This is a genomic window from uncultured Clostridium sp. (assembly GCF_947072515.1).
In the GTDB taxonomy this organism is placed as follows: domain Bacteria; phylum Bacillota; class Clostridia; order Clostridiales; family Clostridiaceae; genus Clostridium.
This window is the reverse complement of record NZ_CAMTIG010000022.1, coordinates 1-57,671: the sequence shown is the minus strand read 5'-3', so window position 1 is coordinate 57,671 and position 57,671 is coordinate 1. Positions and strand designations below refer to the sequence as shown.

Below are 57,671 nucleotides of genomic sequence, written 5' to 3'. Positions count from 1 at the left end.
TGAAGAATTTTTAAATTTATCAAATAATACTATTATCAATACACAAATAGACAGTGAAATTTATTTTGAAAAATATAAACACCTTAATCTTTTAGATACTATACAATCTGAAAAATTAAATTTTCAATCTATTAAAGAGGAGATCTATTTAAAGTATAATTTAAATTCTAAAAATGATTGGCTTCCAGTAACTTTATTTAAAGAGGAAGATATAAAAAATAAAAATACTTATTTTAGTCAATCAATGCTATTGACCTTAACTTACCTTTCTTTTAATTCAAATACCTTTAAAAATTATTATATGAAGAGTACAGATACACCAGCTCTTAAAAAAATTTCAAATTTTGAAAATAATATAAATCTACTTATAGACGAAATAACTTCTAATTCAATTTCAGAAAAAATATCTCTACAGAATCTATTTGACCTTCTTTTACTTTTAAAAGTGAAGAATTCTGCAAATGAAGATTTTATTCTTCCTGAAGGAGTAATTTTAACTTTACATGATTATAGTGAACTTGGAGAAATAGATGATACGAACAAATGTTCTGCACACGAGGAAATAGCATTTTCTTATACAAAACTAAAGGAAAAATGGGAAAAATTCAATTTTAACATACCAAAATTAAAGATTTGGCTAATTGAAGAAAATTATTTACCTCAAATTTTCTCCTTAGCTAACGGAAATGTTACACTTATTAAAGGAAGTGGCGAAAAAGTATTTGAAAATATTATAAAAAATAAATATCTTACAGATCCAGAGAAGTTAACTTACGAAGAATTGATAGATGAATTAGCAAATTTAATGGAAGACGAGAGATATAAATTATAAATATTAGTATAAAAAGGAAGTTTTTCTTCTTTTTTATACTAACATTATTTCGCTAAATAACAATTTAGCGAAATAATGTCCTTTTGAGAATTTATTGGATATTTAAGGTAATTCATTTTATATAGTTAATCGTATTTTAAGGAAAATTATTTTTTAAAAAACTCATAATAATGTGATTGTATAGTTTATATTTTTTCAAATTTTATTTTTCTTAATTAGCTTGTACTGGTTATTATAAGGTTAATTTCCTTTTATTTTTAGTCAGTTAAAGTCAAACTAATTATAGAGGTATTTTATCATGAAAATTTCAAACTTATATGTTAAAATTAAAGAAATAATATCAATAAGGAGTTTGTATTATGATTTATGATTTTACAGATTTGAAAAAATCAGAAAAGCTACCAGAGTTAATTTTAAATTTCTTAAATTATCTAGAAACTATTAAAGGAAAATCTCCTAATACTATAGATGCTTATAAAATAGATTTAACTTTGTTTTTTCGCTTTTTAAAAATATATCGAGAAGAAATTTCAAATATTGAATTTGACCTAATAGATATCAGTTCTGTAGATATTAAATTTATTAGAGCTGTAAGACTTTCTGAATTATATGCTTTTATGAGTTTTTTAGAAAAATACAGAAATAACAGTGCTTATGCTAGAGCTAGAAAAGTTGCAACCTTAAAATCTTTTTTTAAGTATTTGCAAAATAAAGAAAAACTTATAGATGATAACCCTACTTTAGAGTTAGAATCCCCTAAAATAAATAAACGTCACCCTGTTTATTTAAACCTTAATCAAAGTATTACCCTTTTAAATTCCTTGGATAAGAAAAATAAAAATTATCCTCGTGATTTTTGTATAATAACTTTCTTTTTAAATTGCGGAATGCGTTTATCCGAATTATGCAATATTGAATTAGATAAGATTAAAGATGATACTTTAACTATAATTGGAAAAGGAAATAAAGAGCGAACTGTTTATTTAAATGAAGCTTGCCTCTCTGCCCTTTCTGATTACTTGATAGTTCGTGATCCATCAAAATCTTCTTTAGAGGATTCAAATTTTCTTTTCCTATCTAATAGAGGTAGAAAAATAAATAAGAGAACTGTTGAGATAATGGTAAAAAAATCTACATGTAACGCCGGATTAACAGATCAAAAGTATACTCCTCATAAATTGAGACATACTGCAGCAACATTGATGTACAAGCATGGAGATGTAGACATTAGAGCACTTCAAAGTATTTTAGGACATGAAAGTATTTCTACTACTCAAATTTATACTCACGTAGATGATGAAGCTTTAAGGGATGCTGTTAAACGAAATCCTTTAAGCCATTTAGGAGAAAAAAAATAAAAGCAAAATGCTTTTATTTTTTTTATTTATTTTTATATTTATTTATTTTTTTCTTTACTCATAATTTCATTTAGACTTTTAATTATATTAGAATCATTCCCATCATATACAACAAACACTCTCCCACTTCTATATAAGTGAAAATTAGCTACCCAATTCCCTTCGTTTTGTGAGAATAAATAAGAATAATTATACATAGCATTATAATCTGCCGTCATTTGCATTTTTTCATTTACTTTATATTGATAAATAGAGATTTCGCCACGATTTATTAATACATCCATTTGTGCAGGATAAAATAATTTATCATATACTTTTGGAGTAGCTGTAGCAACTTTAGGATCATATCCTTTTTCCTTTAGCCCACCTATCACATAATTAGCATCTATTGCAGTTTCTTCTGCATTATAGAAATATTTGGAATTCTCTCTAGGTTCTAAATCTTCACTAACCGATGTTTTATCCCTATTTTTTTTAATAATATCATTAGTTTTCGTTGCATTACATGAAATAAAGCTAATAGGAATCATTAATAAAAGGATTCCTAGCCACGCCTTTTTAATATTTCTTCTCATAAAAACATCTCCTTGTTTATTATTCAAAGATAGTTTTTACTATTAATTCTAATTTTATGCAAAATAAAAATACAGATTAAATAATCTGTATTCCTATTATTTATTCTATTTTAACTTTCTAACACCTGGAAATATCTCTTCTGTGTCATTTTCTAAATCATCTTCTGAAATATTTACATCTTCTAAATAGATAACCTCTTTATCAAATGCATCTATGAAACTTTCTTTTTCGTCAAGTTCATAGCCTGGTATTTTTAAATGCTCTTCAAAATCTTCATTTAACTCTGAATATGCATTTAATAACATATTTTCTATTTCTTTTTTATTTGTATTTGGATCTATCTTTTGAGCTTTAATTACAAGTTCTTCCCACTTAGGAATATTTGAATGTTCTAATAAACTGTAGTCTTCTAAATCTTCTTCTATTATTTCATTTTCATCAATATTTTTAGCTATTTCTTCTATTTTTATAGCTTGTAAATCTGTCTTACTTAAATTTAGACAAGCCCCACAGTTATCACAAATTTTTGATGGATCTAAAAAGTCACAATATTCATCAACAATAAATGCTTTACTCATTAATTACACCACCTCTATATAAACTAGACTTATATTATATCAAAATTAATCCATAGTATCAAATTTTATTATTTTTAATATCGAATTTTATTATTTTTTGTAGAAAAATAATAGGAACATAAGTTTGATTCTACTTGTTTTATATGCTATAATTAAGAAAAATATTAAATTTGAGAGGTGTAAGATGGTAGATTTAAAAGATAAACAAGGCCAAATCTATGACTTTCTAAAAACCTATACAGAAAACAAAGGGTATCCACCTTCAGTAAGAGAAATCTGCGAAGCAGTTTGCTTAAAATCAACTTCTACTGTGCATGGTCACCTGAAAAGATTAGAAAAAAAAGGACTTATTAAAAGAGATCCTACTAAACCACGTGCTTTAGAAATTATTGAGTTTATGCAACCAAAACGTGAAATGATAGAAATTCCTATTGTAGGAAATATCACTGCTGGTATGCCTATTCTTGCTGTTGAAAATATTGAAGACACATTTTCTATTCCTTTAGACTTTGTAAAACATGATAATGAATTATTCATATTAAAAGTTAAAGGTAATAGTATGATAAATGTAGGTATTCACGATGGTGATTTAGCTATAATTGAACAAAAAAGTTCTGCTCAAAACGGTGAAATAGTAGTAGCTTTAGTAAATAACGAAGATGCAACTATTAAACGTTTTTTTAAAGAAAAAGATTATATTAGATTACAACCTGAAAATGATTCTTTAGAGCCTATAATCGTAGATGATTGTACTGTTCTTGGGAAGTTAGTTGGAATATTTAGAGACTATAGATAAAAAAGTCCCTCCGGTTTGGAGGGGCTTTTATTTATTATAATCCTAAATTTTCTCTTCTATTTAAAATAATTTCTTCTAAAGTTTTAGCTGTATCTTCTACATCACCATTAATTATTAATTGACCACCTGTAATGTCTTTTAATCCTTCACTAAATAAGTTTAGTGCTACTTCACTACCACCTACAAATGGAGGTAATGCTAAGTGTAATGGTAATCCTAAAGTTAATCCAAAAACTCCATCTGCTAGTGCTTGTTCTTCTAACCATTGTGGTGCTGATAGAACTAATGGTAATTGTGGAATATCTATTTTTAAATACTCTGCTAATTCAGTAGCAATCATTTCAAGTCTTCCTATTGCTAAACATGGTCCAAAGTTTAATACTGGAGGAATATTTAAAGCTTCACAAACTGCTCTTAAACTATCTCCAGCTTTTGCTGCTGCTTTAGGTGACATTAATCCAACATTTTCAAGTCCTCCTGATGAACATCCAGCTGAAAGAATTAAGATATCTTTCTTTATTAATTCTTCTGCTAATTCAACAGTGAATACATCATGCCCTTTTGCAGTAAGATTTGAACAACCTACGATACAGGCAATTCCTTTTATCTTACCTTCTGCAATTAAATCAACTAATGCTTTCCAGTTTCCACCTAAGAACTCTTTTAAATTATATTCACTTAATCCTGTTAATACATCATCATGACCATGATCTTTTGGAATATTAAGAGTTATATTTGGTCTTCTAACTTTATAGCTTTCTACTGCCTCTTCCATAACCTTTTTAGTTATAGCTTCTCTTTCTTCATATGAGTAAACTACCGATTCAGCATTTTTCTTTTTAGCTACATTATCAAGACAAATCATTTTAATATTAAATTTTTCTGCAATTGGTTCTATTCCTGGTAAAGTACAGTTAAATTCTGAAGTAACTAAATCGATACCTCCAGTTGCTAAAACTGCTTCACTTGTATAGTTATTTCCTGCATGACCTACGAAGACTTCATTATAATGCTCTCCTCTTACTTGTAAATCTTGTCCAACACAAGTACAACCTACTATTCTAAATCCTTTTGCTCCAACAGACTCTGCAAGTTTAGTAGCTTCTTCACTTATAAGTGCATCTTGAAGATGTGCAATTACTGAATGTTGATGTCCAGTAGTCATTATGTTTATATAATCTTCATCTATAACTTTCATTCCAACTGATGCTTGTCTTATTACAGGATCTCCAAGCATTATATCATTTAATAAGTTAACTAAAGTTAATCCGTATAATCCTGTTGATATTCCAAGTCTTAAAGAACTCATGTACATATCAATTGGATCACTGCTTAAGTTTGTAGAACTCTTAACTACTCCATCAAATACTTCTGATTTTGCTCCACCTGGTAATATCCCAAGTTCTTTCCATCTTTCATATCTTGGTGCATATGCAAGTTTTTCTACTAAATCCATTTTATCATATCTTGGTTTATATAAATCTTTAAGAACTGAATCTGCAATTCTTAAAGCTACTTCAAATTCATCTTCTCCTGAGATTTCTAAAGTTTCTGCTAATCTTTCTAATGCAGATATTCCCTTTAGTTCTTCTCTGTTTTCAGCCATTTTCTTTAAGTTTAAAGCTGTAGTTTCAATTACATGGATATAACATCCTGATCCTGCTGCAACTGCTCTTAAAAAGTTTCTTGCAACTATTGTGTCTGCATCTGCTCCACAAATCCCTCTTTTTGCTTTAGGAGTTATTCTACATGGTCCATTAGAACATAATCTACAACATACTCCATCTAATCCGAACTTACATTTTATACTTTGTGATTCAACTCTATGATGTGACGTTTCTACATCGAGTTCCTTTATAAATCCTTCTAATTTTTTATCAGCTGACATACATGTGTTACAGCCTACTTGGCAGCTAGTTTTGCTACAATTTGACATCGTTTATTCCAACCTTTCATTATTTAAAGTATACCTTTTAAGTCCAGTTTTAATTTTAGTACTTCCCTTTCGGAAAATACTTTTTATTTACTCATTTATTTATGAATAAAAGTTACTTTTTCATCCTCTTCTAAAATTTGCTTAATAGTCTTTTCGGAAAGTATTTTTTTTATTTTAGATTCCATACTTAACATTTCTTTATAGAGAGAGCATCCTCTAATACATAAATTACATGATTGTGAATCTTCTGTACATTTATTTATTGTTATAGGCCCATCTATAGCTTCTATAATATCTTTTAATGTTATTGTGTCTAATGGTTTATTTATTAAATATCCTCCATTAACACCTCTAAAAGATCTTATAATTTCAGCCTTACATAATTTTCTTAAAATCTTAAATAAAAATCTTATAGGAATTTCTTCCCTTTCTGCTATAACTCTCGCTTCAACTTTATTGCTTTCTCCAATTTTATACATGGATCTAATTGCTCTTATTGCATAATCACTCTCTTGTGATATATTCATCTATATGCTCCCCCTTTAATAAAAGTAAAACCTATTAATGAATACAAACAAACTTCACTAAAACGGTACACTTTTAAATTACTAAAAAATTCTACTTTTGTAAATAGTTTTTTTGATTTTTTCCTCTTTATTTTCATTTAATATAAACAAATATAACATTTTTAACTTTTTTTATTTATATTATTAAAAAGAACATGAAAAATCATGTTCTTTAAATACCACTAAATATTAATTCTACAGGACAATGGTCTGAACCTAAAATATCTGAATGAATACTTGCATCTACAACATTATCTTTTAATGAATTAGATATTATAAAATAATCAATTCTCCATCCAGCATTTCTTTGTCTTGCATTAAATCTATATGACCACCATGAATAGGCCTCTTCTTTTGTAGGATATTTAAATCTGAATGTATCAATAAATCCAGCATCTAAAAACTCATTAAATTTTCCTCTTTCTTGATCACTAAATCCAGCATTTTTTCTGTTTGCTTGTGGATTTTTTAAATCTATCTCATTATGAGCAACATTTAAATCTCCACAAACTATAACTGGTTTTATTTTCTCAAGTTCTTTTAAATATTCTCTAAATGCATCTTCCCAAACCATTCTATAATCTATTCTAGCAAGTTCTGCTTTTGCATTAGGAGTATATACTGTTATAAAGAAATAACCATTAAATTCTACTGTTATAACTCTACCCTCTGTATCATGTTCTTCTATACCTAATCCATATCTTACTGATAGTGGTTCTTCTTTTGTAAATACAGCAGTACCTGAATATCCTTTTCTCACTGCATAATTCCAATACTGATGATATCCTGGTAACTCTAAATCAATTTGTCCTTCTTGTAATTTAGTTTCTTGAATTGCAAATACATCTGCATCTACAGAATTAAAATATTCAACAAATCCTTTTTTTACACACGCTCTAATCCCATTTACATTCCATGATATAAACTTCTTCATATTGTTATCAACTTCTTTCTCTAATTTTTAAACCATTTAATTTTTAAATGAATGAATTGGTGCTGGAATTCTTCCACCTCTAGCTATAAAATCATTTGAACTATATTTATTTATTTCCATTACTGGTGCTCTACCTAATAATCCACCAAACTCAATCATATCTCCAACTTTACAATCAATAGCAGGAATAATTCTAACAGCTGTTGTTTTATTATTTATCATTCCAATAGCTGCCTCATCTGCAATCATAGCTGAAATTGTACTTGCGGTAGTGTCTCCTGGAATTGCAATCATATCAAGTCCAACAGAGCATATAGCTGTCATAGCTTCTAATTTTTCTAAGTTTAATGCTCCATTTAGCACTGCATCAATCATTCCAGCATCTTCTGAAACAGGAATGAAAGCTCCACTTAATCCTCCGACATGATTACATGCCATTACTCCACCTTTTTTTACTGCATCATTTAATAATGCTAAAGCTGCTGTTGTACCATGAGTCCCTACAGAGTCTAATCCCATCTCTTCTAAAATATGTGCAACAGAATCTCCAATAGCTGGTGTTGGTGCTAAAGATAAATCTACTATTCCAAATGGAACATTTAATCTTTTAGATGCTTCTACTCCAACTAATTGACCCATTCTAGTAATTTTAAATGCAGTTTTCTTTATTGTTTCTGCTACTACATCAAATGGTTCACCTTTAACTTTTTCTAATGCTCTTTGAACTACCCCTGGACCAGAAACCCCAATATTTATAATATTTTCTGCTTCTCCAACTCCATGAAATGCTCCTGCCATAAATGGATTATCCTCGACTGCATTAGTAAACACTACAAGTTTTGCACAACCAAATCCATTTTTATCAGCTGTTAATTCTGCTGTTTTTCTTATTATTTCACCCATATCTTTAATAGCATCCATATTTAATCCAGTACGTGTTGATCCTACATTAACTGAAGCACAAACTTTCTTTGTCGTTGCTAATGCTTCTGGTATTGAGTTTATAAGGATTTTATCACCTTTTGTATATCCCTTATGAACTAATGCAGAAAATCCACCTAGAAAATCTATTCCTAATGCATCGGCAGCTCTATCTAAAGTTTTAGCTATTTTTACATAACTTTCTTCATTTGTAGCACTACCTATTATAGATATAGGAGTTACAGAAACTCTTTTATTAACTATTGGTATTCCAAATTCACTTTCAATTTCATTTCCTACTTTAACTAAATCTTTAGCTGTTGTAGTTATTTTATTATATATTTTATCACATAATACATCTATGTCACTATCCATACAATCTAATAAAGATATTCCCATAGTTATAGTTCTTATATCTAATTTTTCTGTTTCTATCATTTTAATCGTTTCAATAATATTGTTACTATTCATAATATCGCTCCCCTATCTTCTATATGGTATGCATTGAATTAAAAATATCTTCTCTTTGGATTCTTACATCCACATCTAAGCTAGCACCTTTTTTAGTAAGTTTATTTTTAATTTCTTCAAAGTTTTCCTCTTCTGATAAATTAACCATCATCATCATTGCAAAATTAGAGCCCATTATTGTTTGATTTACATCTAGAATATTTATGTTTAATTCTTGTAATTCAGCACTTATGCCCGCTATTATTCCAACCTTATCCTTACCTATTACAGTTACAATCGCTTTCATTTAATATCCTCCTTATGTCTAAAAATTAATTTTATTTTATTATATCAATTAAATATAGAATTTAACATCTATTTTTATTATACTAAAAATTTCTTAAATAAGATAAGAATATATTTAAATTCCTTGTAAAAACTATACTGTAAAGGAGGGATTATTAATGAAGATTTATAAAAAACCCATAATAATAGTAAGTAAATGTCTCACAGGAGTATCTTGTAGATATAATGGAGAACCTTGCAAAAGTAAATTTCTAACTAAGCTAACGCCATATGTTCAACTAATAGAAGTTTGTCCTGAAACAGACATAGGATTAAAAACCCCTAGAAACCCTATACGATTAGTTCAAGAAAATGAGAGTATTCGCTTAATTGATCCAAAAGATTTAGTTGATTATACAGAAAGAATGCTTCAATTTACACAAAACTCTTATACAGAGTTAAAAAAAATAAATCCTCAAGGATTTATTTTCAAAACTAAATCTCCCAGTTGTGGAATTACAGATGCGAACATATATTCGTCACCCGAAAAAACGGCACAAAAAGTTAAAAGATCTGCTGGTTTATATAGTGATTTTATGAAAAAGAACTTTCCTTTAACTCCAATTGAAGATGAGGGGCGCTTAAATAACTTTGGAATTCGAGATAATTTTTTAACTAAAATATTTATACTTTCTAATTTTGAATATGTAAAATCTGAATTTACCTTAAGTGCTCTATTAGACTTTCATACAGAGAATAAGCTACTTTTTATGGGATATAACCAAACAATTACACGTACCTTAGGTCAATTAATTGCATCTCATAAAAAAGAATCCTTAGAGAATATTTTTAAATCCTATGAGGTTAATTTACTTAAACTAATTTCAAAGCCAATAAAGTATACATCTATGATAAATGTATTTACACATGCTTATAGTTATTTTTCTAAATTTTTACGAGCAGATGAAAAAAACTTTTTCTTTTTTCTAATTGATAATTATAGAGACGGGAAATGCCCACAATGTGTATTAATTAATTTATTAAAAGGATATTCCTATCGATTTAATAATACTTATCTTTTAAATCAAACACTTCTCTCTCCGTATCCTGAAGAACTCCTTGATTTTTCTGATTCTGGTAAGGGAATTATTCGTGACTAAATATAAAAAGCACAATTTTTTACATTTTGTGCTTTTTATTATTGAATTATATTATTAAAATAGTATAATTAACATGAAAACAAAGGAGGAAAATAATTATGCACTCATTTAATTTTGATCATTTAATAAAGTTAGTTTCCACATGGATAACTCATAGTGGAATAAAAATTATATTAAGTGTACTATTTTTATTTATTGGATGGAAAGTAATAAATAAAGTATTAAAAAAGACTAATTCAATTTTAACTAAGAAAAATATTGATCCAACACTTACTACATTTTTTCATGGATTTGCAGACATTGCATTAAAAATATTATTAGTTATTTTAATAATATCTTACTTAGGGATTGAAACAACTAGCCTAGCTGCAATAATCGCTTCTGCTGGACTTGCTGTTGGTCTTGCACTACAAGGAAGTTTATCTAACTTTGCAGGTGGCGTTATTATTCTTTTAATTAGACCATTCAATGTAGGGGATACAATTGAAGTGGCAAATAGTAGGACAGGCATTGTTGAACAAATAAGTATTTTTTATACACATATTATAACTGGAGATAATAAAGAAATTATGGTTCCTAACGGAAGCTTAGTAAATGGTACTATCATTAATTACTCTACTAAAGAACTTAGAAGAGTAGATTTAACTTTTGGTGTTGGTTATGGAGATGATATCATTAAAGTTAAAAGGATATTATCAGAAATTATAAATGAAAATAATCTTATATTAAAAACACCTGAACCATTTATAGCTTTATCTGAACAAGCAGCAAGTTCTGTAAACTTTGTTGTAAGAGCTTGGGTTAAAAATGAAGATTATTGGACAGTTCATTTTTACTTACTAGAGGAATCAAAACTTAGATTTGATAAAGAAAATATTTCAATTCCATTTCCACAAATGGATGTTCACGTTGATCGTATTAACTCTGACGGTACAGAAGATGCAGATAGTGCAAAAACTATAAGACCTAAAGAGATATTAGATTATAAAAAAGAAGAGGCTTTATAAAGCCTCTTCTTTTTAGTATCCAAAAATATATAGTTTTATAATGTTGATTTTAAAACTTCGATAATCTCTTTTTTATTTAACTTAAATGTGTTTTCACTTATTTCATCATCATTTAATAATGCATCATAAAGTTCTTTTTTTCGTTTTTGTAAGTTTATTACCTTTTCCTCTACTGACCCTATAGAGATTAACTTAATAACTTCTACTACATTTTTTTGACCTATTCTATGAGATCTATCTGTTGCTTGATTTTCAATAGCTGGATTCCACCATGGGTCTAAATGAATAACAACGTCCGCACTTGTTAAGTTTAAACCTGTTCCTCCAGCTTTCAACGAAATTAAAAATACATTTGTATCATCTTCATTAAAAGAATTTACTAATTGGATTCTCTTCTTACTATTAACAGCTCCATCAATATAATATGATGTAATGTCATTTTCACTTAATATTCCATTTAAAATTTTAAGTGCTCTTGTAAATTGAGAGAATATAAGTATCTTATGCCCATTTTCAACATAATCTAATACTAATTCTTTTAATGCTTGTGTTTTACCACTATCCCCTAAATAAGCATCACTTACTAATGATGGATGTATTGCAATTTGTCTTAACTTAGTTATATAAGAAAGAATTTCTATACTTTCTGTTTTAAATTCTGGATCTAACTCTTCCTTATTTAAAATATCATTAATATATTTAATATAAGTTCCGTATACTTTTTTCTGAGTTTTACTCATTTCTACAGGAATTATTTTTTCAATTTTATCTGGCAGTTCCTTAAGAACATCTGCCTTTTTTCTTCTTAGTATAAATGGATAAATCAATTTCTTTAACTCTGTAATTAAAATTTTCTCTTCAAATAAGTTTCTATTAAATTTTGTGTTAAAACTAATTTTATCCCATAAATAACCTGGCAGAATATAATCAAATATTGACCATAATTCTATTAAATTATTTTCAAAAGGTGTTCCTGTTAAAGCAAACTTACATTTTGAATTAATTTTCTTACAAGTCTTAGCTATTACAGCATTACTATTTTTTATATACTGAGCTTCATCGATAAACATACAATCAAATTCATAATCATCATACATTTCAAGATCATTCTTTAACATAGTATACGTTGTTATGATAACATCATATTTATCTAAGTTTTCTAATACAATTTTTCTTTTACTCTTTGAGTCATTATTTATCTTAACTTTAGCCTTAGGTAAAAATTTATCAAATTCACTTTTCCAGTTATATATTAATGAAGTTGGTGCAACTATTAGAAATTTTCTTTCCTTATTTAACTTATTTGCAATAAAGGAAATTGCTTGAAGAGTCTTTCCAAGTCCCATTTCATCTGCTAGTATTCCACCTAGTTTTAAATCATATAAATTTTCTAACCAATTCACTCCATCTTTTTGATATTTTCGTAAATCCGCTTTTATAAGAGGTGATATCTCTTTAGATTTAAACTCTAATATAGTTTCACTTTGATTTTTAAGGATATCCTTTCCTTTATAATCATCTGAAATATTTTTAAGTTTTTCATAAATATAAATACTCTTCTCTTTAGTAAAACTTATATCCTCTTCTTTTTTATCTGCTTCTAATACATTTAACAGATTTAAAAGTTCCTTAAGTTTAATATCCTCTAAATCTAAATATTCACCACTATCTAATTTATAGTATTTTTTATTTTCCTTAAAGCTTTGTAATATATTATAAAATTCATTTTTAGGAATCTTAGAAACCTCATATTCAAACTCAAAGTAATCTTCTCTACCTCTACTTACATTAATATCAAATTTAGAGTTATTTAAATTTAAAATCCCTTTAAAATCTTCGCTATAAAAAATTTCACCTTTATCACGGAAATCATCTATATTAAATTTAAAAAAGTCAAATATTTCATCACTATTTCCAATAAAGGCAAATTTATTAGTTTCTAATGAATGGAACTTATAGTTTTTAACAAATTCTTTAATATTCTCTTCCTTTAATAAATCTCTATAAATATATTTCCCATTATAGTCTCTAAAGATATTAAACTCATATTCCTTATACTTTACCTTTACTGTAAGATATATCTCTTCATCATCACGTTCAAAATAAAAGTTAAATTTAGGTTCTGCAATTATAATTTGTTCTAATATTTTATCATCAATTATTAGATAATCTGATGTTCTTTTTAATAATGGAATTAATTCTAAGAAAATTCTTTCTTTCTCATCCTTTTCAAAAACAATTTCATTATCATCTATATTCTCATAAAACAGCTTTAACTTTTCACTTTGAGATTCAGTAGTAATATATATTATGGTATCGTATAAAAACACCGTACCAGTATTATCTAACTGCTCTGGAAGACCTCTTTCAAACTTTAATACAATAGAATCATCATTCTCCGTTAATTCTATTGGAACAGGAATTTCTGACTCTAAAATCTCTGTTTTTATCTCTCTAGAATAAAATCCAGAATTTAAAAAGATATTTGACCCTTTAATAATCAAAAATAAATTTTTAATTAACCCCTTTGGAACTTTTAAATATCTTTTCTTTATAAGTCCTTCTTGGCTTTTTTTAAACCCACCATAATTCACATCTAAATTAGATAAAGTTTGGATAAACTCTATAATTTCATTTGCAACTTTATCAAAACTATAGTCATACTTTGAAAATATAAAGTCTTTGCTATAATGCATAGGGATTCCATCTTTAAAATTTAAAATAAATTGCTGAATATCTTTTATTAGATATTTTTTCCCATTTGGTATTCCAATCTTAAATTCTAACTCTAATTCTTTAGACCAAACGTTTCTATTAATATAAGTATCTAAAGCCACCACAGGCTTTGGCTTATTATCTAGCAGCCTATCTAATAGAGAATTACGCTTAGTAAATTTAAGTATATTCTTTATATCATTATAATCAGAAACTATCCTATTTATAGTGCTATCATTTTCAAAACTTTCTATTGCTGCTATAAATAAAGCACTTATATGTTTACATGGATAATTAACTTTTTTTACAGATGTCTTCTCAAAATCTAAACAGGTACATCCTAGTTCAACCACTTCTAGTTTAAGCATATCAAATTCAATAAACACTTTATAAGAACTATAAAGATCGTCAGAGAAAACTGTTCCATTGATTGAAATAATTCTTCCATCTAATATTTCATAATCATAGTTTTCAATTAAACCATTTTCTAAAATTTCTTTTATTAAAATAGAATTTTTTGACTTTGTACTTTTAAAAAATCCATTTAAAAATTTATCTTTTATCATATAGCCTCTTCCCTTTATAAAAATTAAAGATAGCAAAATGCTATCTTTAACTTTGGATTATTTTACTTGGTTACCTACTAAAGAAAATGGTTGAGCTCTTACAATGTCAACATTAACTAATGTACCTATGCAGTCTTTTTCACCATTTAAATTAACTAGTTTTCCATTTCTTGTTCTACCAGATAATTTAGTTTCATCATTTTTACTGATTCCTTCTACAAGTACTTCTAAAGTAGTTCCTTCGTATTGTTTATTTTTAATAGCAATATTTTTATTTACTAAAGCCACTAATCTATTAAATCTTTCATGTTTTACGTCATCTGGAATTTGATTTTCCATCTTATCAGCTGGTGTATGATTTCTTCTAGAATATATAAACATAAATGCAGAATCATATTTAACCTTATCTACTAAATCTAATGTATCTTGGAAATCTTCTTCAGTTTCTCCAGGGAATCCTACAATTATATCAGTTGTAATAGATACATTTGGAATTTCCTTTTTAATTAGATCAATTAAGTATAAATATCTTTCTTTATCATAATGTCTATTCATTACTTTTAATAATCTATCTGAACCACTTTGAACTGGTAAGTGAATTTGTTCACAGATTTTACTACAATCTCTTATGGCGTATATAACTTCTTCTGTTAAGTCTTTTGGATGAGAAGTCATAAATCTTAATCTTTCTAATCCATCAACTTCATTAATCTTTCTAAGTAATTTTGCAAAATTAATGTCCTCTTCAAGCCCTTTTCCATATGAGTTTACATTTTGTCCTAGTATAGTTATTTCTTTATAACCTTTTGACACTAAATCTTTGATTTCATTTAAGATATCTTCTGATTTTCTGCTTCTTTCTCTTCCTCTAACATATGGCACTACACAGTACGTACAGAAGTTATTACAACCATACATTATTGTAACGAATGCTTTTACACTGCTTTCTCTATCTATTGGAATTCCCTCAACGATATCAGTTTCTTTATCTAAGATCTCTTTTATTTGAACACCTTCTGTTTGAACTCTTGATAAATATTCTGGGAATTTATATGCATTATGTGTTCCAAATATAATATCAACAAATGGGAAAGTTTTTAAGACTTTATCTGCCATACCAATTTGTTGCATCATACATCCACAAATGGCAATTATTAAATTTGGATTTTTTTCTTTTAGTTTTTTTACAGCCCCTAAGTTACCAAAAACTTTATTTTCAGCATTTTCTCTAACACAACAAGTGTTAAAAATTATAATGTCTGCTGTATCTCTTTCTTCAGTTTTTGAATATCCAAATCTTTTTAACATTCCAGATATTTTTTCTGAATCTTCTTCATTCATTTGACATCCATATGTAGCTATAAAATATGTTTTATTTAAACTATTTTTATTCATTTGCTATTCCTCCATTTTATAAATTTACTAGTGTATTATATCATAATCCATTATAAGTATAAAGATACTATAAAGACTCCTTAATCCATGCATACTTATTATTTACATATATAAATCCAGCTTTCATATATAAGTTTATAGCAGATAAATTATTTTCATCTACATTTATATATAATTCTTTAATTTCATATTTATAAGCTAAATTACACATATGTGCTAAGAATTTTTCTCCAAGTCCTAATTTTCTAAACTCTTTAAGGATTCCAAAGTTAACCAAAAAAAATCTACCCTTCTTTTTTATTATTTGAGCATATCCAACGGATAAATTATTATAATAAATAAAAATAGAAAGTTCATCTATATAGTAACTTTGTTGTTCATCAAAAAATATATCACTTTCCTCTAACGGAACCCTATCTTCATTATGAAAAATTTCATTTTGCAAACTACATCTTAGTTCTTCATCTCTATTCTGTAAGAACGGTTTAAAGTTAATATTAGTTTCACATAAATCCTGATTTATATTTTCATCTAAAACAATGTCTTTTTTTAATAATTTAACATTCTGTATTTGTATGAATGAATTTTTCTCCATAATATCTAATAACGTTTGATTATTTATACCTTCATATACAACTAGTTTTTCTTTTACTTTTTTTAAGTCTATCTTTTCTAAGTATTGTGATTCTACATGTATATCTATAATCTCAAGTTCATTCTTATTTATTTTTTTTATCCATACTATTCCTATATATATATTATTGTATTTAATAAGATATATAGTTCTTCTCAATGTATATTTTTCTAAAAATGTCCCTGCTGCATATTTAATTATAATATTTTCTTTTTGTGCATAGTGACATTTATTTATTAATTTTTTCGCATGTGCAATATTTTTTATTTTAAGCTTTTCAAACTTTATCATACTTCACCTACTAATATAAAATAGAAGAGGCTGTATCTAATAGATACAGCTTCAAAATTTATACATCTTTTATGCTTAAACTGACTCTTTTATTCTTACTGTCAACTGAAAGTATTCTTACTTTAATTTCATCTCCAACATTAAGAATATCACTAGGGCTATTTATTTTATTATGACTTATTTTAGAAATATGAACTAAACCATCAATTCCAGGTTCTAATTCTATAAATGCCCCAAAATCATTTATTTTAACAACTTTACCTAATACAACCGAATCTTCCCCATATTTATCTTGAATTACAGACCATGGTTCTGGACTTAATTGTTTAATACTTAAAGATAATCTTCCTTGTTCTCTATTCATGTCAATTATTTTTACATCTATAACATCACCTATGTTCAAGTAATCTTTAGGATGTTTTACATGAAGCCAAGATATTTGTGATACGTGAACTAATCCATCAATACCATTTACATTTATAAATGCTCCGAAATTAGTAAATCTTCTCACTTCTCCTGAAACAACTTGTCCGATTTCTAATGTATTCCAAGTATTATCTTCTAGATTCTTTAGTTCAATTTCCTTTACCAGTCTTCTTGAACCAATAATTCTATTAGGTCTACCTAATTTAAATTCTATTAAGATAATTTCTACTTCTGTGTTTAAAAACTTAGTTCTATCTGTAATAAATTGTATATCTATTTGAGATGCTGGTATAAATATTCTTATCCCGCTATAATATCCAACTAATCCATTTTCTTTTACTTCTGCAATTTTGATTTTAAATTTAACATTATCATTATAATATTGTTTCAGTATTTCAATAGCTTCTTCTTTTTCATACTCCATTCGAGACAATACAACTAAATTATCTGTATTTTTAAGCTTTATTACTTTTGCTGTAATAGCATCACCTACATTTAATCTATTTAATACTTCTAAAGTATCTTCTTTTATTGTTATTTCTCTCATTGGAATTATTCCATCTGTCATGTAACCAACTAGTGAAACGAATATTCCCTCTTCATTAATTGATATTATTTTTCCAACTATTTCATCACCAATTCTAACTTCTTTATCAACAGCATTCATAAATTCCAATTGTTCATTATTTAAGATATTCTTCTCAATCATATCTATACCTCCAAAGTTTATTTATACAGTTAAAATGTTTTTATCATAAGTATTAATTTATTCCACTTTTCATTATTTGAATAACTTCATCTATAATCCAATCTGGTGTAGATGCACCAGCAGTTATTCCAACAGTTTTGTAGTTTTTATTTTTAACGTATTCATCTATTGGTAGTTCTTTTGCATTCTCTATATGAATTGTATTTTCACAATTTTCTTTTGCTATTTGATATAACTTAGTTGTATTAGAACTATTCTTTCCGCCAATTACAATCATTGCATCGACTTTTTTAGAAAGTTCTAGCACACTTTTTTGTCTTACTTCTGTTGCTGAACAGATAGTATTAAAGGCTAGTAATTCCTTTGTGTTAAATGATAAATTAGAAATAGTTTTTTTCCAGTTTGCTTCTTTTTCTGTAGTTTGTGAAACTACACAAACTTTACTTGGAATTTGTGATTTAAACTCTCCATTTTGAGTGATTATAGCTTTATCACTACACCAACCATTAATTCCTACTACTTCTGGATGTTTTTCATCTCCTAATATTACTATTTCATATCCTTTATCTGAATATTTTCTAACCTTCTTTTGAATATTTGTCACAAAAGGACATGTTGCATCAATAACTGTTAATCCTTTTTCTTTTAAGATATTTAAAGTTTTTTCAGGAATCCCATGTGATCTTACAACGACAATATCATCTTCGCAAAGATTTGACATGTCTTCTAACTCTACTGAAAAAATATTATTTTCTCTTAAATATTCAACTACATCATTGTTATGAATCAAAGGTCCTAAAGTATATATTTTTTTACCATACTGTTGTTGTATCTCTATTGATTTATCTACAGCTCTTTTAACACCAAAACAAAATCCAGCGCTTTCAGCTAATAATACATTTCTCATTTATTATTCTCCTGTAAATTTAACAATTTAAATTTTTTCTAATCTCTAATGAAATTTTTTCTGTAACTTCTTCAATATTAAGGCCTGTTGTATCTATTTCAATAGCATCATCAGCCTTTCTTAAAGGATCTATTTCTCTTGTACTATCTTCATTATCTCTTCTTATGATATCTTTTAATATTTCTTCATAAGAACAATCTATTTTTTTAGATATAAGTTCCTTATATCTTCTTTCTGCTCTCTCTTCTGGTGTAGCTGTTAAGAAAAATTTAAACTTAGAATCTTTCAATACAACTGTACCGATGTCTCTTCCATCCATTATTACATTGAATTTTTTAGACATTTCTCTTTGTCTTTTTACTAAAGCTTCTCTAACCTCTCTAATAGATGCATATGCAGACACTATTTTATTTATATAAGGCATAGATAATTTTTCTTGAATATTCTCACCATTTAAATATAAATCATCATTTTCAAAATACATATCTAATCCATCTATCATTTGAATTATTTCATTTATATTTTCTGGCTTAAATCCATTTTTATCTGCCATTAATGCTACAGTTCTATACATCGCTCCTGTATTTATATACATTAAATCAAAATTTTTTGCTACTAGTTTTGCAATAGTACTTTTTCCTGCTCCTGCAGGTCCATCTATAGCTACTGATATTCTCAAATTTAATCCACCTTTCAATTTTTATGTTTACAAATTTATTATAAAGCTTTATGCTTTTTTAAACAAGTTTTTAAATATTACTTCCAGCAATATATCCTGTGGATAAAGCTACTTGAACATTATATCCTCCAGTGAAAGCATCTACATCAATAACTTCACCTGCAAATGATAAGTTTGATATTAGTTTACTCTTCATTGTAGATGGATCAATTTCCTTTGTATCTACTCCACCAGCTGTTACAATTGCTTCTGATAATGATCTAAGTCCCTTTACATCTAAGTTGAAATTCTTTAATAAATGAACTAAATTTTTTCTTTCAACTTTTGTTATTTCATTTACTTGCTTATTCTCATCAATATTAGATAATAATATTACTGTTGGTATTAATTTTTTTGGTAATAGATTATCTAATGCATTTTTAAATGGTTTGTTAATATATTTCTTAAAATCATTTTGAACTCTAGTATCTAATGCTTTAACATCTAGTGCTGGCTTTAAATCTAAACTTATGACATAATTTTTGTCTTTAATATATCTACTTCCTTTTAAAACTAAAGGCCCTGATACTCCATAATGAGTAAAAAGCATTTCTCCAAATCCACTATATACCTTTTTATTGTTTTCTAATAATGTAAGTTCTATATTTCTAAGAGATAATCCCATTAATTCTTTAATAAAGCTATTTTTAATTTCTATAGGAACTAGTGATGGCTTTAAATCAACAATATTATGGCCTAATGCTTTACTAAACTTTTGTCCATCCCCTCTTGATCCTGTTAATGGATATGATGCTCCACCAGTTGCTAATATAAAGTGATCACCATAAATTTTCTCAGTATTATTGACTTCTATGTAATTAATAGTATTTTCTTTACTCACATTTATATCTGTAACTAAACTATTTAATTTTACTTTTACTCCAGCTTCTTTTAATCCAATATTAAGCCCTTTTAATATATCAGAAGACTTATCTGATTTAGGAAACATACGCTCTCCTCTTTCTACTTTTAACTGAATTCCTTTAGACTCAAAGAAATTTATTGTATCAAGATTTGTGAATGTGTATAGTGAACTATATAAAAAGTATGGATTTCCCGGAATAAAATCAAAAAATTCTGATATGTCTCTATTATTAGTTACATTACATCTTCCTTTTCCTGTTATAAATAATTTTTTTCCTATCTTCTCATTACCATCTATTAATAATACACTATTTCCTTTATTACTAGCCTCTATTGCTGCCATTATTCCTGCTGGTCCAGCACCTATTACAACTACTTTTTTCAACTAAAACACTCCTTCGTTATTTAATAGAATTTCTTTAAATTCCTCTTCATTTAAAATGATAATATTTTTTCCTTTTAAGTTTGCTTCTTCTACACATCTTAGTTTATTCGTTCTATGATTTACATTTCCTTTAACTAAAATATCTACATTATCTGAATAACTCCCACATGGATTTCCTTTTAACCCTCTAATTTTTTGAAATATTTCTCCTCTTGTAAAACTTCTAATTTTTCCAGTTACTAAAATATTTTTAAAAGCTAATATATTTTCTTTATTTAAGTATATCTTATTATTTAACTTTTCTTCATTAAAATTATACTCAAAATTAATTTCTATAAAATTAATTAATGTTATACAAAAAATACTATCTTTTTCTTTTAACTCTATCTTTTCTCCTGTACATTTAAAAGCAACTTCTTCTAAAATAACATAATTATAAGTTTTATTTAATTTCAAATTAATTTTCGAAAAGAATTCTAGTGATTCCTTATCTTTAAAAATAATCACATCTATCTCTTTATCTTCAAAAACTGCATCTATATTATTCTTTTCATCATCTTTATAGGTTATATTTTCTAATAATTTATTTTTACTAAAATATACAGCATCTATTTTATCTATGCCTACATCTAAAAATAAACCTTTCATCTATTTCTCCTATTCACTTACGTAGTTTGATATTTTCTTTATAATATTTTAAAAAGCTAAAAGAAATCCTTCTTTTAGCTTTTTAAAATTTTTTATTTTTCTAAATCGGAAATTGTTTTATTATTTATTTGATATATTTTATAATCTTGCCAAATTGATTCAAGTGATCCGAATATATTTGCAATGTTTTCTTTTTCTCTCATACCTACAGCTATAATAAGTGCATTAACTAATGATAATGGTGCAACTAAAGAATCAACGAAAGATGCCATATTACTTTCAGCTATTAAAGATAAATCTGATTTTACAGATAATGGTGATATTATACTATCTGTTATAGCAACAACTTTTGCTCCTCTTGACTTTGCAAAATCCAATGCATCAATTGTTTTAGATGCATAACGTGGAAACCCAATACCAATAACAAGATCTCCTTCTCGCACATTTATTATTTGTTCAAAAATATCTGAAATACCATAACTTACAGTTCTTACATTTTGTAAAATTATATTTAAATAAAAACCTAAGAATTCTGCAACTGCTGTAGAACTTCTTAATCCTATTATGTATATTTTTTTTGCTTTGAAAATTTCATCAATTACTTGTTCAAAAATTTCAGGATTTATTTTTTCTAAAGTTGATCTTATATTTTCCATATCTGACTTTAAAACACCCTTTAAAGCATCTGAATCAGATATATAATCATTTGAAAGTTCTAACCTTTGAACTGTTGTCAATTTATTTTTAATTAATTCTTGTAAAGCCTTCTGTAGTTTAGGATATCCTGAAAATCCTAATTCATTTGCAAATCTTACTACTGTTGATTCAGATACTCCAACAGATGTCCCTAGTTTTGCTGCTGTCATAAATGCTGCTTTATCATAATTATTTAAAATATAGTCTGCTATTAATTTCTGGCCTTTACTTAGTTTTGAAAATCTAATTTGGATTAATCTCATTAAATCCTTATTTTCGTTTAACTCTAATTTTTCTATTAATTCTTTCATAATATACCTACTTTTCTTATTTAATTAAGCAAAATAATTTTAACATTTAATGACATTTAATGCAATTAAAATTTCATTTTAATTTGAATTTTTTTCAATTACAAATAGTCTAGGTGCTAGATTGTTTCTGTTTATATACCTATGTTCCATAACTGCGAACCTTTCTTTAGGTAATTTACTTAAATAGTCAAGTATGCAAGTTTCCTCTTTTTTTCCTTCATCATGTCCTATATATACACAGATTGTCATTATTCCTTTTGGATTTAAAATTTTTAAGCCTTCGTTGATACTTTTAATAGTTGTTTCACTTTTAGTTGTTATAGCTTTATCTTTACTACCAGGTAAAAATCCTAAGTTATACATTATACAATCGACATTTTCTTTTATATATTTATCTAAATATTCATGTGAATCATTTATTACCATTGTATTTTCAGCATTAGAATACTTATCACATGCTTCCTTTTGTATATCAAAAGCATATACTTTATCAAATGATTTACTTAAAAAATCCGTATCATGCCCATTTCCTAATGTACAATCAACTGCTATTTTTTTATTATCCTCATAACTTTTTATTATTCCTTGGGCTATCTTGCTTATCTCATCAATATAATTATACATACTTCCTCCTAAAATTCTACTTTAATTTATCAAAATCCTTATAATTATATTGTAATACTATTATCAGAATTAGTACATATTGTTAAAATCAAAATAGCTAGAAAAATTTCTAGCTATTTTGATTTTATATTCTAAAAACAACTTCTATTATTTGCTAATAGTAAAATCCATAATAAAGGACTATTTCCGAATCCGCAGTTTCCGAATCCACCATTTCCCATACCACAGTTTCCCATACCGCAATTTGAATATCCGCAATTATTTCCTCCGCATCCACAGTTGTTTCCACAACAATTACTTCTGCAGCTGCAACAATTATTACAACAACATCCTCTTCTAGACATATACACACACTCCATTTCATTCGTTAATATAATATATAATATGATTTATATTTTTAAATGTTCAATATTTTATTTACGAATATATATTTTTTAAGTATACTTTTTATTAAGAGGTGATTTTATGGATAAACGAAATAGAGCAATTGTACCTAGAAATGTTGTTAATGCAAAAATGATGTATATGCTATACATTTTAAAAGAACTCTCAAAAGGAAATACTGTATTTGGAAATAGGGTTCTTTCAGATTTTAAAGAGACATTTGAATCATCAGCACTGCCTTTTCCAGTTTCATCTAGTACAGTTTATGAAAGTCTTTATGAGCTTGAAAAATGTGGCTATGTAGTATCTACGTGGACTGGCGATGAAGTTTCAAATAAAAGAAGCAAAAAAATCTATCATATAACTGATTCAGGATTACTTTTTCTAAAAAATAATCTTTCTGATTATGTTACTAACTTAGATAAAACTAAAGCTACTTTAGATAAAATAAAGTTATTACTTTTAAAATAAAGCATCTTAATAAAAAGGTGCTTTATTTTTCACTTCTTTTTATGGCCTCTTCTTCAATACTTTTATTTTTAATTTGAAGTTTCTCTTTTAAAATATTTTCTTCTGCACATAAATAATCTAATTTTTTTAAAACATCTGCATAGCCCTTTTTTATATATTCATTTCTGCATAATTGCTTATATGTAACATTATTTATATCAATCTCTAAAATTTCTTTATAATTATTCCCATATATTTTTTTTATTATAGAATAGAACCCTTTTAATATTTCTTCTTTTTCTTTGCAATCAATAATATCTCTATTTACTTTTTCTATAATTCCATATAACTGATAAATATAACTTAACTCTTTTAAATTATATTTATCACTTAATGAAGCTACCGCACATGAGTATCCTTTGTTTATAGGTAGTATATATATATATTCTATACTATCAAAGTTTAATATCCCCCTAATGCTCGTATAAATTGCTGTACAGACATCTAATCGTATAACATTTGCATTGGCACAAACTTCCTTTATTTTAAATCTTTCTTCATACTCTCTATTTTCTTGTAATTTTGCATCATCTTCTCTTCGTCTAATATCGTATAATTTATTGTTAATTATCCAACTTAAAAATCCTCCAAGTAATGATCCACATATTATAGAAATTGCTGATATTATTGATGTTATAACAGGTATTGGCATTTTTTCTCGTCCTCTCTTTTCACATTCTAATAATATTGTTCCTTTTTTGAAAAATTTTATTACTTTAATGGAGTTGTTAACAAAAATATTTTTTTGTTATTCATTTATATATAATTTTTTCATAGAAAATAGGTATAATACTAATATACTATTTGGGAGGAATTATATATGCTAAAAAATAATCTTATTGTCGTAAGTATATTTTCAATGTTATTAGCTCAATTTTTAAAAATACCAATTGGTTATATAATAGATAGAAAGTTAAACTTTAAAAGAATCTTTGAAACTGGGGGTATGCCAAGTTCGCACTCAGCATTTATAGTTTCATTAACTGTAGGTATTGGTAGAGAAAATGGAGTTAATTCTTCTATTTTTGCCTTATCCTTTGTAATGGCTTGTATAATAATGTATGATGCTATGGGTATTAGGAGAGCGGCAGGTCAACATGCCAAATTATTAAATATAATACTTTCTTCTGATAATCAAAATGAAAGTAAAAAATTTGGATTACCTCAAATAAAATTAAAAGAACTTTTAGGTCATACACCTTTTGAAGTTTTAGGTGGTATACTTTTAGGTTTATTAATGGGATTTCTTTTTACTTAGAAATCCATAAATTAAAATCCCTACTGAAAATCAGTAGGGATTTTAATTATTCATTATTAAATTTCACATTTTCAAATAATCTATATAAATTAAATGCATCATCACCTGAATTATGTTTTACACCTTCAAATTCGATATTGTATTCTAATAAGGCATTAGTTAAAGATAACATGTCCTCTTTCTTTAACAGGTCCTTACATAAAACTTCTTGAAAATCTATGTTGTTTTTTAATATATTTAAAGCAGCTTTATTCTGTTTTAAATGTCTTCTATAATCGTTCTTTAAAACAGCTATATCATTTCCACCCCAATATAAACATAAAGCTTTTTCTTCATTAATCCAATTTCCAAGATTATTAAAGACATAATCAAAACCTTCAGCATTATCAATTTCTTCTTGGCTTAATGCTGTGATTTCTATACATTTACTCGTTAATTCATTAACTTCAATAGGTTTAATTAAACTATAAAACCTATCTACTTTTCCAGATACAATATCTAACTTGCAAGCACCAACACTAATTATTTCTACACTTTTAAAATCAACCAAACAATTCATTTCAAAATCAAAAAAAACTAAAGTTTTTGCCTCTGCATATTTTTCTCTTAATAATTCGATTGTTGAACTTCTTTTTAATATCTTTCTATATTCTTTACCTATTTTTTTGCATCGAATATACAATGCTATAGGTGGCTTATTTTCTTTTTTTATAAATCCTGTTACTTTTTTAAATTCTTTACATTCACATAAATTAATTTTTTCTAAGAAAAAATTTAAACTTTTTAAATTTAAATATAGCTTTTTACAAATAATATTTATAGATTCAGTATTATTTGTAAAAAAATAAACTTTTGAATCTTCCTTTATTTCTTCTAATTTAATTAAAGATAAAATATTACTAAGTAAAAACTCTAAACCTTCTATTGAATTCTTTATAGCATTTTCATTTTTTAATTTTTTCTTTAACTTTATAAAAACTTTTCCTGTTTCTATATTTTTTATAACATAATTTAATCTAGATTCTTCATGTTTTTTTTCTATATAGAAATATACTCCGATTTTATCATTCATTAGTTTATTTCCCTTCACTATGTATTCTAACATTATTATTTTATCACTATTGTTAATATTTTTCCATAATCACTATACAAAAATACTAAGTGGAATAATATGAATACAGTTATCTATACTCAATTCGCCTAAGACTGGAAGAGTGATTCCTATATTTATCTTCCTAAATACTCGGTCAATTTTTTGTAATATCTCCTCATAAAATTCTCTTTGATCTAATTTTCTAATTAAGCTTAATTTAGCATTATTACCATTATTTATTCCTGTAACTTTTCCAACTACACTTACAGTACATCCAATATTAGATGTACTACAACAATTATTATTAAAAAAGTAACTATTATTTATTTGTAAAATGAATCTGTTTATTCCATCATTTAATATTAAATCTACTATCCCACATTTCTCCATAGCAGTTTTTATAGCTACTAACGCTTTTTTTACACAAACCCCTTCTAATTCTGTATTTTTTAAAAGAGATTCAATTTTTTTCTCACCATAAATGTCTATTATTAATAAAAGACTATCTATATAACTTAATACTGAATTTTCTTCTATTACAGCTGAAATGTGTATATAGTCTCCTTGAGAACATCTTCTAGTTGCTTGAAAGTTTATTATTTTTCCAACATCAGATAAATTCCTATAAAAATCTAAATGATATACATATGCTGTATATATCTGTGTTACTGATTCCTCACATCTTTTATTTGCTGATTGCTCATGTCCTCCCTCAAATCCAGTTAATACAGTTTTAGTTTCTCCTTCTGAATTTCCATACCCTTTAAATCCTTCCCTTTTATCTCTATTACATCTCTCTTCTAAAAATAAAGTATCATTCTTTTGAATTTTCTCTCTATCACATAGTCCTATATCAATAGTATTCTTCTTACTTCTAATATCTATATATCCATAAAATCCACCTTGAATAGAATTAATATTTCTAACTAATATTTCATCTAAATATATTAAAATTCCTAAATCATCAAACATGCTCTCACCCCTTTACTATGTATATTCAAAAAATATAGATTTTTTACACTTTATAATTAACTAGCTTTAAATTACTATAGACTGTATAATAAAACTATTATTTAAAACAAAGGAGATTTATATGGATACTTTATCATTAAACCAAAACCTAACTAATGCATTAGAAAAAAAAGGATTTGAAACTTTTACAGAGGTTCAAGAAAAAACAATTCCATTAATACTTGATAATAAAAGTTTAATTATAGAATCTAAAACAGGAAGCGGAAAAACATTAGCTTTTTTAATGCCAATATTCAATAAAATAAATTTATCTGAAAAGACTATTCAAGCTTTAGTTATAGCCCCAACTCAAGAATTAGCTTCTCAGATTTATTCAGAAGCTACACTTTTAAAGGAGCAATCTGAATTAAATGTTTCTTCAACTTTAATCATTGGAGGAGCTAATATAAATAACCAAATTAAAAAAATAAAAGAAAAACCACAAATAATAATCGGAACTCCAAAGAGAATTTTAGAATTAATTAAACTAAAAAAATTACCTTGTCACAATATTAAAACTTTAGTTTTTGATGAAGCAGACCATGTCTTAGATAAAAATAACTTTAAAACTACTGGTGCAATAAGAAAAGCTACTTTAAGAGATACTCAAATTATAGCTTTTTCAGCTACTATAGATGAAGGTACAACTTCAAGAGCATTATCTTTAATGAACAAAGGTGAAATCGTAAAATTAAGCAAAGATAAAATGTCTGAAAATGTAGCACATATAATTGTTGAATGTGAAAGAAGAGATAAATATGAAATAACAAATAAAATCTTAAATATTATTAAAGATGAAAAATGTATCATATTTACAAACTCAGCTAATGACATTAACCTTTTAGAAGAAACTCTTGAATTTCACAAAAAGAAAGCAATTGTTCTAAGTGGTTCTAAAGATAAACATTCTAGAAAAGATGCTATGGAAAAATTCAAGTCAGGTTCTATTAATATTCTAATATCATCTGATTTAGGTGCTAGAGGATTACATATTGAAAATATTAATTATATTATTAACTTAGATTACCCTCTTGAATCAAATGAATATGTTCATCGTGCTGGACGTTCAGGAAGAAATGAAATAGAAGGAACTTCTATTTGTATTGCTACTAAAAGAGATTTAAGCTTTATAAATAAGTATTCAAAAGATTTAAATGTTTCTTTCACAAAGAAGAGGATTTCAAACGAAAGCCTAATATAATTTATAAAATAAGAGCTCTTAACTAAGAGCTCTTATTTTATGTAAATATAATATGCTAAATATCCTATATGGAGCATATTTATTCCTATATAAATAAAGAGCGAAAAACATAAAATATAATTAATATTTTTAAGCTCCTTACTAGTTGCTTTTTTAAAAATCTTACTAACAAGTAAAATTAATAAACCAATAAAAATAATTTTCAAGATAAAACCTTTCATTGGCTTCTCAACAAAACCTACCATCAAAGCATTTGCTTCTATAAAAAATCCTGTTCCTACTAAAAATATTGTGAAAAAATAATCTGAAATATTTAAAAAATATAGAAGTTTCAATTTAATTTGTAGCTTCTCATATGAAATATCTTTTATAAAATTAAAAATAAGACAACACCTCCATTTCTAAGTATTGCCTTATTTTTGAAATTTAAGCTTATTTTAATTTTTCTATTTCAAAAGAATGAATGTTTGTAGCTTTTACCTTAACATCTTTTCTGTATGTAAATAATCTTTTTACTAAATCATTAAATTCAGTAGTTGATTTATCTCCAACATATACATCTTCTGGTAAGCTTACTCTTACTTTTTTAGCTTTATGCATATACTCTACTTCCAATTCTTTTGGAGCAGGCTTAAATTTTAATGTGATTACAGCTTTATCAGCTAATGCTAATGCTATATCATCAATGTATCCTTCATAGATTCCTAATTTTTCAATTGTAGATCCTTCAAAGTTTCCATAAGTAGAAACTTCCCATCTACCATATACGCTTCTAAATCCTTCTTCGAAGTCTGAGACATCTATGTCGTCACACTCTAATGATTTACCACAAATTGGGCAAAACATATATTCTGAATCATAGTATTTATCGCATGTTGCACAATGTTTCATATTTGTATCTTTCATGTTTGAATTCATATTATTCACTCCTTATCTTCTTAATTATACATAAATTATGGAACTTAGTTTTTGCTTTTATGAAAATTTTATACTTTGTTAACTAATCTAAATTTTAATGACCATCATTTTATAGAAAATGATGGTCATTAATCCTTTATTCTTAGAAGTGTACTTTCTGTACAAAAATTTTTAAAACTATATAATATTAATATTTCATCATATTTATTATCTTCTAAAAATCCTTTTAAACTTTGGCTAAAACTTCTAAAATCTATAATATGCACTTCTTCATAATTACTTGTTAAATAAGGAATAAAGGAATTTGCAAAGGAGTCTTTAATAACTAAAATCTTTTTCCCATTTTTATTTGCCTTGTTTTCTATTTTTACATAAGGATTATTTCCATTTAAATAAACAGAATATTTATCTCTCTTTTCTAGATAGGATAAATTATATATAGAATCATAATTATCCTCGCCAATAGTCATTTTCAAATCATCAATAGGTATATATGAAAAACTATCCCCCTTATTAAAAATAGGTTTTGCCTTTGAATAAAAACTTCCTAAAAAATCATTAATTTGTACCCTATTCGATTTAATATCAATCGGCTTTAAATTCACTGATTTCATAAATTCCTCATATCCAATATAAGCTCCATCTATTGTCCAATGATGATCAGTTTTATAATATAGATATTCATCTTTATTAGTCTTTAATTTATCTAATATATCTACAGTATTTATATTTTCCATTTTACTATAAATTTCTTGGATCTCTTTTGATTCATTAATAACAGGAGGATTTCCGATTAAATTTTCTTTATATACTTCATAAGAACTTGGTACTAACAGTAATGAAACATTCCCATTATAATTATTTTTAAATTTATTTATAGAATCAATATTATAAGCTTTTCGATGTTCATCTAGCTCAAAATATTTATGGAATAAATAATTATCCTTTCCTAGTAAAACATCATTATTTTCTATTTTAGAAAAAAATTTTTCTGATATAGCTTTAAGACTTATTAGTTCATCTCTAAATGCCATCTGCTCATTAATATATTTATCATACTCCTTAAATATATCTCCATTTAAAATTTTTTCCTTTGTAATTTTAATCTTCCCTTTTAAATATTTATTTTCAATCTCTGAAAACTCCTTAATTGGCTCTAATATATCTATTAAAGTAATTAACAAAATACTTATACAAAAGCTATATAAAAGATAATGTTTTTTCATAATGCTCCTTAAAATCTAAAATAAAGAAATGGATTATATGATGCATCCACTAAGTATGCAATACTCACAAAAAATATTGATAATAGTATCACTGTCTTTAATAACTCATTTTTTATTTTATTATAATTTTTTTTAACTAAAGGCGTTGATAAAACTCCACCTATTAACAGGATGAAGAGGTAATTTCTAAAATAATAAAAGAACTCCCCACCTTTAAATATAAATAATCTACTTATATAAAGATAAATATCATTAATATTAGTAAATTCAAAGATTACCCATCCAATACACAATAAAATAATAGTATATATGTGTGAAAAGATTCTCTTTTTCTCTAAAAACTCTTTTAAAAACATTTTTTCAAATACTATAATAAGAAGAAAATATAATCCCCATAGTAAAAAGTTTATTTCTGCACCATGCCATAGGCCAGTACATATCCATACTATAGCTAAATTTCTAATTCCTTTTCTTATTCCCTTTCTATTTCCTCCTAAAGGAATATAAAGATATTCTTCAAACCATTTTCTAAGAGTTATATGCCACCGTCTCCAAAACTCTGTAATACTTCTCGATATATATGGGTAATTAAAGTTACTTGGGAAATTAAAACCCAGCATTTTTCCAAGTCCAATTGCCATTAATGAATACCCATTAAAATCAAAATAAATCTGCAATCCAAAAGCTATTATTCCTAACCATGCTAATATAGTTGATATCTCACTTATTTTCATATTTAAAACTTCATCCCATAACATTCCAACATTATTTGCAATGATAACTTTTTGACCAAGACCTAATATAAAAAATTCAATTCCCTCCTCAATATTAGTTTTATTCAATTCTCGAACTTTAAGATTTTTTTCTATATCACTATATTTAACTATAGGTCCAGCAATAAGTTGAGGAAATAAACTTACGAAGGCTGCAAAGTCTATAAAATTCTTTTCTGCTTTAATAGTTCCTCTAAAAACGTCAATAGTATAAGACATTGTTTGAAAAGTATAAAAACTTATTCCTAAAGGTAAAATCAACTTTGTAAAACTAATGTCCATATTAAACAAACCATTTATATTACCTATAATTAAACTTGAATACTTAAAAATGATTAGTATCCCTAAGTTAAATGCTATTGAACAAATTAAAAAGAATCTTTGCATCTTTCTATTTTCATAAAATTTTTCTATTAAATTCCCAATGATGAAATCAACTATTATTGAAAGTAACATTAAAAATATGTACTTAATCCCTCCAAAACTATAAAAAATAAAACTTCCAATAACTAAAATTAAATTTCTACTTTTGGCGCCTACTAAATAATATATTAAAAAGAATATTGGTAAAAATCTAAATATAAAAGTTAAACTACTAAAAATCAAAACTCTTCCTCACTTTAGACTAAAAGCTATCTCTTATTATTGAGATAGCTTTTATATTTTTATTTAAATTCATCTTCAAATGCTGTTACAACTTTTTCTAAATTTCCTTCACCATCTTCATAATCTGGAATTATAAATAATCCAATATAATTTCCTGTTTCTAAAATTTTAGCATTTTCAACTGCTTCTTGCTCTCCTGGGTAAAATGGCTGAATTGATTTTATATACTCTTTTAAAGAATTTGTAACAGCTTCAGCTTGTCCCTTTTTCACTTTAATTAAAGCTATAGTTTCAAGCCCTGTATTAACTTTACCTTTTTTTATAGAATAACTTTCTATTTGATCTAAGTTCAGCTTAAATATTTCTTTAGCTTCCTCATCAGTAATATCTCCCATTGGTCTTAATTGAACATTTTCACTTATTTTCTTTGATAAATCTTCTAAATTTATATCTTCTACTTGTTCTTGATTAGTGTCATTTTTTCCATCATTAGTCCCACTCCCACATGAAACTATTGTTGAACCTATAATAGCTATAGACATAATAGCTAAGATTAATTTTTTTCTCATTTTTCTTCTCCCTTTATGTAAATAATTTCATTTTAATTATACAATATTATGTATTTTTTGTGAATTTATTTTTAGTTTTTATTTATTTAATATCATTTACGAGGATTTTATTTTAGATGTAAATGATATGAATTTCATCTATTCCATAAAAAAACAAGCTATATTTTAATATAGCTTGTTTTTTTATTCTTTATTTTTTTCGATTATATTTATAATTAAGCATCATTCCAGTACCTAATATACAAAGTGATGCTATAACCCCCACTACTTTTACTGGTGTATCATAACCAACATATAAAAATCTTCCCGTTAATCCAACTCCACACCCAATAAGTAAAGGATAAACAATTTTTTGCATCATAATTCTCCCCTTTTTAACCATATATAATTAATTCTATAGTACAATCTTTCAACTTATGCCCTTTATTTAAATACATTATTCTCATATTTCTGTATAAGTTTTAACCCCTCTTTTCCATTCATAGTTCCAAAAGTTCGCATATCTATTACACTACATGGAATATTAAATGGTGATACTAATTTACTTATTGAATTTAAAAGAAATCTTACCTGTGGAGAAATAAGTATTAAATCTATATCCCCCTGCTTCATTCTTAATATGACTACAAAACAAACTAGAAGTAAGTCCACCAGCACAACATATACAAACTATCATAATACTTCACCCTTTTTTATAATATATTTCTTAGCAATTCAATTTTTATTTTTCTAATATTTGTAACGCTTCATTAGCCATTATCAAAATATTTTCTTGAATATTTTTAGCTCTATTTAAATCTTCTTGAGTATACCACTTAAGTAAATTAGATTCTCCATCAGCTGGCTTTGTTTCACAAGATTCTGCACTTGCATAATATACAAAATCTATATGGTAATGTTCTTCTGCTACCTCACTCAAAATTGTATACATAGGATTTACTAATAATTTTTCTCCAGATAATTCACAGGTCTTTTTAAGTTCTTTATTTATTGAATTATAAAGTTTTATTTTTATTCCTGCTTCTTCTTCCACTTCACGTATACATGCTTCCTCTGGTAATTCATTAACTTCTATATGTCCCCCCAAAGGAAGTATTTTTTTGGCTTTCTTATGTAAATGTAATAGCACTTTATCTTTATAAACAATAAATACTGAAACTGTAAAATGTTTATCCATTTATCTATTCCCCCTATAAATATATTTAAACTATACTCTTATAAATAATAACTTATGCTTCCTAAAATAGAGAAAAATATAGCTGAAACTGATGAAAAAATAGTACCATGAGTCTGCAGTTGTATACATAAAAGTACTATTATTGCTCCTATTATTGTAATTGTACAATTTCTAAAATATTTCAACTTTTTTATCCTCTTACTTTTCATAAATTTTCACCTCATTTTAATTATATATTCCTCTCTCCCCTTTTGTAATACTAATTATTTGACTATTTCTTAGATATTTATATAAATAATTTCTAAATCTTAAATGAAACTAATTTTGCACTTAAATTTTCTTTAATATTTTATATAGAGATATTTATTTTTATATTTTATTTAATCTGTTTCTATATATTAAAGCTTTATGTTGCATTTAAGAGTAGTATTAGTTATTTTAATTATTATCATTTACGAGTATTTTATTTTAGAAAAATAGACTCAAATTCAACTTCATCTTTCACTATAAAATCAGCCTTTGATTTCACTCCTTTAAATCCTCTAATATCATTCGCTATTCTTTTTAGAATACTTATAAATTTATCGCCTCTTCTTCTCATGTATTTAATTCTTCTTAATATTGGAGTATTTATGTAAATAACTTTAAACTCTAAACCTGATTCTTTAACTGCATCTATTCCAGAAGGTTCTACTATATAGAAATTTGCATTTTCCAGATCTCCTTTCATAGTCCAATAGTGGTTTCCACAATAATATGCAGGTGCTATTGCTTCTGACTTTTCTTTATTCCATTCACTAATCGTCTTAAACTTATAAGATTTTTCGCCTGAAAATCTCGGTTTTCTTGTTGTTCTTGACGTAACCTTTTTTAATCCGAATTTACTACACATTTTACTTACTAAATAGTCTTTTCCACTTCCACTTGGAGCTACTACCAAAAATAATTCATTCATTTTTTTCATCCTCCCTTATATTTTAATTTTTCTATGTCAATTAACTTCTTTAAATTAATTATTCTATTTCATCTATTTAATCCTTTTCTTAACTTTATAAATTTCTTATTTTAGCTTTTTCTTTAATAATATAATTTATTGAGATTTTTTTAAAGTTTTTTAGTTTATTTTTAGAATCCTATTTTTCATATATCCCATCATCAATTACTCTTTTTTATTTCATGTGCAAATAAAAAAAACTAGAAAATGATACCTTTTATATCACTTTCTAGTTTTTCTCTATTTACTACTGATATATAATGGTTGAAGCTCTCCATTATCGTATATATTAAATACTGAAATACCATATATATCTTTATTATTATTATCTAAACTCTGATTTTTTGTACTTGAATAAACTACATATGCTACAGTTACATAATACCTTTTTCCATCTTTTACAACTCCTAGTGGACTAAATGGTAAAAATGAACCTCCATTAAAAGGTAAGATATTTTTATTGTTAAATATATTTTTTGTATACTCTTGTGTTTTATCAAAAGGTAGATTTTTTACATATTCTAATTCATTTAGTTTATATTGATTTAAATTAGCCTGTAAAGAGCTCTTTAGATTAGTATCTGTTATTTGATTTATTTGACTTTGTATCTTATTAAAATCTTGATCTTCATTAAATATTTCTTCAAGTATTATTGCTGGTAGTACTGTAAAATCTGAGTTATATCCTTGAAGTTTTGTAATATTTGATGTAACTAAGTTACTCTTTCCATTAGGATTATACATCTTTAGCCATATTAAAAATATTCCTATTACAACTATTACTCCTATTATAATTATCTTTTTCTTCATTTGCTTCTTCTCCCTGTAAAATATCTTCTAAAAATATACCATATCATAAATTTATTTTTTTAGTATAAATGGTTCTTTTTTAGCTGAATTATTTCCATAATTGCTATATGACGTTATTTCACCATCAGGTTTTATTCCACAATACATTGAATTTTTATTATTGACTAACTCAAATTTTTCATTTATATTTCCTATATTAAATTCATTAAATTTATTTGTATTGCTAAATAATTCTATTGCAAATGAATTATTATAAACATCTAAAAGGTAACAAGTTATATTTTGATTATTATTCTTATTAACTTTTATTTGCTCATTATAATATTTAGCTAACATATCTTGAGTTAATATATTAGGATTATATTTTTTAATTATTATTTCTACTGGTTGCTTTTCAATTCCAGAAGTTGTTTCTTTAGTAACAACTTCATTTGAAATACCTGGATATTTTGTATCTTTAAATATATCTTTACTTATCCCTTCATGTTCTAATAATTGACCTTCATTAATATTACCTATTGATTTATCAAAAATTTCCTTTTCTTGATTTGATTTTTGTGTATTTTCCAAATTTGTAGCTTTGACTTTAATATTATTATTTACTTGCTTCTTTTCAACTTCCTTATAAACTATTACTCCCCCTACAATTATAATTAGTACTATGATTAGAATTAATATTCTCTTATTTTTCATTTGTGTCCCCCTTAAAACTAAAATCATGTTAAATTTTAACATGATTTTCTACCTTTTCTTATTCTTCTATGTATTATTTTAGATTTATTAACATTTTAAAGAAAATTACTTAAATGTTAACAATTTTATAAATAAAGCTTTTTTCCCAATATTCCCATAAAAATTATGTTACTATTTAGTTTGAATTTTAAAATTAGGGGGATACATATGAAAAACAAAAAATTTCTAGGATTATTTCTAGTAATTCTCATTATACTTATATTTAGTTGTGGAATGATTATTTATAATAAAAAAAGCAGAAATAACATAACTGCGAATAATACTACACCCACAAAAAATAGTTCTATTAGTGAAAATATTAATCCATCAACTACTAATACTAAGATAACTAATACCTCAACAAAAGCTACAGAAAAACCTAAAATGCTAACTGGAAAAGAAATATCTGAAAAAGAAAAAGAAGCTGCTGAAGCTCAGAAAATAAGAGACAATAATGAAAATAAATATGTTTCATTAGAAGAAGCTCAAGAATATGTAGCAACAAAAAGTACTGCACTTCTAATAAAACAATTTCCTAGTGAAAAAGATAATGAAACTATAATAAAAAATAAAATGAATGCAATTTTAAAGACAACAATGACAGCAAAAGCTTTAAAAGAAACACAAAATTTAAATGGACCTACTTATGATTTAAATAAATTTGATGTTGAAATAAAACCTACAAATGATTGTAAGTTTGCATTTAATATTAGTACAAATAACCTTATAAATAATAGTAATGAATATATATTTATTTCTAATGATCATAGTGCAGAATAAGATATCTTATTCTGCACTATTATTATTTTATATATTGTATTTATTTACCTTTTCAGTAATATATAGTATTATGAGGTGTAGATTGGAGTTGAAATTTATGGTTCTTTTTTTATTTTGTCTTTTTATTTCACTTGGTTCTTTAATTTCATTTTTAATACTTGAAAAAATTAAAACTAAATCTAAAACTGATATTTTACTTATAGGCGTTGAAGTTTCTATAATTAGCAATATACTACTCTCTAGTAATACATTAAACTTTTCTAGCAACATATCCTTTTATCTTAAGTTATTAGGATTTTTCATTCTTATTATTGGTATTACTATATTTTTTTATGGATTAAATAAGCATTAATTTATTAGTGCTTATTTATTTTTGGCTCTGTTTTAAATCAAGGTTGATAATAGATAGTATAAAAGTGGACAAATCGTAATTTTGTCCACTTTTACTTCTAATCGCAATAGATTAATATTTAGAGTGAATAATTAAGTTTCAAAATCAAATTATAATTTAAAGCAATATAACATTCCCATTTATAATACCTTCTTTAAAGCACCTAATTTTTTACCATAAATTAATGAAGCAATCTCTCTACTTATAAAAGTACCCCCAACATCTTTCAATGATAAGAATTGATATTTCACTAAATCATTGCTTAATACAACAATTTTAATATCCTCATCAATATATTTCTCAAAATGAGAAGTGTATCCATTAGGAACTGACCCACCATGGCATATACTTTTGAAGCCAAAATAGTTTTTTATAAGTAATCCATACCCATATTTTACATACTTGCCATCATAGTGAGGCTTGTACATTTCTTTTACAGTTTGTATTTTCAAGAGTTTATCCTCATCAATTGCCTTATGAATCAGATAAATATCCCAAGCAGTTGACACTATATCACCACAAGCAAAGAGCATTGATGGGTCCATATAGAAACCTTTTTCCCCATTAATATAATTGGTGGCTAGATTTTTATGCTCTTCATTAATAAAACCTGAATTATTTACTTTAGCAGGAATGAATATATTAGTTTTAACATATTTGTGATAACTCATTCCAGTAACCTTTTCAATTATCAAGCCAAGAATAAGATAGTTAGTATTACTGTATGACCATTTTTCACCAACAGGGAATTTCAACTTATAGCCTTTTACAATATCTAATATCTCTTCTGGTGTATGAGGTTCTCCCCATTTTATTTCTTTTCTTAGCATTATATAGTTAGGTATCCCAGAGGTGTGAGTTAAAAGATGCTTTATTGTAATCCCTTTTCCCTTATAGAAATCCTCAATATAATCTTCAATATTCTGCTCTACTTTAAGCAATCCTTTTTCTGCTAATTGCATAATACATAATGCTGTTATTTCCTTTGTCATAGAGCCAATCAGATATTTTGTTTCTGGTGTATTTTTTATTTTCTCTTCTCTATTTGAATATCCATATGACTCATTAAATATAATTTCATTACCTTTTGATACCAATATACTTCCACTAAACTTATTTTGTTTTTTAAAGTATTCATTTAAATTAATATTCACCATTTCCCCCCTAAATACCTTACCTAAACTTTATATAATCACTATTAATAAGGTTTCTTTCCTCTACATTTGTTCAAAAATTTATATTAGTATTATACATGATTTATGGATTATAATTCCAGTATTTATTGAAATAAAGTCTAATTTAAACAAATATCGGTTTTCTATTCTTAAATTCCTTAACCATAGTATAACTATGTGCTATATTACTATGAATTATCAAGTTTTTAGTTCTCACTATGTCTTTTTCTGTACTGAATGTACTTATCCATTTGTGCCACTTTAAATAATTTTCAAGGTATTTTGTAGCAACCCCATTAAATTTTGCCATCCACCTCTTCAAATTAGAATGTAGGCTGTTTATGTGGTTTATATGGTATATATCTTCTTTATGTCTGCCTCTTTTAACTCTCTTGTGGTCTAATTCCATATCTACAGCAAACTGAATGTAGGACTTGTGCGAGTCTGTACATAGAATAGAATGTTCCCCTATACGATTACCATATAAACGCTCTAATTCATTAGCAGTAACTCTACCAGTGCATAACAATTCAATTATTATATTACCTTCTCTATCAAGAGCAGTACCAACACATACTTGTTCCTTGCTAATACCTCTTTTTTTAACTTGCTTCCCTCTCTTACGGGAAGGCCTTGGCATATTAGCAGGTTTAGTTCCTTTATAAGAGTAAGCAAAGAAAACTTCGTCTGCTTCAACTACACCATCAACAGAACCAACCCCAAGAAACTCACTAATACAGTTAAGTATTTTATGCCTCCAATAAAAAGAAGTTGCTATATTTATTTTTACTTCTTTGGCAGATTTCCTTATAGAATATCCATTTAACATGCATTTGGCGTATTTTAACCATTTATCTAATGTTTTCTTGCTTCTGTAAGTTGCAGAATTGGTTAAATCAGAGAAACTGGAATGACAATTTCTGCATAAATATCTTTGCACACCATTTCTTTTTCCATTTCTAACTACATCAGTACCATTACAATGACAGCAGACTCTACCTTTGGAAAATCTCATTTCTTTAACTTCTTTAGTTACTTGTGCAACTTGCGAACCTAAAACAAGATATTCTTCTAATTAAGTTAATAACTCTTGTTGTTCTTCATCTGATAAGGCTTTCGCTTGTGCTAATACTGATGTTACATTACTCATAGTGATACCTCCGAAAATTTATTATATCTATATTATAACCTATTTTCAGAAAAGTATCGCATATCAACCACTATTTAAAACAGAGCCTTATTTTTCTATTTAATTATTTGCCAAATAAAAAGAGAAATATACCAACTAATACTATTAATACTGTTAATATACAACATATTGCCTTAAATCTATCTCTATACCTATCAACTAAGCTAAAACCATATTTCTTTTTAATTATTTTATTATCTATAATAATAATTACTTTTTCCAAAACTGTTAGTATTACAATAACTTGAAGTATCTTCATAAATCTCCTTTTTAAAAGTTCTCTTTATTTTTAATACTATTTTTTACTTAGCGTATATTAATGAAAAATTTTTATCAAATAATTAAATTTATTATTTTTATATTTATACTTATTTACGAGTATTTTATTTTAGGAAAAACAGACTCAAATAAAATTTGAGTCTGTTTCCTATATAACTTGTTCAAAATCTTTATTTTATAATTAAAATATTGGCTTTATAAAAAAAATGTATACGTATAGTCAAATCATCATATTATTTTAAATCTATTCGCTAAATTAAAATTTACCAACGTTCTATATTTTTATTATGCTTTTGCAAATATATTTCCTTCAACTCTTCGGGTGAAATAGAATAGCATAACATTATATCATTAAAATACATTAATACATCACATAACTCTTCTACAAAATGATTTCTTGTTTGCTTATCATTCATAACATAATCATCACCTTTTTTCTTGATTATATCAGCCACTTCACCGACCTCAATCATCATCCATAATAATTGATTACGACCTTTATCCGGTGATAATCCACCCCATTTTTTCTTATATTTTTCTTGTAATTCCTTTTGAATTTTTTGCATTTCATTTAGTCCAAAATCATTCATAATATATCCTCCATAAGCTAAATTTTATATTCTAATTCATCTATAATTTTTTTTGATTGTGCTATGAGTTCTATTCCACTTCTTAAAGAAGTTTTAATTATAAGTTTATTTATTTTAAAAATACTATTAATATATTCATAAATTTCTTGATATTCTATATTAAATCTCATCATAATTTTAAAAGTGGATTTTACAAAAAATAATAGTCAAATACATATATTTTCATTAGTTTAAATATCAAATTTAAATTATCATTAATGATAACTTGGAACTTGTAGTACTATAAAATAAACTCTCTTTGCACATCACAAGGTTCTTTTTCTGCAAGTTCAACATTTATCTCATCTGCATAAGTACATCCAAATTTATGATAAGCTGCCTGACTTTCCTTTACTTCTTGATGTCTTACAAAAGTATCTAAAGAATTTTCTTTTTAATTTTCACTGTTCAATTTAAAATATTCAACTGATTTCAATCTCTCTCTCCTTCATTTTATAAAAGATTCTTATAACAAATACATTATTATTGTTTTCCTACAATCTAAGTTTATTTTACATAGATTTTAACATGATAATTACTTATTTTTTTCTAATCCTCTTTAATTTATATAATCTCATAATAATACTCTTCTATATTTAAAAAAAGTTTTATTGAAATATTTTTCAATAATTTAACATTTAAGTAAATATTAAATTGTTATTATATACAAAGAAGAAATCAGGAATGATTCATTAGTTTTAGATGCTGTGAAGAAAACTATAGATTCAAATTTAAAACTTAAATGGTTTTAAATTTTTAAGTTTTATTTTTTGTATTTATACTTATTTACGAGTATTTTATTTTAGAAAAAAACAGACTCAAATAAAATTCGAGTCTGTTTCCTAAAATATTTTTTCATTAAATAAATTCGTTAATCCCATTTTTTCTATTTTCCCTTTTATTTCATCTATATCTATTGTATATAGGTTATTCTCTTTCATTCTATTGAAGAATACTGAACCTGCAAAGGTATATCTCATTTTTCTACCTTCACTAGTTAAAGACTGCTCATTTGCAAAGGCTATTAAATCTCCTATTGCTAGATTTCTTGGTAGTGTTAATAGTTTCATTCCAAGTGCCCATCTTACAGCATTTAATCCTGCTAAAGCTCCTGTTGTCATTGCCTCTGTATGTCCTACAAAAAGCCCTGACTTTTCTCCACCACAGAATAAGTTTTCTACTCCTTCTACTTGCATTTCATTTGTTCTTGGTGCAACTGATAGATATCTTATGGAGTTACCTTTACTTCCTGCATATGGATCTACATACTTTGCTTTTTCTAATCCTTCTATCATTCTTAATTTTTCTAAATTATAAAAACTAGACATTAATTTTGCATGACCTGTATCTAATAAAACTATATTTTCTGCGAATTCTTTTAAGGCATATTGCTGACATACCTTTTTATCTAGCTTCTCATAGTTTACTTGTTCTTTAGGCAGATTTATAACTACTACACCATCTTTATCTAATTTTTCTATTATATCTTTTGAAAGACTTTCTTTTGCTAATTTACATGATCCTGAAAATGCTCCTAGTTCATCTCCCTGTCTTTCTCCTCTAATATCATCTATATTACATCTTTGGCTAATGCTTATTCTTGGCCCAAATGCTGGACATCTTAGTATACACATAGAGCATCCATTTCCATATCTTAAGCAGTTCCCCATTGGTCCTGTAGAGCCTGTAGTTTCTATAAACACATCTCCCTCTACTTTTGTCCCATCACTTAAATAAAGCCATTTTATCCTTTTTCCATCAAACTCTACATCAACTATTCTTGATTCTAGTCTTACTTTTATATTAAGGGCCTTAATATAATCTCTAACTTCACCCTCTATTATATTTACATCATATAAAGTTGCATGTTTATGCCCTGGAAAATCTACATTTTTATGTCTTGCACATTTATCACATATTTGAATTAAATCTCCTGCTCCTAAAGCTATTAATTCTTCTGCTGCTGTAAATCTTCCATTGTTCCTCATTATTCCTCCAACATTTCCAAGTCCCAATAAAAGATCTGTTTTTTCATAAATCTCTACTTCTGCTCCGGCTTTTTTAGCCATTATTGCAGCTGAACAGCCAGACCAACCACCACCAATTACTATTACCTTCATTATATTAGCCACCTTCCTTTAAATACTGTTCTTGGGTCTGTTTGATACTTACAATAGCGTCTTACCTTATCCCCAGTATATTTTATTGTACAAGCTCCACATATACCTTCTCCGCAGCTCATTTTAAAATTATTAAAGCAAGATAATCCTATTTCATTCTCCCCTATTTCATTTAAATATTCTATTACTTTATAAGTTGTTATATCTGCTCCACCAATATGAATATGATTTCCCTCTTCTTCTATAAATTTATTTATTTTATCTTTGGCCCAATCTGTTAAGTTTCCATTTTCTATAAATGGACCTTCATTGATTTCTATATCATATTTATCTAAATCATTTTTTATAAACTGTTCATTAAAATCTTCTAATTCAGTTAATAATGTAATTTTATTGTTTTCTCTTTTTAATTTCTTTAATATTGGCAAAATAGGAGCTAGTCCTATTCCACGTCCTAATAATAAAACCTTTTTATCTACTAGACTATTTAATTCCTTTATTCCAAATATTCCATTAAAGTATGGTCCTCTTAGCTTAATAAATTCTCCTTCTTTTACACTTGCTAAATTTTTAGTTTTTACTCCTGAAACTTTTATAACCATTTTTCCCCATTCTTCTTCTGGATTTGTATCCATTATAGATATAGGTGTATCAAAGTAACCTTCTTCTGATTTTCTGATAAATGCATAACTACCTGGCTTTATCAATTCAAATGCTAAATGTCTACTTATTTTAAACTTAATAAGTAAAATATTATCTTCATATTTTTTTATCTCTATTACTTTACATTCATATGTTTTTCTTCCTTCTCTTGCCTTACAGTTATGATTACAATATTCACTATAAACACATACTCCATTCCAATTGTTGCAATCACAAAATTCCTTTCCCTTTAGCTGAGAACACAAGATACATTCTCCACTTTCTGCCAAATGACATGGGCAATAGTCTGTTCCTAAATCTATACATGTAAATTTTTCTAACATAACTATCTCCTTAAATTAATTCTTTATATTAAAATACTACTAATCACTCAAATTTGTGATTTTTTTCATCAATTGAAGACATAAAAAAATAGCATATTTTTAACGGATTAAAAATATGCTATTTCCCTTATGATTCATTATTAAATACTTCTATCTTTTCAATCTTCTTTCCTGAATTATATGCATGAACAGATTCATCACCGCTCTCTGAAGAGTTTACAATTTTTGAACTAGTAACTTTTTTATCTTTAACGCTATCATAAATCTTTTTTGTTTCTTCCCATCTATTTGGACAATTTAATACAACTATTATTATATCTTTCCCGTCTTTATTTACAGAAGATACTAGGCATTTTCCTGCCTTTCCTGTATATCCAGTTTTTACTCCATTGGCTCCTTCAATTTGCCATAAAATTTTATTTATATTTGAATAATCACGTGTAAATCCATATTTATTTTTATCTATAGATTTACTTCCAACAATCTCTCTAAATATTTTATAGTCCATTGCCTTTGATGTTAGTATTGCCAAATCATATGCACTAGAATAATGATCTTCTTTATCTAATCCATGTGGCGTTTGAAAATGTGAGTCTATAAGTCCTAAACTTGAACTATAATGATTCATTATTCTTGCAAAGCCCTCTACGCTTCCCCCAATTCCTTCTGCTAAAGTAATTGCAGCATCATTTCCTGATTTAAACATCAATCCATATAAAAGTTCTCTAACCCCTATCTCTTCATTTGCTTTATATCCTACTTTTGAACCTCTACAGCTTGCTGCATTTTTACTTACTATGAATTTATCTGTTAACTCTGAATTTTCTAATGCAACTAATGCAGTTAGAATTTTTGTTGTACTTGCCATTTCAACTATTTCATATCCATTTTGTTCAAATAAAACTTCTCCAGACTCTTTATCTATTGCTATTGCACATCTTCCGTCAATTTTCAGTTTTTTATCACTTCCAAATGCTCTATATGTTATTGTGAAATTAATCAGTATTAACATCATCAATACATATATAAAAAATTTTATTTTTTTCATAATAAAATCACCTCCCTACTATTTTGCAGCAATTTTATATTTTCTATACCAAAATAAAATATAAATCTAAGTATATTTTTATTTTTATTGTCAAGAATAAAAATATGAGTGGGGAGGTTTTTCAATGAATGTAATTTTTTTCATATTTTTAATTTTACTCTGTATAATTTTTATTCCAATTCCTTTTAAGTTTCATATTAGTTTTATAAACTCTAAATTACATATAAAGCTTTATAAATTTAATATATATCCTAAACCAGGAAATAAGGAAAAAGGATCTAAAGTAAAAAGTATAAAAAAAAGAAAAAAGAAATCTAGCTTTATAAAAAAAGAGGATTTTTCTATTCCACTTATAAAAAAAGTTTTTTTAGATTTAAACTCCCGTAGATTCAAGCCAAGTTTTACACTTTTAGGCTATACTAACTACTCTCTTGGAGATTCTAAAAAGACTGCTCTTTCATTTGGAATAATTCATTCATTCTGTCCATTTATTTTTAATGCTATAAGAATATTATTTGTCTCTAAAAACAATAACTTTAAAATTATCCCTGTTTTTAAAGACACTATTTTTTTTGAAACTGATATAAAATGCATAATGAAAGTTTCTTTAGGGCAACTTATCTATATCGGATTTATTTTTATAAAAAATGTCTATATTAAAAGGAGGTGTTCCCTTTAAGGGAGTTATATGATTAAAGATAAAGATCATCCAATAGAAAATTTAATGACAAGTACAATGGAAAATTTAAAAGATATGATAGATGTAAACACTATTATAGGTACACCAGTAGAAACACAGGATGGAACTTGTATTATTCCAATTTCTCGTGTATCATTTGGTTTCGCATCTGGTGGTTCTGAGTTTGATTCACCAAACAAAACTACATCTAATACAGAATATCCTTTTGCTGGTGGTTCTGGTGCAGGTGTGTCTGTTAAACCAGTTTCTTTTTTAGTTGTTAGAAAAGATTCAGTAAGACTTCTTCCTGTAGAACAAGATAGTACTTATGATAGAATAGTTGATACAGTTCCTCAAATATTAGAAATGTTTAAGGATGTATGTAAAGAATTCAAAGGTAATAAATGTAAGTCAAATGATAAATCTAAAAATGCTACTGTAGTTGATGATGAATTCATAATGTCTACTAATAACGATGATGAATTTGTTGCTGACAATGAGCCAATTAACCCAAATATTTATGATAAAACTAGCAATAAAGATGGATTTGACGTAAAATAAGCCAGGAATTTTCCTGGCTATTCTTCTATATTATTTTCTTCTTCATCTTCTCTGGTATCAAATAAATCTAAAGATGGAAGCTGGTCTAATCCTGATAATCCAAATTGTCTTAAGAATTCATCTGTTGTTCCATATAAAATAGGTCTTCCTATTACTTCCAGTCGTCCTACCTCTGCAATTAAATCTCTCTCTATTAATCTTTGAATGGCACTATCAGATTTAACACCTCTAATCTCATCTATGTCAACTCTCGTTATTGGTTGCTTATATGCGATTATAGATAAGCTTTCTAATGATGCTTGACTTAAGGATTGTCTTCTATTTTTATTTAATAGTCTTTCTATATACTCACTATACTCACCTTTAGTTACCAATTGATATAAACCATTTATAATTATTAATTTTATTCCTCTATTAGATACTTCATAATCTAACATCATTTCTCCTAAAAGTTCTTCCGCATACTTTGGAGTTATTTCTGTATTTATTGCAATATCTCTTAAACTTAAAGGTTCTCCACTTACAAAAAGCATTGCTTCAATTCCTGCTTTATATGTATTTTTTAATGAAACCTCTTCAAACTCAAACTGATTAATATTCATCCTCTTCAATCCTTTCTACTATTATTTCATCAAAATTTTCTATTTGATGAGCTAATACTTTTCTTTGTTTCATTAATTCTAAAAGCGCTAAGAAAGTTACAACACACTCTATTTTACATGTACATTCATACATTAAATCGCTAAAATTCATTTTCTTTGAATTTTGGAGAACATTTAAAATATAATCATATTTATCTTCAATCTTATATTCATCTCTCTTAATATTTTTCCCTATAATAGGAATATTATTATTTCTCTTTTTTAAATAATTTTCAATAAGCTTATTATAAATACTATATAAATCAATTAAAGTGATATTTTCAAAAATATCATCATTATTTACTTTCTCTTTCTTTACTTCAATTACTTCTGCCTTTTTACTATAGGTATATCCTGCTCCTATAGATTTTTCCTTGAAAAATTCAGTAGATGCTTTTATTTTTCTATATATAATTAACTTCTCTAAAAGTTTCTTTTCTATATCTTCTTCATCTTCATTCGCTTCATCTTTTTTTATTTTAGGCAAAAGGCTTTTTGATTTTATTTCAATTAATGTAGCAGCTATTACTATAAATTCAGATGTGATTTCTAAATCCATTTTCTTCATTTCATTTAAATAATCTAGATATTGATTTGTTATTTTAAATATCTCTACATTGTATATATCCATTTTATTTTTTCGAATTAAATGTAATAATAAATCAAATGGTCCTTCAAAATCATCAATTTTTATATTCATTTTGCACTTTGCCTCCATAATATATTTCTTAAATATTATACACTATGTCCCCCTATTTTTAAACAATATAATAAAAATAGCCTTCATTAAAATGAAAGCTACTTTTACTTTTTTAATTAAATTTTATCTTCTTATTTCTTTTTTTCTTTTTCTACTTTATCTGTATTTTTTTCTACTTCTTTATTTTCAGTTTTATTTTCATTTTTGTCTTTTTCTTTATCTTTATCTGAGTCCTTAAACATACATTTAACTTTATATTTTATTTTTGCAAAAATAGATGGTTTACTAATATCTCTATCAGTATAAATTTCTACTTCACCAACTAATTCTTTTCCATTATAAAGTTCACATTTACCTACAATATCTCCAGCTTTAAAGCTATCTTTTGTTTTGTCTAATACTATTTTCTTTTCAATTTCACTTTTTTGACCTTTTTCAACAACTGCTATTAAATCATTTTTAGCTTTTGCTTCAAAAAGTTCATCAGTTTGTTCAGATACATTTGCATCTCCTATAACCTGATCTTTTGCAACTATTTTCTTTCCTTCAAATTTAGAGAATCCATAATTCATTAACATTCCTGCATCTCTATTTCTAATTTTATATGAAGGTGCTCCCATTATTACTGTAAGCATTCTAACTCCATCTTTAGTTGCTGTTGCTGATATACAGTATTTAGCTTCTGAAGTATACCCTGTTTTTAATCCATCACAGCCTTTAAAGAATCTTACTAATTTATTATGGTTAACTAATTCAATAGGTGATTTTCTTCCTTCTGAAATAGTTTCCATATATATGCTTGAATACTTCAATATGTCCTTATGTTTTAATAATTCCATAGACATCCTTCCTATATCTTTTGCTGTAGAATAATGTCCTTCTGATGGAAGTCCAGTACAGTTTTTAAAATTAGTGTTTTTCATTCCTAATTCACTTGCTCTTTCATTCATCATTTGAACAAAATTTTCTTCTGAACCACCTATGTATTCTGCTATAGCTACTGCTGCATCATTTCCTGATGCTATTGCTACACCTTTAATAAGTTCTTCTAGGGTTCTTACTTCTCCTGTATCTAGAAGCATAGTACTTCCACCCATTTTTTTTGCAGTTTCGCTACAAGTAACTTTATCATTTATTTTTATTTTACCTGAATCTACACCTTCCATTGCTAATAGCATAGTCATTACTTTAGTTACTGATGCTGGTGCAAACTTTTCATCTGCATTTTTTTCGTAAACTACCTTTCCTGTTGTTGGCTCTAATAATAAGGCTGATTTTGCTTCAACTTGTATTCCACTTTCTTTAACAGGTTTTTCACTCTTCTCATTATTATCTAATGCAAAAGGTGTTAATGTTGGAATTAAAATTAATATACAAATTATCATGCTTATTATCATTTTAAAATTTAATTTTTTAATCATAATAAATCCCTCCTTGAATTTATTATTTCCATATATTTTTTTAATTATTATAAAAAAAGAAATTCAATTAAATTAATTTAATTGAATTTCTCTTCTGCACTATTTTCATTTATGTATATAAAAAAAGAAAATAGTTTGATTTTTAAGCTCTTGGATGAGCATTTTTATATACAAGATTTATCTTGTCACTATTTATAATTTCATAGTAAGTATCCATATAGGTTAATACTTGATTTCCTAATAGTTTTTGTACAGCTCGTACATTTGCTCCGTTTTGAAGCATGTGAACAGCAAAGGAATGTCTAAAAGTATTTAAGTTTACTTCTTTCTTTATTCCTGCTTTATGAGAATATTCTTTTACTATTCTCCAAATTCCCTGTCTTGTTAATCCTTTTCCATTTAAATTAACAAACAGCTTGTCTTCTCCACTTTCAGCAACATCGTGTCTTACTAAGATATATTCTTCTAAAGCTCTTGTAGCGCTTCTTCCAATTGGGATTAATCTTTCAAATTTTTTATTGTCTGTACATTTTACAAAACATAAATCTAAATTAATATCTTCATTATTTAAAGAAATTAACTCTGAAACCTTCATCCCTGTGGCATACATAAGTTCTAATAACGCATTATCACGTATTCCCTTGATTCCTGTTTTATCAATAGACTTTATAATCTTATCTACTTCATCTACTGTAAGAATTTGAGGAAGCTTTTTTGTATTTCTACTGCTTTTATAAGTTATTTTAGGAATATCAGCTATTAAAGATTTTGTTTTCAAAAATCCATAAAAACTTCTAAGACTTATAACTATTCTGTTAATTGATCTTTCTGACTTGCCTGTATCAAGTAAATTTTGTATATAGGCAATTATAGACACATTATCCGATGTATATAATTCCTTATTATTTGCATTTAAAAATTTTATAAACAAATTTACATCTGTAACATAGGCATAAACAGTATTTTCACTTTTGTCATTTTTAAATAAATACTCTTTGTAACTCTCAATAATTTCTAACATTTTTCTCTCCTAATACCATTACTTGCATCTATTCAACAAACTCTTTAATCAACTCATATTTTTTATCTCTTGAAATCCATTTTATAAATAAAACTTAGTTATTATTAATTTCACTAACATTGGAGACAGGTAAGCTTCAATTATCATTCCAATTATAAATATGCATAATACTAATAATAATATGTTAGTTCCACCTTTGTTTAGTAATAAATTTTTTATAGGCATCTTTTTTATAAACTTTTCCTTAAATTTAATTGTAGATAAACTCAATGCAATTATACTCGTAGCTACTATGCATGGAATATATATAATATTTTGTGGCACTAATGAACCTATTGCTAAAGCTAATCCATTACCTTCAAACATTGTCAATAAAAATGTAAAAGTATACCCAATAGAAAAACCTTTTAATAAATTTATTATCAAAATAATTGGACTTCCAAAGAAAGTAAATCCAAGCAATATTATTGGAATAATTAAAATCATATTTTTCTTAAATATTCCTAATAGAAGACTTCCATAGTTAATATTATTACTTTGAACACTTTCTATAAAGTTAGAATAATAACCCGTTAAATCTTGTCTATCTGTAATATTCATATATTTTATTGCATATACCCCAATAACTACACCAACGCAGAAAAATAATAACACTATAAGATAGTAGAATTTTTGTTCCTCAAATGTATCACCAATTTTCTTAGCTAATAATTTCATCTATTCTCTCCTCCTAAATAGTTATAAATATTATTATGTTTTAAAAGGATAGAATATGATTATTAATCTAAAAATTTATATTTTATTATAAGTACATAAATGCTGAAATTGTTTTTGTATCTATTATTTCTCCATTTTTTATCATTTTCTTTACATCATCTAGTTTATATTTGTATATTTCAATAAACTCATCTTCATCTCCTGATTTTATTCCTTCATACAAATTAGTTGCTTTATATAAATGAATTACTTCATCGGTAAAACCAGCTCCTGTTGCGATAGTTCCTAGATATTCAATATCATCTGATTTATACCCAGTTTCTTCTTCTAATTCTCTCTTAGCACAAACTAAAGGATCTTCATCCTTTTCTAATTTTCCTGCTGGTAATTCTATTAATATTCTATTTAATGCTGCTCTAAACTGCTTTACTAATATTACTGTCTCATCATCTATAAATGGTAATATTGCTGATGCTCCTGGATGTCTTATAATATCTCTCGTGCCTATATTTCCATCTGGTAGCTCTACTGTAACATTAACAAACTTTAAAAAGTTCCCTTCATGCATTAATTCTTCACTTAATATAGTTTCCTCTAATTTCATAACCTATCTCCTTCTCTTTTCATAGTATCTTTTATAACTTTTAGTTGTAGTTTTCTAATCTTGCTTCGGATCTCTTATTAAATCAATAGTTTGTTTATCATCATCTATAAAAATTATATTTAATAAATTATCACTTATATCATAAATTTTATATTCTGCAACTCCATCTTCTTTCTTATATTCGCATCTAAATGCTAACTCTTTTTTCTTTTTATCAAATGGAATATCTTCTTTTTCTAAGTACTCATATAAATCTCTTAATAATTCTACATTTTGAGATTTCGTAACACTCCCTCTATATTCTAATGGGTCTGGAAATAATCCAAAAATAAAATTTTTTAATGCCATTTTTAACACTTCCTTATCTTTTGTATACCTCCATTATAATTACTATTCTCTATATACTCAATACGGTTAAATCTTAAATTTATACTAACTATTTATGACATAAAATAGCTTTTTGTTTACTTAGATTTATTATATAGATTTCTTTGTATATTTATTCAATAAATACACTCATTTTATTATACACCTTTTACCATTATTTTACAATAAGTTGTGTCATTTTTCTCTAATCCTATCTATAAAATTCTTATTATCTGTTTATTATTTATTCTTTTTCCATAATAAAAAAACTTAGATTTCTCTAAGTTTTTACGCATTTCACTAAATTTCTGAAAATGCTTTAATTATTAAATTTCATTGACTTTAAATAATTCGCCTATTGCATAAAATATATTATCCCTTTTTATATGTTCATGCTCTCCTACTATTTTGTTTTCTTCTCTCCCTATATCCTCAATTAATATTAATTTTACTCTATCAACGGATTTATCTTTTTGAATTTGTAAACTCCAAGGATATTTTTCTCCATTTACTTTTTCAATATTTAATTCATATCCTACTTTTATTATTGTGTTTCTAATAGTATATATTCCAACTTGTAGAACTCCATCTTTGTAGTTTACTTTATCTCGAAGACTTCCTCTGCCATATTTATCTGCTTTATTTTTTATTTCTTCTTCCGCTTTTTCTAACGCATCATTGATAACTTGTACACTTATTCTATCATTATCTTTTGCTAGCCATTTATCAACCCAATTTAACCCTTCCATATCAATCACCTCATAAATTAATTTCTCAATAATTTATATTCTTCAGTACCAATTGAATCCCTTTATTTATAAATATATTTTTTATATTTATCACTCCTATTTGAATAGAAATTTTAATTTTGGCTAATACTATAATCAAATAAATTTATTGGAGGTGCATTACTATGTTTGCTTTCACTTGTGGAGTTGCTGTTATGACAATAGTAGTTGAAGTAATAGCTAGAATAATTTAATTTTACTAAAATACATAAACATTAATTGAAATCGTACAACCTTTTAATAGTTCTCACATAAAATACTAGCGTACACAGTAGCTTGTATTTACTTAGCCACTAGTCTTATCCTAGTAGATTAGTGGCTAAAATATTAATCCTATTCCATCTAATTATCTAACAAATAATTTTCTAATGTTCTACTTCTATTAATTTTAGGCATAAAATTAAAGACCTCCTGTTTATTTATAAACAAAAGATCTTTACTCTTACTTTACGTATATATTATATAAGTTAATACTATTTATCTATATTAACTAACTTTATTTTTTAATCTTAATTTATCAGCTATGATGTCTATGAACTCTGAGTTTGTAGGTTGATAAAAACCTTCTCAAGCTAGTAATTAAGCCACTTATAAGAATTTATATTCAAATTAATAAACACTAATCAATAACAATTTATCGGACTATGCTTATTAATTACATTTATCTAATTATATATTTAAATATATGTAATTTCAAGTGTTTTAACAAACCTTTTTTCTAATTGGTCTTATAAGCCTATTTCCTCTATCTCCCCTAATATATCTTATCTCTAATGTTCTACGATTAATTCCAGTAATCTCACTTAATTCTGTCAAGGTTATAAAAGTATTATTATATAAAACTCTAATGTTATTTCTTTTATTATTTTGCTGTTCCTTATTTGTAATCCATCTACAGTTATCAGGCTCATAGTTTCCATTTGAATTTATTCTATCTAATGTTACCCCCTCTCTATATCCATTGTCCATAGCCCAGCTATAAAATTTACAAATATCTAACCATTCTTCACATACAGTTATCCCTCTCGCTCCATAATTATAATAATCCTTATTTGACTTATTAAAACATCTTTGCTTCATCATTCCCCAAACTGAATATAATTTAGTATTTCTTAGTCCATGTATTTTCATTTTGTTCTCCTCCTTTCATTTACGATGATTTTATTTAGGATAAAAAATAGGATAGCTAACTTAATAACTATCCCTAAAAATTTCTATTTAACTTTTTCTTTTATATATTCCACATCTTTTTTAATGCTCTCTAGCTCTCTATTTGTGCTATTAGCAATCTTATCTATTGTTACATTAAAACTATCAATAGCTTTATTAAATAATTGCTTTTCTTCTTTATTTTCTAATTCTAATTTAGCAACTCTTAATTCTTGCTCTGTATGTTTAGTTTTTAAATTTACAATAGTCTTATCTTGTACTTCAAATTTTTCATTTATAGCTTTATCTTTATCCTTAGACATTTTTAAATATCCTAAAACTAAAACAATAGCTACAACTATCGGAAATCCAACTCCTTCTACTGCACTTATAAAAGTTTTAAAATCCATGTTTATTTACATCCTCCCTATCTTCTCCTCTCTTGTATTTTTATCTTTGGTAGCATTTAAATTAAGCTACTTTAAATTAAAACTTTCTTTGAACTTCTATTTTAACAGCAGGCGTTGACATTTGCCCTTCACTATCTTTAAATTTAAATTGTAATTCCACTATTCCTTCTTTAGCTAAAAATTCTTGATCTAGTTTTACGGTAATTATATTTTTATTTGTAACTGTAATATTTTGTGTTTGGTTATGCTCATTATTATATAATGTAATTTCCTGTCCACTTACATCAACTGGTTCTTCAACATAATCAACTATATCAAAGACAATTACAGCGTCATCACCCGATGTTACATATGCAAATATTTTATTTACATTCTTCTTATGTATGTTTAGGGTATTGTCCCAAGTATCAATGTTTTTCATAGTGCCTCCATAATTAAAAAGACTAGATATTTCTACCTAGTCTCTAATATATTTATTCTTTCTTTTAATTTTTTTATTTCCATTAAAGCCAGTTTTAAAAGTTCAGTAGTATCTATAACTTGTACATCTTCTTGAACTGGTGCATAACTTGTTCCACTTATTTTACTAACATCCATTTTTACAGGTTCATCTATACCTCTAGCTTGTATAAACTCGATATTATCCAAAACATCCTTTGTTTCAGATGTTGTTCTAACTACAGGATTATTGATAATATTATCAGTTACGTATGCAGTTTTAGAAGTAACGCTCTTCCATGGAAAAGATGCACTTCCGTTGCTAATATCAGCAACATTGTCGCATGGTCTAAAGAATTTTTGTCTATTTAAATCTGTATGACATCTAACTCTTGTTTCTGCTCCAGCAACCGAATCATCTGCAATTATAAAACCGTAACTATTTGTCATATTTCTACAACAAGCTATTTGGAGATTCGAGTTGAAGTAAGGTGACGTTGATGTAGCAAATAATGCTAGTCTTCTTTCTTCCGCTCCTTGGTATGCTCCACCGACATAGTTGGTAGTAATTTCTAAATTCTCAACTGGTGCAAGTCTAATTCTACCAGAACTATACATCTTGATATTAGACCAATCGCTAAAGTTGGAATTGATACATCTATAAGACAAATCTTGATAAGCATAGCCATTCCCTTCTGGATTATCTCCGTTACCTCTATAACTTGTCATGCCAAAATAGTTATGTTCATTGGCATTAAAACCGTATGCACCCATGTAGAATTTTGGAACTCTATAGTTATTTTCAAAGTCCCTTGAACCAAAGAACATCTTTTCTGATCCATCTATGATAGCCGAATAATCTCCGTTATTTATCTTAACTTGTCTACCACCTGTACCCGCTGTAACTGCTCCCTCTAGCTGAATTTTATTAGATTTAATTTTTATATCCTCAGGTGACACATTTATACTAGATACTAAATTACCAGCATCTAGTGTTTTTTCAATCCATGGTACAGATATTGTCCCTTCATTTAGCATAGGTTGGCACATAAATACATATGCATCTCCTGATGACCTGGTCATTTTAAATCTAATACCGATTTCAACTCTATTACCAGAGTTAAATGTGACGGATATTTTTTTCCAGTCATTTATATCTTTTCCTCCACCAAAATTCTCATGTTCTAATACATCAGAATTGCCTAGCCAAGTCCAATCATGAGTATCGTACACATGGAATCCACCGTCTGCTCGGTGAGTAGCCATTAAGCAACTAATCGTATAGGTTTTATTTTGTTTTACTTTAAATATTTGACCTATTCCTAGCTCCCCACTATTATCATGGTATCCACTATTTACAACTAATGCTTTAGTTCCTTGAAGTACCCATTCACTATTATCATTCCATATCTCTATCTTATTATATGGCTGATTCCAAGAATATGAATAATCTGACCATTTATTTTTTCCAGCTGTAAATCCACTATTATCTAATATATTTCCACCACCACTTGTACTGACGGACATTAGTATATTATTAGCTTTTTGCTCTATTAAGGAATTTACTTCCTTTGTATCTGCTTTTTTAGAAACATTCATATTTATTCCTTCTACAGTAGCATTAAAGGAAGATTGTGTAACTGCTGCTTCTTCTTTTCCATCAATCAACATTTTAAAATTAGTTGGAAGCAATGTTATATTTCCAAAACTATCTATATCCATAGTTCTTTTTCCATTTCCATCTGTAACACTAAAATTACCTTTTACATTTAGTAATTGTGCATTTAGTTGTCCTACCCAACCACGTCCTAGATTAAGTTCTCCAATAAGTGCATCACCTATTGCTGCATTGCTTACATAGTTTTCTAAGTTTTCTATCTTTACAGTTTCAACAGTTACTTGATTACTAAATGCTGTAGCTTTTCCATGTGTATTTACTGCTCTAACTCTGTAATACCAAGTTTCTGAGGGTTTACACTGATGTTGAAAACTACTACTATCTCCTGAGTGTATAAGATCAAATGTGTTCGGTATAAAATCTTTTGTTCTGCTTGCATATAGCTCATAGTTATAATAAATTTTATTTTCAAAAGTCCAATTCAAACCAACTCTATCAAATCCATAAAGCTTAAAATCTAAAGTTGGAACTGCTGGAAGTGTGTTAGGAAAGTTATTATCTCCTATAATCGGTGGTTTTGTTGTATTATCTCCACCAATTTCAACTCCACCTGTAGAACCACTTATTAAATCTCCTAGACTTGTTCTAGCCTCACCTAGCTCCATCTTTTCATATCGCTCTGTAAGGATATTATATGTAGCTTTTATTACTTTTGCTTTAGTGTCTAGGTTATATCTACTATCAATTATTCTTACTGTGTCACATAAACTTATCTTATCCTGTATATCCGAATATCCTACACATTTTGAAAGTGGAATAAATTCTACTTTAATGTTTTCCTTAACAAGATCACACTTTGTATCAGTAAAATGATCCTCAACTAATTTCTTAATTTTAGCTGGTGTTGGAGGATTAGTTTCATCGAATTTAGAACTTAAATCTAGTTCTGCTATAAAAGGTGTTTCATAATTTGCAATCCTTGGTGAGTCTACATATTTAGGTTCACTATGTACTATCACTTCTTCATTTTCTTCATTATTATATCTTGCATAAGCTTTAATTCTAGTTATAAGACTAGAGTCATCAAAATCTATGTCAAGTCCAGTCATATTCTTAGCATATTCAATAGAAACTCCATTATCATGCCCTCTTTTGTTTAGAACGCTCACAGTATTATTATCTCTTAATATCTCTGCTCCAGTTCCATATATATCTACAATCGAACCTTGTGTACCTGCTATTGCTCTCAACAAGTTCGTATTTTTCAAATTAAAATTTTGTGCATTTACAATATCACTTTTACCTCTAAAATGTTTACTGAATTGGCTATTTCTAAATAATTCATTTAAAGCATACTGGTGTTAGTATAAAAAGGTGGACAGATTTAATCGAACTAAATAAAACAGTATTT

General features: G+C 26.5%; 59 protein-coding genes and 3 pseudogenes (1 of these 62 running past the window's edge). 11 read left to right on the top strand and 51 right to left on the bottom strand.

Annotated elements, in window-relative coordinates; genetic code table 11:
• A protein-coding gene (locus Q0W06_RS09940) for a DUF2828 family protein (RefSeq protein WP_297634613.1) crosses the window boundary here: on the top strand, nucleotides 1–832 show its 3' portion. It extends 719 nt beyond the left edge of the window; the window shows 832 of its 1,551 coding nt (coding positions 720–1,551); the start codon falls outside the window, past its left edge; the stop codon is at nucleotides 830–832.
• Nucleotides 833–1,191: 359 nt separating this feature from the next.
• Nucleotides 1,192–2,190, top strand: coding sequence for a tyrosine recombinase XerC (locus tag Q0W06_RS09935; RefSeq protein WP_297634611.1), 999 nt, complete (start codon nucleotides 1,192–1,194; stop codon nucleotides 2,188–2,190).
• 38 nt (nucleotides 2,191–2,228) lie between these two features.
• Here the strand turns inward: Q0W06_RS09935 and Q0W06_RS09930 are convergent, their stop codons facing one another.
• Both Q0W06_RS09930 and Q0W06_RS09925 read right to left on the bottom strand, forming a co-directional pair.
• Nucleotides 2,229–2,765, bottom strand: coding sequence for a hypothetical protein (locus tag Q0W06_RS09930; protein ID WP_297634608.1), 537 nt, complete (start codon nucleotides 2,763–2,765; stop codon nucleotides 2,229–2,231).
• Nucleotides 2,766–2,870: 105 nt separating this feature from the next.
• Nucleotides 2,871–3,344 (bottom strand): hypothetical protein, encoded by a 474-nt coding sequence (locus Q0W06_RS09925; protein WP_297634606.1) that lies wholly within the window; start codon nucleotides 3,342–3,344, stop codon nucleotides 2,871–2,873.
• A 184-nt stretch (nucleotides 3,345–3,528) separates the two neighbouring features.
• On the opposite strand from Q0W06_RS09925, the gene lexA reads away from it, so the two are divergent.
• Nucleotides 3,529–4,140: a transcriptional repressor LexA gene (lexA, locus tag Q0W06_RS09920; protein ID WP_297634604.1), complete on the top strand. Its 612-nt coding sequence runs from the start codon at nucleotides 3,529–3,531 to the stop codon at nucleotides 4,138–4,140.
• Nucleotides 4,141–4,174: 34 nt separating this feature from the next.
• Here the strand turns inward: lexA and cooS are convergent, their stop codons facing one another.
• From cooS to Q0W06_RS09895, 5 genes are all read right to left on the bottom strand, one after another.
• Nucleotides 4,175–6,076: an anaerobic carbon-monoxide dehydrogenase catalytic subunit gene (gene cooS, locus Q0W06_RS09915; protein ID WP_297634602.1), complete on the bottom strand. Its 1,902-nt coding sequence runs from the start codon at nucleotides 6,074–6,076 to the stop codon at nucleotides 4,175–4,177.
• A 95-nt stretch (nucleotides 6,077–6,171) separates the two neighbouring features.
• Nucleotides 6,172–6,603: an Rrf2 family transcriptional regulator gene (locus Q0W06_RS09910; RefSeq protein ID WP_297634599.1), complete on the bottom strand. Its 432-nt coding sequence runs from the start codon at nucleotides 6,601–6,603 to the stop codon at nucleotides 6,172–6,174.
• 211 nt (nucleotides 6,604–6,814) lie between these two features.
• Entirely contained in the window at nucleotides 6,815–7,576 is a 762-nt protein-coding gene (locus tag Q0W06_RS09905) for an exodeoxyribonuclease III (RefSeq protein ID WP_297634597.1), read from the bottom strand.
• 36 nt (nucleotides 7,577–7,612) lie between these two features.
• Nucleotides 7,613–8,968: a PFL family protein gene (locus Q0W06_RS09900; protein WP_297634595.1), complete on the bottom strand. Its 1,356-nt coding sequence runs from the start codon at nucleotides 8,966–8,968 to the stop codon at nucleotides 7,613–7,615.
• 19 nt (nucleotides 8,969–8,987) lie between these two features.
• Nucleotides 8,988–9,254, bottom strand: a complete 267-nt coding sequence (locus Q0W06_RS09895) for an ACT domain-containing protein (protein WP_297634593.1) — start codon at nucleotides 9,252–9,254, stop codon at nucleotides 8,988–8,990.
• A 157-nt stretch (nucleotides 9,255–9,411) separates the two neighbouring features.
• On the opposite strand from Q0W06_RS09895, the gene Q0W06_RS09890 reads away from it, so the two are divergent.
• Nucleotides 9,412–10,392, top strand: coding sequence for a DUF523 and DUF1722 domain-containing protein (locus Q0W06_RS09890; protein ID WP_297634591.1), 981 nt, complete (start codon nucleotides 9,412–9,414; stop codon nucleotides 10,390–10,392).
• A gap of 98 nt (nucleotides 10,393–10,490) precedes the next feature.
• Nucleotides 10,491–11,399 (top strand): mechanosensitive ion channel domain-containing protein, encoded by a 909-nt coding sequence (locus Q0W06_RS09885; RefSeq protein ID WP_297634588.1) that lies wholly within the window; start codon nucleotides 10,491–10,493, stop codon nucleotides 11,397–11,399.
• Between the two features lie 35 nt (nucleotides 11,400–11,434).
• Here the strand turns inward: Q0W06_RS09885 and Q0W06_RS09880 are convergent, their stop codons facing one another.
• The 10 genes and pseudogenes from Q0W06_RS09880 to Q0W06_RS09835 form a co-directional block, all read right to left on the bottom strand.
• On the bottom strand, nucleotides 11,435–14,680 hold the full coding sequence (locus tag Q0W06_RS09880) for a DEAD/DEAH box helicase (RefSeq protein WP_297634586.1): 3,246 nt from the start codon (nucleotides 14,678–14,680) through the stop codon (nucleotides 11,435–11,437).
• Between the two features lie 57 nt (nucleotides 14,681–14,737).
• The gene (gene miaB, locus Q0W06_RS09875; RefSeq protein ID WP_297634584.1) at nucleotides 14,738–16,075 is read right to left on the bottom strand and encodes a tRNA (N6-isopentenyl adenosine(37)-C2)-methylthiotransferase MiaB; all 1,338 of its coding nucleotides are present in this window, start codon (nucleotides 16,073–16,075) and stop codon (nucleotides 14,738–14,740) included.
• A gap of 67 nt (nucleotides 16,076–16,142) precedes the next feature.
• Nucleotides 16,143–17,000, bottom strand: coding sequence for a GNAT family N-acetyltransferase (locus tag Q0W06_RS09870; protein ID WP_297634581.1), 858 nt, complete (start codon nucleotides 16,998–17,000; stop codon nucleotides 16,143–16,145).
• Between the two features lie 58 nt (nucleotides 17,001–17,058).
• A pseudogene (locus tag Q0W06_RS09865) lies at nucleotides 17,059–19,042 on the bottom strand (bifunctional 4-hydroxy-3-methylbut-2-enyl diphosphate reductase/30S ribosomal protein S1).
• Between the two features lie 19 nt (nucleotides 19,043–19,061).
• Entirely contained in the window at nucleotides 19,062–19,721 is a 660-nt protein-coding gene (gene cmk / locus Q0W06_RS09860) for a (d)CMP kinase (RefSeq protein WP_297634578.1), read from the bottom strand.
• Between the two features lie 70 nt (nucleotides 19,722–19,791).
• Nucleotides 19,792–21,009, bottom strand: a complete 1,218-nt coding sequence (locus tag Q0W06_RS09855; protein WP_297634576.1) for an NAD(P)/FAD-dependent oxidoreductase — start codon at nucleotides 21,007–21,009, stop codon at nucleotides 19,792–19,794.
• A complete protein-coding gene (locus Q0W06_RS09850) occupies nucleotides 21,010–21,657 on the bottom strand; it encodes a hypothetical protein (RefSeq protein ID WP_297634573.1) in 648 nt (215 codons plus the stop codon).
• A 92-nt stretch (nucleotides 21,658–21,749) separates the two neighbouring features.
• Nucleotides 21,750–22,664, bottom strand: a complete 915-nt coding sequence (locus Q0W06_RS09845; protein ID WP_297634570.1) for a MurR/RpiR family transcriptional regulator — start codon at nucleotides 22,662–22,664, stop codon at nucleotides 21,750–21,752.
• 78 nt (nucleotides 22,665–22,742) lie between these two features.
• The gene (locus Q0W06_RS09840; RefSeq protein WP_297634567.1) at nucleotides 22,743–23,288 is read right to left on the bottom strand and encodes a class I SAM-dependent methyltransferase; all 546 of its coding nucleotides are present in this window, start codon (nucleotides 23,286–23,288) and stop codon (nucleotides 22,743–22,745) included.
• Nucleotides 23,289–23,419: 131 nt separating this feature from the next.
• Nucleotides 23,420–23,632, bottom strand: coding sequence for a hypothetical protein (locus Q0W06_RS09835; protein WP_297634564.1), 213 nt, complete (start codon nucleotides 23,630–23,632; stop codon nucleotides 23,420–23,422).
• Nucleotides 23,633–23,753: 121 nt separating this feature from the next.
• Between Q0W06_RS09835 and Q0W06_RS09830 the strand changes: the two genes are divergently transcribed.
• Nucleotides 23,754–24,143, top strand: a complete 390-nt coding sequence (locus Q0W06_RS09830) for a PadR family transcriptional regulator (protein ID WP_297634561.1) — start codon at nucleotides 23,754–23,756, stop codon at nucleotides 24,141–24,143.
• Nucleotides 24,144–24,165: 22 nt separating this feature from the next.
• Here Q0W06_RS09830 and Q0W06_RS09825 read toward each other — a convergent pair whose 3' ends face one another.
• Nucleotides 24,166–24,834 (bottom strand): hypothetical protein, encoded by a 669-nt coding sequence (locus Q0W06_RS09825; protein WP_297634558.1) that lies wholly within the window; start codon nucleotides 24,832–24,834, stop codon nucleotides 24,166–24,168.
• A 168-nt stretch (nucleotides 24,835–25,002) separates the two neighbouring features.
• On the opposite strand from Q0W06_RS09825, the gene Q0W06_RS09820 reads away from it, so the two are divergent.
• On the top strand, nucleotides 25,003–25,440 hold the full coding sequence (locus Q0W06_RS09820) for a divergent PAP2 family protein (protein WP_297634556.1): 438 nt from the start codon (nucleotides 25,003–25,005) through the stop codon (nucleotides 25,438–25,440).
• Between the two features lie 46 nt (nucleotides 25,441–25,486).
• Here Q0W06_RS09820 and Q0W06_RS09815 read toward each other — a convergent pair whose 3' ends face one another.
• Both Q0W06_RS09815 and Q0W06_RS09810 read right to left on the bottom strand, forming a co-directional pair.
• Nucleotides 25,487–26,512: a 3'-5' exonuclease gene (locus Q0W06_RS09815; RefSeq protein WP_297634553.1), complete on the bottom strand. Its 1,026-nt coding sequence runs from the start codon at nucleotides 26,510–26,512 to the stop codon at nucleotides 25,487–25,489.
• Nucleotides 26,513–26,584: 72 nt separating this feature from the next.
• Nucleotides 26,585–27,505, bottom strand: a complete 921-nt coding sequence (locus Q0W06_RS09810; RefSeq protein WP_297634550.1) for a hypothetical protein — start codon at nucleotides 27,503–27,505, stop codon at nucleotides 26,585–26,587.
• Between the two features lie 121 nt (nucleotides 27,506–27,626).
• Between Q0W06_RS09810 and Q0W06_RS09805 the strand changes: the two genes are divergently transcribed.
• Complete coding sequence (locus tag Q0W06_RS09805; RefSeq protein ID WP_297634547.1) at nucleotides 27,627–28,745, top strand: DEAD/DEAH box helicase; 1,119 nt, start codon at nucleotides 27,627–27,629, stop codon at nucleotides 28,743–28,745.
• A 32-nt stretch (nucleotides 28,746–28,777) separates the two neighbouring features.
• On the opposite strand, the gene Q0W06_RS19650 is transcribed toward Q0W06_RS09805, so the two are convergent.
• The 12 genes from Q0W06_RS19650 to Q0W06_RS09750 form a co-directional block, all read right to left on the bottom strand.
• The gene (locus Q0W06_RS19650) at nucleotides 28,778–29,080 is read right to left on the bottom strand and encodes a DUF5658 family protein (protein WP_366516767.1); all 303 of its coding nucleotides are present in this window, start codon (nucleotides 29,078–29,080) and stop codon (nucleotides 28,778–28,780) included.
• A 97-nt stretch (nucleotides 29,081–29,177) separates the two neighbouring features.
• Nucleotides 29,178–29,663, bottom strand: a complete 486-nt coding sequence (locus tag Q0W06_RS09800; protein WP_297634545.1) for a hypothetical protein — start codon at nucleotides 29,661–29,663, stop codon at nucleotides 29,178–29,180.
• A 128-nt stretch (nucleotides 29,664–29,791) separates the two neighbouring features.
• Nucleotides 29,792–30,889: a DHHW family protein gene (locus Q0W06_RS09795; protein ID WP_297634542.1), complete on the bottom strand. Its 1,098-nt coding sequence runs from the start codon at nucleotides 30,887–30,889 to the stop codon at nucleotides 29,792–29,794.
• Nucleotides 30,890–30,897: 8 nt separating this feature from the next.
• Nucleotides 30,898–32,268 carry an MBOAT family O-acyltransferase gene (locus Q0W06_RS09790; RefSeq protein ID WP_297634539.1) on the bottom strand — a complete coding sequence of 457 codons (1,371 nt, stop codon included), beginning with the start codon at nucleotides 32,266–32,268 and terminating at the stop codon, nucleotides 30,898–30,900.
• Nucleotides 32,269–32,327: 59 nt separating this feature from the next.
• Entirely contained in the window at nucleotides 32,328–32,837 is a 510-nt protein-coding gene (locus Q0W06_RS09785) for a DUF4358 domain-containing protein (RefSeq protein ID WP_297634536.1), read from the bottom strand.
• A 190-nt stretch (nucleotides 32,838–33,027) separates the two neighbouring features.
• Entirely contained in the window at nucleotides 33,028–33,198 is a 171-nt protein-coding gene (locus tag Q0W06_RS09780; protein ID WP_297634533.1) for a hypothetical protein, read from the bottom strand.
• Between the two features lie 62 nt (nucleotides 33,199–33,260).
• Entirely contained in the window at nucleotides 33,261–33,449 is a 189-nt protein-coding gene (locus Q0W06_RS09775; protein ID WP_297634530.1) for a hypothetical protein, read from the bottom strand.
• Nucleotides 33,450–33,558: 109 nt separating this feature from the next.
• A complete protein-coding gene (locus Q0W06_RS09770; RefSeq protein WP_297634527.1) occupies nucleotides 33,559–34,014 on the bottom strand; it encodes an NUDIX domain-containing protein in 456 nt (151 codons plus the stop codon).
• Between the two features lie 38 nt (nucleotides 34,015–34,052).
• Complete coding sequence (locus tag Q0W06_RS09765; RefSeq protein ID WP_297634524.1) at nucleotides 34,053–34,223, bottom strand: hypothetical protein; 171 nt, start codon at nucleotides 34,221–34,223, stop codon at nucleotides 34,053–34,055.
• A gap of 254 nt (nucleotides 34,224–34,477) precedes the next feature.
• Nucleotides 34,478–34,969, bottom strand: coding sequence for a hypothetical protein (locus Q0W06_RS09760; RefSeq protein ID WP_297634521.1), 492 nt, complete (start codon nucleotides 34,967–34,969; stop codon nucleotides 34,478–34,480).
• Nucleotides 34,970–35,248: 279 nt separating this feature from the next.
• Nucleotides 35,249–35,818: a hypothetical protein gene (locus Q0W06_RS09755; protein ID WP_297634518.1), complete on the bottom strand. Its 570-nt coding sequence runs from the start codon at nucleotides 35,816–35,818 to the stop codon at nucleotides 35,249–35,251.
• A 51-nt stretch (nucleotides 35,819–35,869) separates the two neighbouring features.
• Nucleotides 35,870–36,511, bottom strand: a complete 642-nt coding sequence (locus tag Q0W06_RS09750; RefSeq protein ID WP_297634515.1) for a hypothetical protein — start codon at nucleotides 36,509–36,511, stop codon at nucleotides 35,870–35,872.
• A 207-nt stretch (nucleotides 36,512–36,718) separates the two neighbouring features.
• Between Q0W06_RS09750 and Q0W06_RS09745 the strand changes: the two genes are divergently transcribed.
• Nucleotides 36,719–37,330 (top strand): hypothetical protein, encoded by a 612-nt coding sequence (locus Q0W06_RS09745; protein ID WP_297634512.1) that lies wholly within the window; start codon nucleotides 36,719–36,721, stop codon nucleotides 37,328–37,330.
• Nucleotides 37,331–37,861: 531 nt separating this feature from the next.
• Here the strand turns inward: Q0W06_RS09745 and Q0W06_RS09740 are convergent.
• From Q0W06_RS09740 to Q0W06_RS09710, 7 genes and pseudogenes are all read right to left on the bottom strand, one after another.
• The gene (locus tag Q0W06_RS09740) at nucleotides 37,862–38,878 is read right to left on the bottom strand and encodes a serine hydrolase domain-containing protein (RefSeq protein WP_297634509.1); all 1,017 of its coding nucleotides are present in this window, start codon (nucleotides 38,876–38,878) and stop codon (nucleotides 37,862–37,864) included.
• Between the two features lie 142 nt (nucleotides 38,879–39,020).
• Nucleotides 39,021–40,046, bottom strand: a pseudogene (locus Q0W06_RS09735) (IS1595 family transposase).
• A gap of 103 nt (nucleotides 40,047–40,149) precedes the next feature.
• Nucleotides 40,150–40,344 (bottom strand): hypothetical protein, encoded by a 195-nt coding sequence (locus Q0W06_RS09730; protein WP_297634507.1) that lies wholly within the window; start codon nucleotides 40,342–40,344, stop codon nucleotides 40,150–40,152.
• Between the two features lie 283 nt (nucleotides 40,345–40,627).
• Nucleotides 40,628–40,954 (bottom strand): MazG nucleotide pyrophosphohydrolase domain-containing protein, encoded by a 327-nt coding sequence (locus Q0W06_RS09725; RefSeq protein ID WP_297634503.1) that lies wholly within the window; start codon nucleotides 40,952–40,954, stop codon nucleotides 40,628–40,630.
• Between the two features lie 881 nt (nucleotides 40,955–41,835).
• Nucleotides 41,836–43,113 carry an FAD-dependent oxidoreductase gene (locus Q0W06_RS09720; protein WP_297634500.1) on the bottom strand — a complete coding sequence of 426 codons (1,278 nt, stop codon included), beginning with the start codon at nucleotides 43,111–43,113 and terminating at the stop codon, nucleotides 41,836–41,838.
• A complete protein-coding gene (locus Q0W06_RS09715; protein ID WP_297634497.1) occupies nucleotides 43,113–44,099 on the bottom strand; it encodes a sulfide/dihydroorotate dehydrogenase-like FAD/NAD-binding protein in 987 nt (328 codons plus the stop codon). Before Q0W06_RS09715 ends, Q0W06_RS09720 begins: the two co-directional genes overlap by 1 nt.
• Before the next feature lie 127 nt (nucleotides 44,100–44,226).
• Nucleotides 44,227–45,150 carry a D-alanyl-D-alanine carboxypeptidase family protein gene (locus Q0W06_RS09710; protein WP_366516768.1) on the bottom strand — a complete coding sequence of 308 codons (924 nt, stop codon included), beginning with the start codon at nucleotides 45,148–45,150 and terminating at the stop codon, nucleotides 44,227–44,229.
• Between the two features lie 121 nt (nucleotides 45,151–45,271).
• On the opposite strand from Q0W06_RS09710, the gene Q0W06_RS19645 reads away from it, so the two are divergent.
• Together Q0W06_RS19645 and ytfJ are read left to right on the top strand one after the other, a co-directional pair.
• The gene (locus tag Q0W06_RS19645; RefSeq protein WP_366516766.1) at nucleotides 45,272–45,826 is read left to right on the top strand and encodes a DUF2953 domain-containing protein; all 555 of its coding nucleotides are present in this window, start codon (nucleotides 45,272–45,274) and stop codon (nucleotides 45,824–45,826) included.
• Between the two features lie 9 nt (nucleotides 45,827–45,835).
• Entirely contained in the window at nucleotides 45,836–46,387 is a 552-nt protein-coding gene (gene ytfJ / locus Q0W06_RS09705) for a GerW family sporulation protein (protein ID WP_297634491.1), read from the top strand.
• A 17-nt stretch (nucleotides 46,388–46,404) separates the two neighbouring features.
• Here ytfJ and scpB read toward each other — a convergent pair whose 3' ends face one another.
• The 12 genes and pseudogenes from scpB to Q0W06_RS09645 form a co-directional block, all read right to left on the bottom strand.
• Nucleotides 46,405–46,989 carry an SMC-Scp complex subunit ScpB gene (gene scpB / locus Q0W06_RS09700; RefSeq protein ID WP_297634487.1) on the bottom strand — a complete coding sequence of 195 codons (585 nt, stop codon included), beginning with the start codon at nucleotides 46,987–46,989 and terminating at the stop codon, nucleotides 46,405–46,407.
• Nucleotides 46,979–47,728: a segregation/condensation protein A gene (locus Q0W06_RS09695; protein WP_297634485.1), complete on the bottom strand. Its 750-nt coding sequence runs from the start codon at nucleotides 47,726–47,728 to the stop codon at nucleotides 46,979–46,981. The genes scpB and Q0W06_RS09695 overlap by 11 nt, the downstream gene beginning before the upstream one ends.
• Nucleotides 47,729–47,859: 131 nt before the next feature.
• Nucleotides 47,860–49,149: a D-alanyl-D-alanine carboxypeptidase family protein gene (locus tag Q0W06_RS09690; protein ID WP_297634482.1), complete on the bottom strand. Its 1,290-nt coding sequence runs from the start codon at nucleotides 49,147–49,149 to the stop codon at nucleotides 47,860–47,862.
• A 142-nt stretch (nucleotides 49,150–49,291) separates the two neighbouring features.
• On the bottom strand, nucleotides 49,292–50,170 hold the full coding sequence (locus tag Q0W06_RS09685) for a tyrosine-type recombinase/integrase (protein WP_297634479.1): 879 nt from the start codon (nucleotides 50,168–50,170) through the stop codon (nucleotides 49,292–49,294).
• A gap of 81 nt (nucleotides 50,171–50,251) precedes the next feature.
• Complete coding sequence (spoIIM, locus tag Q0W06_RS09680; protein ID WP_297634476.1) at nucleotides 50,252–50,887, bottom strand: stage II sporulation protein M; 636 nt, start codon at nucleotides 50,885–50,887, stop codon at nucleotides 50,252–50,254.
• Between the two features lie 85 nt (nucleotides 50,888–50,972).
• A complete protein-coding gene (locus Q0W06_RS09675; protein WP_297634473.1) occupies nucleotides 50,973–51,491 on the bottom strand; it encodes an NUDIX hydrolase in 519 nt (172 codons plus the stop codon).
• A gap of 54 nt (nucleotides 51,492–51,545) precedes the next feature.
• Nucleotides 51,546–51,839: a hypothetical protein gene (locus Q0W06_RS09670; protein WP_297634470.1), complete on the bottom strand. Its 294-nt coding sequence runs from the start codon at nucleotides 51,837–51,839 to the stop codon at nucleotides 51,546–51,548.
• Nucleotides 51,840–52,183: 344 nt separating this feature from the next.
• Nucleotides 52,184–52,606 carry a hypothetical protein gene (locus Q0W06_RS09665; RefSeq protein WP_297634467.1) on the bottom strand — a complete coding sequence of 141 codons (423 nt, stop codon included), beginning with the start codon at nucleotides 52,604–52,606 and terminating at the stop codon, nucleotides 52,184–52,186.
• 741 nt (nucleotides 52,607–53,347) lie between these two features.
• A complete protein-coding gene (locus Q0W06_RS09660; protein ID WP_297634465.1) occupies nucleotides 53,348–53,776 on the bottom strand; it encodes a hypothetical protein in 429 nt (142 codons plus the stop codon).
• Nucleotides 53,777–53,859: 83 nt separating this feature from the next.
• On the bottom strand, nucleotides 53,860–54,204 hold the full coding sequence (locus Q0W06_RS09655; RefSeq protein WP_297634462.1) for a hypothetical protein: 345 nt from the start codon (nucleotides 54,202–54,204) through the stop codon (nucleotides 53,860–53,862).
• Between the two features lie 76 nt (nucleotides 54,205–54,280).
• Nucleotides 54,281–54,625: a hypothetical protein gene (locus Q0W06_RS09650; protein WP_297634459.1), complete on the bottom strand. Its 345-nt coding sequence runs from the start codon at nucleotides 54,623–54,625 to the stop codon at nucleotides 54,281–54,283.
• A 32-nt stretch (nucleotides 54,626–54,657) separates the two neighbouring features.
• A pseudogene (locus tag Q0W06_RS09645) lies at nucleotides 54,658–57,600 on the bottom strand (phage tail spike protein); the annotation flags it as partial.
• Nucleotides 57,601–57,671 lie beyond the last annotated feature (71 nt).

What these genes read in the sequence shown, in the direction of transcription:
- Q0W06_RS09935 (WP_297634611.1), top strand. Translation starts at nt 1,192, where the DNA reads ATGATTTATGATTTTACAGATTTGAAAAAATCAGAAAAGCTACCAGAG.
- Q0W06_RS09930 (WP_297634608.1), bottom strand. Translation starts at nt 2,765, where the DNA reads ATGAGAAGAAATATTAAAAAGGCGTGGCTAGGAATCCTTTTATTAATG.
- Q0W06_RS09925 (WP_297634606.1), bottom strand. Translation starts at nt 3,344, where the DNA reads ATGAGTAAAGCATTTATTGTTGATGAATATTGTGACTTTTTAGATCCA.
- lexA (WP_297634604.1), top strand. Translation starts at nt 3,529, where the DNA reads ATGGTAGATTTAAAAGATAAACAAGGCCAAATCTATGACTTTCTAAAA.
- cooS (WP_297634602.1), bottom strand. Translation starts at nt 6,076, where the DNA reads ATGTCAAATTGTAGCAAAACTAGCTGCCAAGTAGGCTGTAACACATGT.
- Q0W06_RS09910 (WP_297634599.1), bottom strand. Translation starts at nt 6,603, where the DNA reads ATGAATATATCACAAGAGAGTGATTATGCAATAAGAGCAATTAGATCC.
- Q0W06_RS09905 (WP_297634597.1), bottom strand. Translation starts at nt 7,576, where the DNA reads ATGAAGAAGTTTATATCATGGAATGTAAATGGGATTAGAGCGTGTGTA.
- Q0W06_RS09900 (WP_297634595.1), bottom strand. Translation starts at nt 8,968, where the DNA reads ATGAATAGTAACAATATTATTGAAACGATTAAAATGATAGAAACAGAA.
- Q0W06_RS09895 (WP_297634593.1), bottom strand. Translation starts at nt 9,254, where the DNA reads ATGAAAGCGATTGTAACTGTAATAGGTAAGGATAAGGTTGGAATAATA.
- Q0W06_RS09890 (WP_297634591.1), top strand. Translation starts at nt 9,412, where the DNA reads ATGAAGATTTATAAAAAACCCATAATAATAGTAAGTAAATGTCTCACA.
- Q0W06_RS09885 (WP_297634588.1), top strand. Translation starts at nt 10,491, where the DNA reads ATGCACTCATTTAATTTTGATCATTTAATAAAGTTAGTTTCCACATGG.
- Q0W06_RS09880 (WP_297634586.1), bottom strand. Translation starts at nt 14,680, where the DNA reads ATGATAAAAGATAAATTTTTAAATGGATTTTTTAAAAGTACAAAGTCA.
- miaB (WP_297634584.1), bottom strand. Translation starts at nt 16,075, where the DNA reads ATGAATAAAAATAGTTTAAATAAAACATATTTTATAGCTACATATGGA.
- Q0W06_RS09870 (WP_297634581.1), bottom strand. Translation starts at nt 17,000, where the DNA reads ATGATAAAGTTTGAAAAGCTTAAAATAAAAAATATTGCACATGCGAAA.
- Q0W06_RS09850 (WP_297634573.1), bottom strand. Translation starts at nt 21,657, where the DNA reads ATGAAAGGTTTATTTTTAGATGTAGGCATAGATAAAATAGATGCTGTA.
- Q0W06_RS09845 (WP_297634570.1), bottom strand. Translation starts at nt 22,664, where the DNA reads ATGAAAGAATTAATAGAAAAATTAGAGTTAAACGAAAATAAGGATTTA.
- Q0W06_RS09840 (WP_297634567.1), bottom strand. Translation starts at nt 23,288, where the DNA reads ATGTATAATTATATTGATGAGATAAGCAAGATAGCCCAAGGAATAATA.
- Q0W06_RS09835 (WP_297634564.1), bottom strand. Translation starts at nt 23,632, where the DNA reads ATGTCTAGAAGAGGATGTTGTTGTAATAATTGTTGCAGCTGCAGAAGT.
- Q0W06_RS09830 (WP_297634561.1), top strand. Translation starts at nt 23,754, where the DNA reads ATGGATAAACGAAATAGAGCAATTGTACCTAGAAATGTTGTTAATGCA.
- Q0W06_RS09825 (WP_297634558.1), bottom strand. Translation starts at nt 24,834, where the DNA reads ATGCCAATACCTGTTATAACATCAATAATATCAGCAATTTCTATAATA.
- Q0W06_RS09820 (WP_297634556.1), top strand. Translation starts at nt 25,003, where the DNA reads ATGCTAAAAAATAATCTTATTGTCGTAAGTATATTTTCAATGTTATTA.
- Q0W06_RS09815 (WP_297634553.1), bottom strand. Translation starts at nt 26,512, where the DNA reads ATGAATGATAAAATCGGAGTATATTTCTATATAGAAAAAAAACATGAA.
- Q0W06_RS09810 (WP_297634550.1), bottom strand. Translation starts at nt 27,505, where the DNA reads ATGTTTGATGATTTAGGAATTTTAATATATTTAGATGAAATATTAGTT.
- Q0W06_RS09805 (WP_297634547.1), top strand. Translation starts at nt 27,627, where the DNA reads ATGGATACTTTATCATTAAACCAAAACCTAACTAATGCATTAGAAAAA.
- Q0W06_RS09800 (WP_297634545.1), bottom strand. Translation starts at nt 29,663, where the DNA reads ATGAATTCAAACATGAAAGATACAAATATGAAACATTGTGCAACATGC.
- Q0W06_RS09795 (WP_297634542.1), bottom strand. Translation starts at nt 30,889, where the DNA reads ATGAAAAAACATTATCTTTTATATAGCTTTTGTATAAGTATTTTGTTA.
- Q0W06_RS09785 (WP_297634536.1), bottom strand. Translation starts at nt 32,837, where the DNA reads ATGAGAAAAAAATTAATCTTAGCTATTATGTCTATAGCTATTATAGGT.
- Q0W06_RS09780 (WP_297634533.1), bottom strand. Translation starts at nt 33,198, where the DNA reads ATGATGCAAAAAATTGTTTATCCTTTACTTATTGGGTGTGGAGTTGGA.
- Q0W06_RS09775 (WP_297634530.1), bottom strand. Translation starts at nt 33,449, where the DNA reads ATGAAGCAGGGGGATATAGATTTAATACTTATTTCTCCACAGGTAAGA.
- Q0W06_RS09770 (WP_297634527.1), bottom strand. Translation starts at nt 34,014, where the DNA reads ATGGATAAACATTTTACAGTTTCAGTATTTATTGTTTATAAAGATAAA.
- Q0W06_RS09765 (WP_297634524.1), bottom strand. Translation starts at nt 34,223, where the DNA reads ATGAAAAGTAAGAGGATAAAAAAGTTGAAATATTTTAGAAATTGTACA.
- Q0W06_RS09760 (WP_297634521.1), bottom strand. Translation starts at nt 34,969, where the DNA reads ATGAATGAATTATTTTTGGTAGTAGCTCCAAGTGGAAGTGGAAAAGAC.
- Q0W06_RS09755 (WP_297634518.1), bottom strand. Translation starts at nt 35,818, where the DNA reads ATGAAGAAAAAGATAATTATAATAGGAGTAATAGTTGTAATAGGAATA.
- Q0W06_RS09750 (WP_297634515.1), bottom strand. Translation starts at nt 36,511, where the DNA reads ATGAAAAATAAGAGAATATTAATTCTAATCATAGTACTAATTATAATT.
- Q0W06_RS09745 (WP_297634512.1), top strand. Translation starts at nt 36,719, where the DNA reads ATGAAAAACAAAAAATTTCTAGGATTATTTCTAGTAATTCTCATTATA.
- Q0W06_RS09740 (WP_297634509.1), bottom strand. Translation starts at nt 38,878, where the DNA reads ATGGTGAATATTAATTTAAATGAATACTTTAAAAAACAAAATAAGTTT.
- Q0W06_RS09730 (WP_297634507.1), bottom strand. Translation starts at nt 40,344, where the DNA reads ATGAAGATACTTCAAGTTATTGTAATACTAACAGTTTTGGAAAAAGTA.
- Q0W06_RS09725 (WP_297634503.1), bottom strand. Translation starts at nt 40,954, where the DNA reads ATGAATGATTTTGGACTAAATGAAATGCAAAAAATTCAAAAGGAATTA.
- Q0W06_RS09720 (WP_297634500.1), bottom strand. Translation starts at nt 43,113, where the DNA reads ATGAAGGTAATAGTAATTGGTGGTGGTTGGTCTGGCTGTTCAGCTGCA.
- Q0W06_RS09715 (WP_297634497.1), bottom strand. Translation starts at nt 44,099, where the DNA reads ATGTTAGAAAAATTTACATGTATAGATTTAGGAACAGACTATTGCCCA.
- Q0W06_RS19645 (WP_366516766.1), top strand. Translation starts at nt 45,272, where the DNA reads ATGAATGTAATTTTTTTCATATTTTTAATTTTACTCTGTATAATTTTT.
- ytfJ (WP_297634491.1), top strand. Translation starts at nt 45,836, where the DNA reads ATGATTAAAGATAAAGATCATCCAATAGAAAATTTAATGACAAGTACA.
- scpB (WP_297634487.1), bottom strand. Translation starts at nt 46,989, where the DNA reads ATGAATATTAATCAGTTTGAGTTTGAAGAGGTTTCATTAAAAAATACA.
- Q0W06_RS09695 (WP_297634485.1), bottom strand. Translation starts at nt 47,728, where the DNA reads ATGAATATAAAAATTGATGATTTTGAAGGACCATTTGATTTATTATTA.
- Q0W06_RS09690 (WP_297634482.1), bottom strand. Translation starts at nt 49,149, where the DNA reads ATGATTAAAAAATTAAATTTTAAAATGATAATAAGCATGATAATTTGT.
- Q0W06_RS09685 (WP_297634479.1), bottom strand. Translation starts at nt 50,170, where the DNA reads ATGTTAGAAATTATTGAGAGTTACAAAGAGTATTTATTTAAAAATGAC.
- spoIIM (WP_297634476.1), bottom strand. Translation starts at nt 50,887, where the DNA reads ATGAAATTATTAGCTAAGAAAATTGGTGATACATTTGAGGAACAAAAA.
- Q0W06_RS09675 (WP_297634473.1), bottom strand. Translation starts at nt 51,491, where the DNA reads ATGAAATTAGAGGAAACTATATTAAGTGAAGAATTAATGCATGAAGGG.
- Q0W06_RS09670 (WP_297634470.1), bottom strand. Translation starts at nt 51,839, where the DNA reads ATGGCATTAAAAAATTTTATTTTTGGATTATTTCCAGACCCATTAGAA.
- Q0W06_RS09665 (WP_297634467.1), bottom strand. Translation starts at nt 52,606, where the DNA reads ATGGAAGGGTTAAATTGGGTTGATAAATGGCTAGCAAAAGATAATGAT.
- Q0W06_RS09660 (WP_297634465.1), bottom strand. Translation starts at nt 53,776, where the DNA reads ATGAAAATACATGGACTAAGAAATACTAAATTATATTCAGTTTGGGGA.
- Q0W06_RS09655 (WP_297634462.1), bottom strand. Translation starts at nt 54,204, where the DNA reads ATGGATTTTAAAACTTTTATAAGTGCAGTAGAAGGAGTTGGATTTCCG.
- Q0W06_RS09650 (WP_297634459.1), bottom strand. Translation starts at nt 54,625, where the DNA reads ATGAAAAACATTGATACTTGGGACAATACCCTAAACATACATAAGAAG.